This window comes from Acidovorax sp., from assembly GCF_016783915.1.
In the GTDB taxonomy this organism is placed as follows: Bacteria; Pseudomonadota; Gammaproteobacteria; order Burkholderiales; family Burkholderiaceae_C; genus Acidovorax.
On sequence record NZ_JADHVT010000001.1, the window covers coordinates 55572 to 113242 of the forward strand.

General features: G+C 60.8%; 53 protein-coding genes (2 of these 53 cut by a window edge). 19 read left to right on the forward strand and 34 right to left on the reverse strand.

Annotated features, from left to right (window positions below; translation table 11 throughout):
• Positions 1-534 carry the final stretch of a molecular chaperone DnaK gene (gene dnaK, locus ISS20_RS00300; protein ID WP_291432687.1) on the forward strand. 1419 nt of this gene lie to the left of the window's left edge, so 534 of the gene's 1953 nt are visible here — the last part of the coding sequence; the start codon falls outside the window, past its left edge; the stop codon is at positions 532-534.
• A gap of 84 nt (positions 535-618) precedes the next feature.
• Positions 619-1764 carry a molecular chaperone DnaJ gene (gene dnaJ / locus ISS20_RS00305; RefSeq protein ID WP_056061470.1) on the forward strand — a complete coding sequence of 382 codons (1146 nt, stop codon included), beginning with the start codon at positions 619-621 and terminating at the stop codon, positions 1762-1764.
• 39 nt (positions 1765-1803) lie between these two features.
• Here dnaJ and ISS20_RS00310 read toward each other — a convergent pair whose 3' ends face one another.
• The gene (locus tag ISS20_RS00310; protein WP_291432688.1) at positions 1804-2748 is read right to left on the reverse strand and encodes a lytic transglycosylase domain-containing protein; all 945 of its coding nucleotides are present in this window, start codon (positions 2746-2748) and stop codon (positions 1804-1806) included.
• Between the two features lie 235 nt (positions 2749-2983).
• Between ISS20_RS00310 and ISS20_RS00315 the strand changes: the two genes are divergently transcribed.
• The 13 genes from ISS20_RS00315 (at position 2984) to accD (ending at position 18081) form a co-directional block, all read left to right on the forward strand.
• Positions 2984-4348, forward strand: coding sequence for an MBL fold metallo-hydrolase (locus ISS20_RS00315; RefSeq protein WP_291432689.1), 1365 nt, complete (start codon positions 2984-2986; stop codon positions 4346-4348).
• A gap of 136 nt (positions 4349-4484) precedes the next feature.
• The gene (locus tag ISS20_RS00320) at positions 4485-5441 is read left to right on the forward strand and encodes a LysR family transcriptional regulator (protein WP_291432690.1); all 957 of its coding nucleotides are present in this window, start codon (positions 4485-4487) and stop codon (positions 5439-5441) included.
• Between the two features lie 21 nt (positions 5442-5462).
• A complete protein-coding gene (gene leuC, locus ISS20_RS00325) occupies positions 5463-6884 on the forward strand; it encodes a 3-isopropylmalate dehydratase large subunit (protein WP_291432691.1) in 1422 nt (473 codons plus the stop codon).
• Positions 6885-6953: 69 nt separating this feature from the next.
• On the forward strand, positions 6954-7079 hold the full coding sequence (locus ISS20_RS00330) for an entericidin A/B family lipoprotein (protein ID WP_005795904.1): 126 nt from the start codon (positions 6954-6956) through the stop codon (positions 7077-7079).
• Between the two features lie 11 nt (positions 7080-7090).
• Positions 7091-7741 carry a 3-isopropylmalate dehydratase small subunit gene (gene leuD / locus ISS20_RS00335; RefSeq protein WP_291432692.1) on the forward strand — a complete coding sequence of 217 codons (651 nt, stop codon included), beginning with the start codon at positions 7091-7093 and terminating at the stop codon, positions 7739-7741.
• An 89-nt stretch (positions 7742-7830) separates the two neighbouring features.
• Positions 7831-8904 carry a 3-isopropylmalate dehydrogenase gene (gene leuB, locus ISS20_RS00340; RefSeq protein WP_291432693.1) on the forward strand — a complete coding sequence of 358 codons (1074 nt, stop codon included), beginning with the start codon at positions 7831-7833 and terminating at the stop codon, positions 8902-8904.
• A 414-nt stretch (positions 8905-9318) separates the two neighbouring features.
• Positions 9319-10449 (forward strand): aspartate-semialdehyde dehydrogenase, encoded by a 1131-nt coding sequence (asd, locus tag ISS20_RS00345; RefSeq protein ID WP_291432694.1) that lies wholly within the window; start codon positions 9319-9321, stop codon positions 10447-10449.
• A 288-nt stretch (positions 10450-10737) separates the two neighbouring features.
• Positions 10738-13350, forward strand: coding sequence for a FimV/HubP family polar landmark protein (locus ISS20_RS00350; protein WP_291432695.1), 2613 nt, complete (start codon positions 10738-10740; stop codon positions 13348-13350).
• Positions 13350-14225, forward strand: a complete 876-nt coding sequence (gene truA / locus ISS20_RS00355; RefSeq protein ID WP_291432696.1) for a tRNA pseudouridine(38-40) synthase TruA — start codon at positions 13350-13352, stop codon at positions 14223-14225. The genes ISS20_RS00350 and truA overlap by 1 nt, the downstream gene beginning before the upstream one ends.
• Positions 14222-15022 (forward strand): phosphoribosylanthranilate isomerase, encoded by an 801-nt coding sequence (locus tag ISS20_RS00360; protein WP_291432697.1) that lies wholly within the window; start codon positions 14222-14224, stop codon positions 15020-15022. The genes truA and ISS20_RS00360 overlap by 4 nt, the downstream gene beginning before the upstream one ends.
• Positions 15000-16283 (forward strand): tryptophan synthase subunit beta, encoded by a 1284-nt coding sequence (gene trpB / locus ISS20_RS00365; RefSeq protein ID WP_291432698.1) that lies wholly within the window; start codon positions 15000-15002, stop codon positions 16281-16283. The genes ISS20_RS00360 and trpB overlap by 23 nt, the downstream gene beginning before the upstream one ends.
• On the forward strand, positions 16284-17093 hold the full coding sequence (gene trpA / locus ISS20_RS00370) for a tryptophan synthase subunit alpha (protein ID WP_291432699.1): 810 nt from the start codon (positions 16284-16286) through the stop codon (positions 17091-17093).
• Between the two features lie 115 nt (positions 17094-17208).
• Positions 17209-18081: an acetyl-CoA carboxylase, carboxyltransferase subunit beta gene (accD, locus tag ISS20_RS00375; protein WP_291432700.1), complete on the forward strand. Its 873-nt coding sequence runs from the start codon at positions 17209-17211 to the stop codon at positions 18079-18081.
• 107 nt (positions 18082-18188) lie between these two features.
• On the opposite strand, the gene ISS20_RS00380 is transcribed toward accD, so the two are convergent.
• Positions 18189-18740 (reverse strand): YggT family protein, encoded by a 552-nt coding sequence (locus ISS20_RS00380; RefSeq protein WP_291432701.1) that lies wholly within the window; start codon positions 18738-18740, stop codon positions 18189-18191.
• 79 nt (positions 18741-18819) lie between these two features.
• Here ISS20_RS00380 and ISS20_RS00385 point away from each other — a divergent pair, with 79 nt between their 5' ends.
• Positions 18820-19455, forward strand: coding sequence for an LON peptidase substrate-binding domain-containing protein (locus ISS20_RS00385; RefSeq protein ID WP_291432702.1), 636 nt, complete (start codon positions 18820-18822; stop codon positions 19453-19455).
• Positions 19456-19482: 27 nt separating this feature from the next.
• On the opposite strand, the gene ISS20_RS00390 is transcribed toward ISS20_RS00385, so the two are convergent.
• The 17 genes from ISS20_RS00390 to ISS20_RS00470 all read right to left on the reverse strand — a co-directional run bounded on the left by ISS20_RS00390 (position 19483) and on the right by ISS20_RS00470 (position 39629).
• Complete coding sequence (locus tag ISS20_RS00390) at positions 19483-21291, reverse strand: nucleoside-diphosphate sugar epimerase/dehydratase (protein WP_291432703.1); 1809 nt, start codon at positions 21289-21291, stop codon at positions 19483-19485.
• Positions 21278-22783 carry a DegT/DnrJ/EryC1/StrS family aminotransferase gene (locus tag ISS20_RS00395; RefSeq protein WP_291432704.1) on the reverse strand — a complete coding sequence of 502 codons (1506 nt, stop codon included), beginning with the start codon at positions 22781-22783 and terminating at the stop codon, positions 21278-21280. The genes ISS20_RS00390 and ISS20_RS00395 overlap by 14 nt, the downstream gene beginning before the upstream one ends.
• The gene (locus ISS20_RS00400; protein WP_291432705.1) at positions 22780-23412 is read right to left on the reverse strand and encodes an acetyltransferase; all 633 of its coding nucleotides are present in this window, start codon (positions 23410-23412) and stop codon (positions 22780-22782) included. The genes ISS20_RS00395 and ISS20_RS00400 overlap by 4 nt, the downstream gene beginning before the upstream one ends.
• Positions 23402-24556 carry a UDP-N-acetylglucosamine 2-epimerase gene (gene neuC, locus ISS20_RS00405; RefSeq protein WP_291432706.1) on the reverse strand — a complete coding sequence of 385 codons (1155 nt, stop codon included), beginning with the start codon at positions 24554-24556 and terminating at the stop codon, positions 23402-23404. The genes ISS20_RS00400 and neuC overlap by 11 nt, the downstream gene beginning before the upstream one ends.
• Positions 24553-25587, reverse strand: coding sequence for an N-acetylneuraminate synthase family protein (locus ISS20_RS00410; protein ID WP_291432741.1), 1035 nt, complete (start codon positions 25585-25587; stop codon positions 24553-24555). The genes neuC and ISS20_RS00410 overlap by 4 nt, the downstream gene beginning before the upstream one ends.
• Positions 25581-26381 (reverse strand): SDR family oxidoreductase, encoded by an 801-nt coding sequence (locus ISS20_RS00415; RefSeq protein ID WP_291432707.1) that lies wholly within the window; start codon positions 26379-26381, stop codon positions 25581-25583. Before ISS20_RS00415 ends, ISS20_RS00410 begins: the two co-directional genes overlap by 7 nt.
• Entirely contained in the window at positions 26381-27775 is a 1395-nt protein-coding gene (locus tag ISS20_RS00420) for a glutamate-1-semialdehyde 2,1-aminomutase (protein WP_291432708.1), read from the reverse strand. The genes ISS20_RS00415 and ISS20_RS00420 overlap by 1 nt, the downstream gene beginning before the upstream one ends.
• A 17-nt stretch (positions 27776-27792) precedes the next feature.
• Positions 27793-28521 carry an acylneuraminate cytidylyltransferase family protein gene (locus ISS20_RS00425; RefSeq protein WP_291432709.1) on the reverse strand — a complete coding sequence of 243 codons (729 nt, stop codon included), beginning with the start codon at positions 28519-28521 and terminating at the stop codon, positions 27793-27795.
• The gene (locus ISS20_RS00430) at positions 28518-29711 is read right to left on the reverse strand and encodes a hypothetical protein (protein WP_291432710.1); all 1194 of its coding nucleotides are present in this window, start codon (positions 29709-29711) and stop codon (positions 28518-28520) included. Before ISS20_RS00430 ends, ISS20_RS00425 begins: the two co-directional genes overlap by 4 nt.
• A gap of 94 nt (positions 29712-29805) precedes the next feature.
• Positions 29806-30573, reverse strand: a complete 768-nt coding sequence (locus ISS20_RS00435; protein ID WP_291432711.1) for a class I SAM-dependent methyltransferase — start codon at positions 30571-30573, stop codon at positions 29806-29808.
• 53 nt (positions 30574-30626) lie between these two features.
• Positions 30627-31934 carry a type III glutamate--ammonia ligase gene (gene glnT, locus ISS20_RS00440; protein WP_291432712.1) on the reverse strand — a complete coding sequence of 436 codons (1308 nt, stop codon included), beginning with the start codon at positions 31932-31934 and terminating at the stop codon, positions 30627-30629.
• A 27-nt stretch (positions 31935-31961) separates the two neighbouring features.
• On the reverse strand, positions 31962-33716 hold the full coding sequence (gene asnB, locus ISS20_RS00445) for an asparagine synthase (glutamine-hydrolyzing) (RefSeq protein WP_291432713.1): 1755 nt from the start codon (positions 33714-33716) through the stop codon (positions 31962-31964).
• A 9-nt stretch (positions 33717-33725) separates the two neighbouring features.
• Positions 33726-35147: an aminomethyl-transferring glycine dehydrogenase subunit GcvPB gene (gene gcvPB / locus ISS20_RS00450; RefSeq protein ID WP_291432714.1), complete on the reverse strand. Its 1422-nt coding sequence runs from the start codon at positions 35145-35147 to the stop codon at positions 33726-33728.
• Position 35148: 1 nt separating this feature from the next.
• Positions 35149-36525, reverse strand: a complete 1377-nt coding sequence (gene gcvPA, locus ISS20_RS00455) for an aminomethyl-transferring glycine dehydrogenase subunit GcvPA (protein WP_291432715.1) — start codon at positions 36523-36525, stop codon at positions 35149-35151.
• 179 nt (positions 36526-36704) lie between these two features.
• Entirely contained in the window at positions 36705-37247 is a 543-nt protein-coding gene (locus ISS20_RS00460; RefSeq protein WP_291432716.1) for a sugar transferase, read from the reverse strand.
• A gap of 8 nt (positions 37248-37255) precedes the next feature.
• On the reverse strand, positions 37256-38089 hold the full coding sequence (locus tag ISS20_RS00465; protein ID WP_291432717.1) for an aldolase/citrate lyase family protein: 834 nt from the start codon (positions 38087-38089) through the stop codon (positions 37256-37258).
• A gap of 13 nt (positions 38090-38102) precedes the next feature.
• Positions 38103-39629, reverse strand: coding sequence for a lipid II flippase MurJ (locus ISS20_RS00470; RefSeq protein ID WP_291432718.1), 1527 nt, complete (start codon positions 39627-39629; stop codon positions 38103-38105).
• Positions 39630-39748: 119 nt separating this feature from the next.
• Between ISS20_RS00470 and lysS the strand changes: the two genes are divergently transcribed.
• From lysS to ISS20_RS00485, 3 genes are all read left to right on the forward strand, one after another.
• Positions 39749-41293 (forward strand): lysine--tRNA ligase, encoded by a 1545-nt coding sequence (gene lysS / locus ISS20_RS00475; RefSeq protein WP_291432719.1) that lies wholly within the window; start codon positions 39749-39751, stop codon positions 41291-41293.
• Positions 41294-41365: 72 nt separating this feature from the next.
• Positions 41366-42403, forward strand: a complete 1038-nt coding sequence (locus ISS20_RS00480; protein WP_291432720.1) for a diguanylate cyclase — start codon at positions 41366-41368, stop codon at positions 42401-42403.
• 62 nt (positions 42404-42465) lie between these two features.
• Positions 42466-43125 (forward strand): mechanosensitive ion channel family protein, encoded by a 660-nt coding sequence (locus ISS20_RS00485; RefSeq protein WP_291432721.1) that lies wholly within the window; start codon positions 42466-42468, stop codon positions 43123-43125.
• A gap of 60 nt (positions 43126-43185) precedes the next feature.
• Here ISS20_RS00485 and nagZ read toward each other — a convergent pair whose 3' ends face one another.
• From nagZ to fabF, 15 genes are all read right to left on the reverse strand, one after another.
• The gene (gene nagZ / locus ISS20_RS00490; RefSeq protein WP_291432722.1) at positions 43186-44277 is read right to left on the reverse strand and encodes a beta-N-acetylhexosaminidase; all 1092 of its coding nucleotides are present in this window, start codon (positions 44275-44277) and stop codon (positions 43186-43188) included.
• A gap of 69 nt (positions 44278-44346) precedes the next feature.
• Complete coding sequence (gene acpS / locus ISS20_RS00495; RefSeq protein WP_291432723.1) at positions 44347-44748, reverse strand: holo-ACP synthase; 402 nt, start codon at positions 44746-44748, stop codon at positions 44347-44349.
• A gap of 58 nt (positions 44749-44806) precedes the next feature.
• Entirely contained in the window at positions 44807-45589 is a 783-nt protein-coding gene (locus tag ISS20_RS00500) for a pyridoxine 5'-phosphate synthase (protein WP_291432724.1), read from the reverse strand.
• Positions 45586-46350: a DNA repair protein RecO gene (gene recO, locus ISS20_RS00505; protein WP_291432725.1), complete on the reverse strand. Its 765-nt coding sequence runs from the start codon at positions 46348-46350 to the stop codon at positions 45586-45588. Before recO ends, ISS20_RS00500 begins: the two co-directional genes overlap by 4 nt.
• A 92-nt stretch (positions 46351-46442) precedes the next feature.
• Positions 46443-47447 (reverse strand): GTPase Era, encoded by a 1005-nt coding sequence (gene era / locus ISS20_RS00510; protein WP_291432726.1) that lies wholly within the window; start codon positions 47445-47447, stop codon positions 46443-46445.
• A complete protein-coding gene (rnc, locus tag ISS20_RS00515; protein WP_291432727.1) occupies positions 47444-48127 on the reverse strand; it encodes a ribonuclease III in 684 nt (227 codons plus the stop codon). The genes era and rnc overlap by 4 nt, the downstream gene beginning before the upstream one ends.
• Positions 48128-48490 (reverse strand): DUF4845 domain-containing protein, encoded by a 363-nt coding sequence (locus ISS20_RS00520; protein WP_291432728.1) that lies wholly within the window; start codon positions 48488-48490, stop codon positions 48128-48130.
• A gap of 37 nt (positions 48491-48527) precedes the next feature.
• Complete coding sequence (lepB, locus tag ISS20_RS00525) at positions 48528-49502, reverse strand: signal peptidase I (protein WP_291432729.1); 975 nt, start codon at positions 49500-49502, stop codon at positions 48528-48530.
• Positions 49502-51310: a translation elongation factor 4 gene (gene lepA / locus ISS20_RS00530; protein WP_121943428.1), complete on the reverse strand. Its 1809-nt coding sequence runs from the start codon at positions 51308-51310 to the stop codon at positions 49502-49504. Before lepA ends, lepB begins: the two co-directional genes overlap by 1 nt.
• Positions 51311-51821: 511 nt before the next feature.
• A complete protein-coding gene (locus ISS20_RS00535; RefSeq protein WP_291432730.1) occupies positions 51822-53291 on the reverse strand; it encodes a Do family serine endopeptidase in 1470 nt (489 codons plus the stop codon).
• 158 nt (positions 53292-53449) lie between these two features.
• The gene (locus ISS20_RS00540; RefSeq protein WP_291432731.1) at positions 53450-54511 is read right to left on the reverse strand and encodes a MucB/RseB C-terminal domain-containing protein; all 1062 of its coding nucleotides are present in this window, start codon (positions 54509-54511) and stop codon (positions 53450-53452) included.
• A 36-nt stretch (positions 54512-54547) separates the two neighbouring features.
• Positions 54548-55198: a sigma-E factor negative regulatory protein gene (locus ISS20_RS00545; RefSeq protein ID WP_291432732.1), complete on the reverse strand. Its 651-nt coding sequence runs from the start codon at positions 55196-55198 to the stop codon at positions 54548-54550.
• A 9-nt stretch (positions 55199-55207) separates the two neighbouring features.
• Positions 55208-55834 carry an RNA polymerase sigma factor RpoE gene (rpoE, locus tag ISS20_RS00550; protein WP_015013192.1) on the reverse strand — a complete coding sequence of 209 codons (627 nt, stop codon included), beginning with the start codon at positions 55832-55834 and terminating at the stop codon, positions 55208-55210.
• Between the two features lie 6 nt (positions 55835-55840).
• Positions 55841-56155 carry a hypothetical protein gene (locus ISS20_RS00555; RefSeq protein WP_291432733.1) on the reverse strand — a complete coding sequence of 105 codons (315 nt, stop codon included), beginning with the start codon at positions 56153-56155 and terminating at the stop codon, positions 55841-55843.
• Positions 56156-56484: 329 nt separating this feature from the next.
• A protein-coding gene (fabF, locus tag ISS20_RS00560) for a beta-ketoacyl-ACP synthase II (protein WP_291432734.1) crosses the window boundary here: on the reverse strand, positions 56485-57671 show its 3' portion. 58 nt of this gene lie beyond the right edge of the window; 1187 of the gene's 1245 nt are visible here — the last part of the coding sequence; the start codon falls outside the window, past its right edge — the gene reads right to left on this strand; the stop codon is at positions 56485-56487.

Genomic DNA, 57671 nt, shown 5'->3' on the forward strand with positions numbered 1-57671 from the left:
GAAGTGTCGTTCGACATCGACGCCAACGGCATCTTGCACGTGGGCGCCAAGGACAAGGGTACGGGCAAGGAAAACAAGATCACCATCAAGGCCAACTCGGGCCTGTCGGAAGAAGAAATCCAGCAGATGGTGAAGGACGCCGAACTGAATGCGGCCGACGACAAGAAGAAGCTGGAGCTGGTGCAGGCCCGCAACCAGGGTGAGGCCGCCGTGCACAGCGTGAACAAGAGCTTGGCCGAACATGGCGACAAGCTCGACGCTGGCGAAAAGGACGCGATCGCCGCAGCCGTGAAGGCCTTGGAAGAAGCCCTCAAGGGTGAAGACAAGGCCGCGATTGACGAAAAGACCACGGCGCTGATGGCTGCCAGCCAGAAGCTGGGCGAAAAGATGTACGCCGAATCCCAGGCAGCGCAAGCTGCTCAGGCTGCCGGTGGTGCAGAGGCCGCAAGCGCATCGGCTGGTGGTGCGTCAGCCAAGCCCGCAGACGACGACAACGTCGTCGATGCCGAGGTGAAGGAAGTCAAGAAGGGCTGAACGAGCCCCCGTTGACCCGAGCCGCCGCGCAATGCCCGTCAGGGGCTGCGCGGCGTTCCTGTTCCAACCGGGTTCTGAATCACTATGTCCAAACGAGACTTTTACGAAATCCTGGGCGTTCCCAAAAACGCCTCGGACGAAGAAATCAAGAAGGCCTATCGCAAGCTGGCGATGAAGCACCACCCTGACCGCAATCAGGGCGATGCGGCCAAGCCTGCCGAAGAGAAATTCAAGGAGGCCAAAGAGGCCTACGAGATGCTCTCCGACCCACAAAAGCGCGCTGCCTACGACCAGTATGGCCACGCCGGGGTAGACCCCAACATGCGTGGCCCTGGGGGCGCGGGCGCGGAAGGGTTTGGCGGTTTTGCAGAAGCTTTCGGCGACATCTTCGGCGACATGTTCGGCCAACAAGGCGGGCGCGGGCGCGGCGCCGGTGGACGCCAGGTCTACCGTGGCAGCGACCTCAGCTACGCCATGGAGATCACGCTCGAAGAAGCAGCCCGTGGCAAAGACGCGCAGATCCGCATCCCGTCCTGGGACACCTGCGACACCTGCCATGGCAGTGGCGCCAAGCCCGGCACCAGTGCCAAGACCTGCGGCACCTGCCAGGGTGCGGGCACCGTGCAGATGCGCCAGGGCTTCTTCAGCGTGCAGCAGACCTGCCCCCACTGCCGCGGCACGGGCAAGATCATTCCGGAGCCTTGCACGACCTGCCATGGCCAAGGCAAGCTCAAGAAGCAAAAGACGTTGGAAGTGAAGATTCCTGCGGGCATCGACGACGGCATGCGCATTCGTAGCACCGGCAACGGCGAACCCGGCACCAACGGCGGCCCACCGGGCGACCTGTACATCGAGATCCGGTTGAAGAAACACGACATCTTCGAGCGCGATGGCGACGACCTGCACTGCCAGGTACCCGTGAGCTTCATCACGGCAGCGCTGGGCGGCGAGATCGAGGTTCCCACGCTGCAAGGCAAGGCGGCCATCGACATCCCTGAAGGTACCCAGGCCGGCAAGCAGTTCCGCTTGCGCGGCAAGGGCATCAAGGGCGTGCGCGCCAGCTACCCCGGTGACCTGTACTGCCACATTGCGGTCGAGACGCCCGTCAAGCTCACCGAACACCAGCGCAAGCTGCTGCGTGAACTGGAAGATTCCCTCAAGAAGGGCGGAGCGCGCCATTCGCCCAGCGGCGAGAGCTGGACGGACCGGTTGAAGAACTTCTTCAGCTGATCCAGCCGCCACTGCCCTCAGCGAAAACCGCCCGCAGCTTCATGGCCCGGGCGGTTTTTTCATACGCACTGCAGGCTGCAGGACCAGCCCTGTGGACTTGCCCGGCCGCTCGTGCTGGGGCGCGCGATAAAAGCCGAGGATGCGGCGCACGTATTCCCTGGTCTCGCTGTAGGGCGGCACACCGCCATGACGTTCTACCGCTTTCTCGCCCGCGTTGTAGGCAGCCGAAGCCAGTGCCACATCGCCCCCAAAACGGTCCAACAACCAGCGCAGGTAGGTCAGCCCCCCGCGCACGTTCTGCTCGGGGTTCCATACGTCGCGCACGCCAAAACGCTCTGCCGTCTCGGGGATGAGCTGCATCAGCCCCTGCGCGTTCCTGGGCGACAGCGCCCGCGCCTGAAAGTTGGACTCAGACCGCACAATGGCCAGCGCCAGGCGCGGGTCCACCTCGAAACGAGGCGCGAGCCGCTGCACCAATTCAGCGTGACGGCGCTTGTCGTCGGGCAGGTTGCTGACATAGCGGTCCACCACCTCCTGGGGCACGACCTCCTGAGCAGAATCGCGCACCTCCAGCCGGGGCGCCTCGCCCGTGGTCAGGCAGTCCGGCAGGCGGTCGCCCAGCACCAGCCCCTCGGAGAGGCCGCGCGCCTTTTCGTGCCCTCGTTGGGCGGCCAGGGCCAGCAAGGTGGCGGCTGCTGCTGGGTCGGGCACCACATCGCGCCCCCTCATCAGCAGGCTGCCCAGGCGGTACTGCGCCTCCACACTGCCATAACGAGCGGCATCGCAGTACCGCTGTGCGGCCCGGTGCGGCTGGCGCCGCACTTCGGCGTCATAGCCCTCTTCGAGCCATCGCGACAGCACAGGAGGCTCGTCAGCCCATTCGGGCGGATCGTCCAGGGCCTGCGCGCGCACCTGCGGCCCGCCCGTCAGCAAAACTGCTGCCAGCAAGGCGCTGTGCGCGTGACGGGAATACCTGGGTTGCATACCTTGACCTTTGGGATAAAGGTCCCGCCAGAACGGGGCATCAGGAGATGGGTTGCCCACTGTAGTACGGCCGGGGGATTTGCAACAGAAAAACATTGCCAGCGGTAATTTCTTGATCTGAGGCAAGAATCCGCCCACCAGCCGCAGCCCTGGCCGATCTGCGCAGTAGCATCAAAGCCCACCAGTCGGCCTGAGGGCCGCAATCAGGGCAAGAATGGGGACAAGGAGCATCGGTATGAACGTCAACATCACCTTTCTGGGCGGCTCTGGCACCGTCACCGGCTCCAAGTACCTGGTGCGCTGCAACGGCGAAAGCCTGCTGGTCGATTGCGGCCTGTTCCAGGGCTACAAGCAACTGCGCCTGCGCAACTGGCAGCCCCTGCCCGTCACACCGCACCAGATCGACGCCTTGGTGTTGACCCACGCCCATCTGGACCACAGCGGCTACCTGCCCCTGCTGGCGCGCGACGGCTACACCCATGCCATCCACTGCACCCCGGGCACGCGTGACCTGTGCACCATCCTGCTGCCCGACAGCGGGCACCTGCAAGAGGAGGACGCCGCATTCCTCAACCGCCACCAGCTCAGCAGCCACAGCCCCGCACTGCCCCTGTACACCCGGCTCGACGCACTGCACTGCCTCAAGCAGTTCCAGAGCCACCCATTTCACAAGGCTTTCGAGCCCCTGCCCGGCTGGCGCGTGACGTTTTCGCCTGCAGGCCACATCCTGGGCGCCGCCAGCGTGCTGCTGGAGGTGGGAGGCCGACGCATTCTTTTCTCGGGCGACCTGGGCCGGCCCGATGACCTGCTCATGAACCCGCCCGACGCACCACCCCAGGCCGACACGGTGCTCATCGAGTCCACCTACGGCGACCGCGAGCACCCACCCGAAGGCTTGCTCGACGAACTGGGCCCGGCACTGCAGCGCCTGGCAGCGCGTGGCGGCATTGCCGTAGTGCCGGTGTTTGCCGTGGGGCGTGCACAGGTGGTGCTGCACGCGATTGGCCTGCTCAAGGCACAGGGTGTGGTGCCCGCATCGCTCAAGGTGTTTCTGGACAGCCCCATGGCCGTCAGTACCACGGGGCTGTTCCAGCACCACATGCAGGAACACCGCCTGAACGGCCGCGAGGTGCAGGCGCTGGAGCATGGTGCGACCATGATCCAGACGCCCGAGCAATCCAAGGGGCTGGCCAAGCTGCATGGCCCCATGGTCATCCTGTCGGCCAGCGGCATGGCCACCGGGGGGCGCGTGCTGCACCACCTGGCACTGCACGCGGGCGACCACCGCAACATGATCATCCTGACCGGTCACCAGGCCCCGGGCACCCGTGGTGCGCGGTTGGCAGAGGGCGAAAAGACCATCCGCATCCACGGACAGGACGTGGCCGTGCGCGCCGAGGTGGTGCGGCTGTCCTCTGCGTCAGCCCACGCTGATGGCAACCAGCTCATCGCCTGGCTGCGCAGCATGGGCCACGCGCCAGACCAGGTGTATGTGGTGCACGGCGAAATGGGCGCCTCGGACCTGCTGCGCCAGCGCATTGAGCATGAGCTTCGCTGGCGTGCCACTGTGCCAGAACACGGTAGCACCTGCACCGCCTGAGCCACGGTAGCGTTTTGGGCCTCAGCGGTTCTACCCTCGCGCAGAAGGGCAGCGCCGCCATCGCATATCGCGATGTCAAAGCGGCAGTAATGCGGGGAAAATAGGGAATCTTCTCATTTCGAGAAGCCCAAACCCCATGAAAAGCTCCGAGCGCAGTTTTGCGCGCCGTATCGACCTCACCTCGCTGCAACTGTTTGTGGCGGTGTGCGAGCTCGGCAGCATCGGCCGTGCGGCCGAGCGCGAATTCATTGCGGCATCGGCCGTCAGCAAGCGCCTGTCGGACCTGGAAACTGCGGTGGACACCGCACTTCTCTACCGCCACAGCCGGGGCGTCACCCTTACACCCGCAGGCGAGAGCCTGCTGCACCACGCGCGCACCGTGCTGTTCGGGCTGGAGCGCATGCAGGGCGAACTGAGCGAATACGCCGATGGCGTACGCGGCCATGTCCGCATGCACGCCAACATCTCCGCCATCTTCCAGTTTCTGCCCGAAGATCTGGGCGCCTTTGCGCGCGAGCACAGCCAGATCAAGATCGACCTGCAGGAGCACCTCTCCAGCGATGTGGTGCACGCCGTGCAAGAGGGAGCCGCCGACCTGGGCATCTGCAACATCGGCATGGCGAATGGGGGCGGAGCCCTGGAGCTGCAAAGCCGCCCCTACCGCGCCGACAATTTGGTGCTGGTTGTGCCTCGAGCGCATGATTTATCTGCGCTGGATGCTATTAATTTTGAAGACGTCCTGGACTGGGACATCGTGGGCCTGCATGCCAACAGCAGCATCAGCCTGGCCATGCGCGCCGCTGCCGCTGCTGCCGGGCGCCCGCTGCGCCAGCGCATCCAGGTCACGGGGCTCGATGCCATGTGCCGCATGATCGACAACGGCCTGGGCGTGGGCCTGCTGCCCGACCGGGCGTTTGAACTGATGCGCGGCGTGGGCAACCTGCAAGCCATTCCGCTGACCGATGCCTGGGCCCACCGCGAACTGCGGGTGGTCGCCCGCGACTTTGACGCCCTGCCTGTCACCGCACGACTGCTGGTCGAGCACCTGGCACCCCGGCCAGACCCCGACACTAAAATCCAATCACCCACCTGAAAGCAGAAAGAAAGCCACGCCATGGGACGCACCCTGTACGACAAGATCTGGGACGAGCATGTCGTCCACACCGAAGAGGACGGCACCTCCATCCTCTACATCGACCGCCATCTGGTGCACGAAGTCACCAGCCCCCAGGCGTTCGAAGGCCTCCGCGAGGCGGGCCGCAAGGTCTGGCGCATGAGCTCTATCGTGGCCACCGCCGACCACAACACGCCCACCACGGGTTGGGAAAACGGCTACGACGGCATCACCGATCCGATCAGCAAGGAACAGATCACCACGCTGAACGACAACATCGCGCAGATCACACCGGCAGCGTTCTTCCCCTTCATGCACAAGCGCCAAGGCATCGTTCACGTGATCGGCCCTGAAAACGGCGCCACCCTGCCCGGCATGACCGTGGTGTGCGGCGACAGCCACACCAGCACGCACGGCGCGTTTGGCGCACTGGCCCACGGCATCGGCACCTCCGAGGTCGAGCACGTGATGGCCACGCAAACCCTGCTGGCCAAGAAGGCCAAGAACATGCTGGTGCAAGTGGACGGCACGCTGGCCAAGGGCGTCACGCCCAAGGACGTGGTGCTGGCCATCATCGGCAAGATCGGCACTGCGGGTGGCACGGGCTACACCATCGAATTTGCAGGCTCCGTCTTCCGCGCAATGAGCATGGAAGGCCGCATGACCGTGTGCAACATGGCCATCGAAGGCGGCGCACGCGCAGGCCTGGTGGCGGTGGACGACAAGACTATTGAATACGTCAAGGGCCGCCCCCTGTCGCCCACGGGCGTGGAGTGGGACCAGGCTGTGGCTTACTGGAAGACGCTGCATTCGGATGCCGACGCCACGTTCGACACCGTCGTCAAGCTCGACGCGGCCGACATCCAGCCGCAAGTGACCTGGGGCACCTCGCCCGAAATGGTGCTGGGCATTGACGCCCGCGTGCCCGACCCGGACAAGGAAAAGGACGCCAACAAGCGCGGCGCTATCGAACGCGCCCTGACCTACATGGGCCTGCAGCCCGGCAAGCCGATCAACGACATCACCATCGACAAGGTGTTCATCGGCTCTTGCACCAACAGCCGCATCGAAGACATGCGCGAGGCCGCCGCCGTGGTCAAGAACCTGGGCCGCAAGGTGGCCAGCAATGTGAAGCTGGCCATTGTCGTGCCTGGCTCGGGCCTCGTCAAAGAGCAGGCCGAGCGCGAAGGCCTGGACCAGATCTTCAAGGCCGCAGGCTTTGAATGGCGCGAGCCCGGCTGCAGCATGTGCCTGGCCATGAACGCCGACCGCCTGGAGCCCGGTGAGCGCTGCGCCTCCACCAGCAACCGCAATTTTGAAGGCCGCCAGGGTGCTGGTGGTCGCACACACCTGGTGAGCCCCGCCATGGCTGCAGCTGCTGCCGTGCATGGCCACTTCGTGGACATCCGCCAGTTTTCCTGAGCCGAACGCTCATCCCATCATCCGCCCGTTGTCCTCTCTACTGCCCCAACCGCCTGAAGGAGCCTTGTCATGAAAAAGACCGCCACCCTCATCGCCCTGTCCCTGGCCTTTGTGCTGGCTGGCTGCAATACCGTCAAGGGTGTGGGCCAGGACATTGGCAAAGCAGGCAGCGCCATCGAGCGGGCCGCCAAGTAACTAATACCGCCATGCAAAAATTCACCTTGCTCAAGGGCCTTGTGGCCCCCATGGACCGCGAGAACGTCGATACCGACGCGATCATTCCCAAGCAGTTCCTCAAGTCGATCAAGAAGACCGGCTTTGGGGTGAACCTGTTTGACGAATGGCGCTACCTGGACCACGGCGAGCCGGGCCAGGACCCCACCAGCCGCAAGCCCAACCCCGACTTCGTGCTCAACCAGCCGCGTTACCAAGGCGCCAGCATCCTGATCGCACGCAAGAACTTCGGCTGCGGCTCCAGCCGCGAGCACGCGCCCTGGGCCTTGGATCAGTTCGGCTTTCGCGCCATCATCGCGCCCAGCTTTGCCGACATCTTCTTCAACAACTGCTTCAAGAACGGCCTGCTGCCCATCGTGCTGCCTGACGCCACAGTGGCCCAGTTGTTCGACGAAGTGCTGGCCTTCCCAGGCTACCAGCTCACCATCGACCTGGAGCGCCAAGTCATCGTGCGCCCCCAAGGCGAAGAGATCCCGTTCGACGTGCAGGCGTTTCGCAAGTACTGCCTGCTCAACGGGTTTGACGACATCGGCCTGACCCTGCGCCAGTCCGACAAGATCAAGGCCTTTGAAGCCCAGCGGCTGGCGACCAAGCCCTGGCTGGCGCACACCATGGTGTCGTGAGACGGGACGAGCATCCAAAATATCAGTCAGACTGGCCTCTAGCGCTTTACTCATAAGCGCTAGCAGCTATCAAAAACAAAGCAAATTCAATGAAAATCGCAGTTCTGCCGGGTGACGGCATTGGCACCGAAATCGTCTCTGAAGCCGTCAAGGTTCTGGAGGCCCTGGAACTCCCATTCGAGATGGAATCCGCCCTGGTGGGCGGCGTGGCGTATGACGCCCACGGCCACCCACTGCCCGAGTCCACACTCAAGCTCGCCAAGGAAGCCGACGCCATCCTGTTCGGCGCTGTGGGCGACTGGAAGTACGACAAGCTCGACCGCCCCCTGCGCCCCGAGCAAGCCATCCTGGGCCTGCGCAAGAACCTGGGCCTGTTCGCCAACTTCCGCCCCGCCATCTGCTACGAGCAACTGGTAGGCGCATCGAGCCTCAAGCCCGAGCTGATTGCGGGCCTCGATATCCTCATCATCCGCGAGCTGACGGGCGACATCTACTTCGGCCAGCCGCGCGGCCGCCGCGTGGCCACTGACGGCCACTTCCCAGGCGCCGAAGAAGCGTTTGACACCATGCGCTACAGCCGCCCCGAGATCGAGCGCATCGCCCACGTCGCCTTCCAGGCCGCGCGCAAGCGCAACAAGAAGGTCACCAGCGTGGACAAGGCCAACGTGCTGGAAACCTTCCAGTTCTGGAAGGACGTCATGACCGAGGTGGGCCAGCAGTACCCAGACGTGGAACTCCAGCACATGTACGTGGACAACGCGGCCATGCAACTGGTCAAGGCCCCCAAGGCGTTTGACGTGGTGGTCACGGGCAACATGTTCGGCGACATCCTGAGCGACGAAGCCTCCATGCTCACCGGCTCCATCGGCATGCTTCCCTCGGCCTCGCTCAACAGCAGCAACCAGGGCCTGTACGAGCCCAGCCACGGCAGCGCCCCCGACATCGCCGGCAAGGGCGTGGCCAACCCGCTGGCCACCATCCTCTCGGCAGCGATGATGCTGCGCTTCAGCCTGAACCAGGAAGCCGCCGCCCAGCGCATCGAAGCCGCCGTGCAAAAGGTGCTGGCCCAAGGCCTGCGCACGCCCGACATCTACAGCGAAGGCACGACCAAGGTGGGCACGGCGCAGATGGGCGACGCCGTGGTGAAGGCGCTGAAGGCGTAACCCCCCCCAGCCCTTCGAGCCTTCCACAGCGGCGGCGCGTGGCATCCACAAAAGGCGATCCTCTGTGATCGCCTTTTTTTATGGGCGTGGACCGACTCGCACACCCATCCAGCCCTCCAGTGGCACTGTTGCAAAGCGGACCATGGCGTTCCCGCAACGCTGCAAGCCCCGTGCAAGCCCCGTGCAAGCCACGATCCAGTACAATCGATCGCATGTTTGCCGCCCGCCCGTTCAACCTGAACACCGCTACTGCCGCCCTGGCAGGCGTGGCCGCGCGCGCAATCACCACCAAAACCACGACCATTATTAAGGGCTGATCCAGCTCCGGTACCGTCGTGCGCCCTCTCCCGGCCAGACGAGCCGGGGCAAACAGTCTGGTCTGGCACTGTTTCTAAATCTGAAAGGGGCGTTGAAATGAGCAAGTTGGTAGGTTTGGTCGGCTGGCGCGGCATGGTCGGCTCGGTGTTGATGGACCGCATGGTCGAGGAAAAAGACTTCGACCTGATTGAGCCGTTGTTCTTCTCGACATCCAACGCAGGCGGCAAAGCCCCCACGCAGGCCAAGAACGAAACCACACTGCAAGACGCCTTCAACATCGACGCCTTGAAGCGCTGCGACATCATCATCACCGCACAAGGCGGCGACTACACCACTGAAGTCTTCCCCAAGCTGCGCACTGCGGGCTGGAACGGCCACTGGATTGACGCCGCTTCCACCCTGCGCATGGAAAAAGACGCGGTCATCATCCTTGACCCCGTCAACATGCCCGTCATCAAGGACGCGCTGGCCAACGGCGGCAAGAACTGGGTGGGCGGCAACTGCACCGTGAGCTGCATGCTGATGGGCGTGGGCGCGCTGTACAAGGCCGGTCTGGTCGAGTGGATGAGCACCCAGACCTACCAGGCTGCATCGGGCGGCGGCGCGCAGCACATGCGCGAATTGCTAACCCAATACGGCACGCTCAACGCCGAAGTGAAGGCCCTGCTCGACGACCCCAAGAGCGCCATTCTGGAAATCGACCGCAAAGTCATCGCCAAGCAGCGCGCCCTGACCGGTGCCGAAACCGCCAACTTCGGCGTGCCTCTGGGCGGCTCATTGATCCCCTGGATCGACAAGGACCTGGGCAACGGCCAATCCAAGGAAGAATGGAAGGGCATGGCCGAAACCAACAAGATCCTTGGGCTGGGCGAGGGCTTCAGCTCTGCGGCCATTCCCGTGGACGGCTTCTGCGTGCGCGTGGGTGCCATGCGCTGCCACAGCCAGGCCCTGACCTTCAAGCTCAAGAAGGACGTGCCCGTGGCCGACCTCGAGGCCATGATCGCAGCCGACAACGAGTGGGTGAAAGTGGTACCCAACACCCGCGAAGCCACCATCAAGGACCTGACCCCCGTGGCCGTGACCGGCACCATGACCATCCCTGTGGGTCGTATCCGCAAGCTGGCCATGGGACCTGAGTACGTCGGCGCCTTCACCATCGGCGACCAGCTGCTGTGGGGGGCCGCAGAGCCACTGCGCCGCATGCTGCGCATCCTGCTCAACGCCTGAACGCCCCACCCCATAAGCGCGCGCAAGCCCTCTTGCGCGCGCTTTTTTGCGCCTGAGACATCGACACACTCGGTTACGTGGCGTTGGCAATTGGCAACATCTGCACACCCCAATTTGGGGCGCCAGGACCCCACTCAAAGCTTCGGAGCCACCTCAGCTTGTCAGTGCAAAACATTGATGCTATGGTGCTTTTTACATATTTTCACGCGCCGGGGCGGGGATCAGACCATGAGAACAAAAGCACCGCTCGTCCGAGCCGCAAAAAATCCTAATCAGTTGTTGGCAAACATGCATCGTTGGAAATTTTCTGTCCTGGCGGCTGCGGCCGTGGCTTGCGCTGGTTTCTACACCAGCGACGCGTCTGCGCTGGCACTGGGCCGCATCACCGTGCAGTCTGCCTTGGGCGAGCCGCTGCGCGCTGAAATCGATCTGCCACAGATCACCCCCGCCGAAGCGGACTCGCTGCGTGCCACTACGGCCACACCTGAGGTCTTCCGTGCCCAGGGCATGGAATACACGCAGACCATGAACAACCTGCAGATTCAGCTGCAGCGCCGAGCCGACGGCACCGCCGTGTTGCGCCTGTCAAGCGACCGGCCTGTGAACGAGCCCTTCCTGGACCTGGTGCTGGATGCCAACTGGGGCTCGGGCCGCCTCGTTCGCAGCTACACCATGCTGTTTGACCCACCAAGCATGCGCCGTACAGCGCCTGCCGTCACAGCAGCCCCCCAGATTTCTGCACCAGCGGCGCCCCAGGTGCCTGCGACGCGACCTGCTGCAACAGCCCGCGCCAGCGAGCCGGCCGCCGCTCCAGCCGCACCTCGCGCTGCGGCTCCACGCCCCGCACCCGCAGATGGCGTCACAGTGCAGGCAGGAGATACCGCCGGTCGACTTGCGAACGCTTACAAGCCGGCAGGCGTCTCACTCGATCAGATGCTGGTCGCCATGATGCGCGCCAACCCGGACGCGTTCATCCAGGGCAACGTCAACCGCCTGAAGGCTGGTGCTGTGCTGCAGATGCCCGACCAAGGCACGGCGCAAGCCACCCCAGCCCCCGAGGCACGTCAGATCCTGGCCGCGCAGGCCCGGGACTTCAACGACTTCCGCCGCAAGCTCGCGGGTGCAGCCCCTTCGACTGAAGTGGCAGCGGCGCAGCGCTCTGCCTCTGGCACCGTCCAGACGCGCGTCGAAGACAAAAAACCCGCGACTGCGGCACCCGACAAGCTGACCCTGTCCAAGGGGGCTGTCAAGGGTCAGAAGGCGGCCGAAGAACAGGTCGCCAAGGACAAACAGGCCAATGAAGCAGCCACACGGATGGCGGAGTTGTCCAAGAACATCACCGACCTGAACAAGCTGAGCGCAGCATCTGCAGCTGCCGGAAACAGCCCTGCGCCCGCCGCCGCGAGTGCGGCCAGCGCACCTGCAGGTGTGACCGTGCAGGCCCCTGCCGTTCCTGCAACACCGAGCGCGCCGCCTGCGCCCGAAGCCCCAGCATCCGCCCCCGTAGCGGCAGCCAGCACCCCGCCAGACACCGCAGTGGCAGCCGAAGTGGCCGCATCGGTACCCGCCACAGAGGCGTCTGCACCAGCACCTGCCCCCAAGCCAGCGCCCACACCCAATCCTGCTCCTACCCCCGTAGAGGAGCCCAGTTTCTTGTCCACCCTCATGGACGACCCGCTGCTGCCCATCGGCGGCGGCATCCTGATTGCTGGCCTGCTCGGATTTGGCGCTTACCGCCTGGTCCAGCGCCGTCGCCAGAACGGTGGGGTGGACAGCTCCTTCCTGGAAAGTCGCATTCAACCCGACTCGTTCTTCGGAGCCAGCGGCGGCCAGCGTGTAGACACCGCCAACAGTGACATGACCACCGGCTCGTCCATGGCGTATTCACCCAGCCAGTTGGATGCTGGCGGCGACGTGGACCCTGTGGCAGAAGCCGACGTGTATCTGGCCTACGGCCGCGATCTCCAGGCCGAAGAAATCCTGAAAGAAGCCGTGCGCCACAACCCAGGCCGTGTTTCGGTGCACGTCAAGCTGGGTGAAATCTACGCCAAGCGCCAGGACCGCAAAGCCCTGGAGGCCGTCGCGGGTGAAGTGTTCAAGCTGACCCAGGGCGAAGGGCCTGACTGGAACCGCATTGCCGAACTCGGGCGCGACCTGGAGCCCGAAAACCGCCTGTACCAACCTGGCGGCCGCCCCGGAATGGCCGAGGATGAATCGCCTTCCGTGCCACCGGGCGGGTTCCCCAGCACCTTCACTGGTGCAGGCAGCCCTGCCGCAGCCCTGCCACCAGACTTGGACCTCGACCTGGATCTGGACCTGCCCGATGACGCGCTGACGGACGCCCCCCCTGCTGCAGCCGGTGGTTTTGCTGCGGCCGCTGCGGCTGCTGCGGCCAACAACCGCAGTGAAGCCAGCGAACCACAGACGCTGCGCCCCGAGTTGGATCTGCCCAGCATCCCCGACGAGCCCACGGCCGCGTGGAGCAGTCAGGAAACCGCTCCGAGTCCCATGATGGCGCCGCCTCCAGTGGCCAATCTGGACTTCCCCAACAGCGACGACCTGACCATGGCGCCGTCCGGCCCCATGCCACTCCATGGCGAGCCCCAAGACTCCGGCCCTATGGAGTTTGATCTGGGCGACCTGTCGCTGGACCTGAACGCCCCCTCGAAGCCCATGGCAGCTCCCGCCGCCAAGGCCCCAGCGGCTCCCGCACCGGATTTCACTGATGATGGATCGGCCGCAGCGCAGGACGACCCGCTGGCCACCAAGCTCGCGCTAGCGGAAGAGTTCAACGCCATTGGCGATACCGACGGAGCTCGCACGCTGATTGAAGAGGTCGTGGCGGAGTCCAGCGGCGCCCTCAAGACCCGCGCCCAGCGCATGCTGGCCGAACTGGGCTGATGCCGCTCGGCCCCTCCGCTGATTCAGGCCCCAGCACCCCTCCAGGCCGCCCCGTGACCCGGGTGGCGTTGGGTGTCAGTTACAACGGCCAAGCCTACAGTGGCTGGCAAAGTCAGCTGTCTGGCAACACCGTTCAAGACAAACTCGAAGCGGCTCTGGGCCGCTTTGCTACACATCCGGTCAGCACCCTCTGTGCGGGCCGGACCGATGCGGGTGTACATGGCCTGATGCAGGTGGTGCACTTTGACACCCCGCTGGACCGCCCTGCTGCGTCCTGGGTCCGTGGTACCAACACCTTCCTGCCATCCGACATTGCGGTGCAATGGGCTCAGACCGTCCCAGACAACTTTCATGCACGTGCCAGCGCCGTGGCCCGGCGTTATGCCTATGTACTGCTGCAGTCGCCAGTACGGCCCAGCGTGGATGCCGGGCGGGTGGGCTGGGTGTTTCACCCGCTGGACCACGACGCCATGCGACAGGCGGCCGACTACCTGGTCGGCGAACATGACTTCACCTCGTTCCGTGCCTCTGCATGCCAGGCCAAGACCCCCGTCAAGACCTTGCAACGCATCGATATCGCGCGGCGGGGCGCGACCACACCGCACCCCGAGCTGGGCTGGAGCCCTTGCTATTGGCGGTTCGAATTCGAGGCTAACGCCTTCTTGCACCACATGATCCGCAACATCATGGGCTGCCTGATCACTATCGGCCAGGGCGCCCAGTCTCCTGAGTGGATGGCCCAGGTGCTTGCCGCCCGGTCCCGCAAGGTAGCGGCGCCCACGTTTTCGCCAGACGGGCTGTACTTTCAAGGGCCTGTCTACGACGCCGCCTGGGGGCTACCCCAGCGCACGGCTGCGTATGATTGGCTTCCATGAACCAGGCCCCCACACCGATCACAACTGCCCCCACCGTCAGCCAACGCCTCCAAGCCCCTTTCCAGGCGTCTGCCAACTTACGCACCCGCATCAAGATCTGCGGACTGACCCGAGAGGAGGACGTGGATGCAGCAGTGGCCGCAGGCGCCGACGCTGTGGGCTTTGTGCTCTACGCCCCCAGCCCACGTGCGGTCACCGCTGAGCGGGCCGCGCAGTTGGCACAGCGCCTGCCGCCGTTTGTCACGCCCGTGCTGCTGTTCGTGAATGAATCCACTCCTAACGTGATAGCAGCTAGCGCAATGATTGCCGGCGCTACCGTGCAATTTCATGGTGATGAGACACCACAGGATTGTCTGGCTGCCACCCACCAGGGCGCCCGCCCCTACCTGCGTGCCGCACGAATTCCCCTCGGCGACGGAGCGGCACAGTTTGACCTCGTAAAATACGCACACGATTACTCTCACGCCCAAGCCATCCTGCTCGACGCCCATGTCGAAGGTTTTGGCGGCAGCGGCAAGGCATTCAATTGGTCACTCCTTCCACCAAGCGTCAGCTCTCACCTCGTTTTGTCTGGTGGACTCACGCCTGCAAACGTGACCGATGGCATTTTGCAAGTCCGCCCGCGAGGCCTCTCGCTGGCGGTTGATGTCAGTTCCGGCGTCGAAGCCGACGGCCCCGATGGCAAGCCCATCAAAGGCATCAAGGACGCCGAAAAAATCCAACGCTTCGTTGCCGCCGTGCGTGCGGCCGATGCCCAACTTGCAAAGAATCCCCATGAGCTCCTATCAGCAACCTGATGCTTCCGGCCACTTTGGCCCCTATGGTGGCAGCTTCGTCAGCGAGACCCTGACCCACGCCATCCAGGAGCTGCGCGAGGCCTACGCGCGCTACCAGAACGACCCTGAATTTCTGGCGGAATTCCACTACGAACTCAAGCATTTCGTGGGCCGCCCCTCGCCCATCTACCATGCCGCGCGCACCAGCCGCGAAATGGGTGGCGCGCAGATTTATCTCAAGCGCGAAGACCTGAACCACACGGGCGCGCACAAGATCAACAACGTGATCGGCCAAGCCATGCTGGCAAAACGCATGGGTAAGCCCCGCGTGATCGCCGAAACCGGTGCTGGCCAGCACGGCGTGGCCACAGCCACCATTTGCGCCCGCTATGGGCTTGAATGCGTGGTGTACATGGGCGCCGAGGACGTGAAGCGCCAAAGCCCCAACGTGTACCGCATGAAGCTGCTAGGCGCCACCGTGGTGCCCGTGGAATCTGGCAGCAAGACCCTGAAAGATGCACTGAACGACGCCATGCGCGACTGGGTGGCGAATGTGGACAACACTTTCTACATCATCGGCACCGTGGCAGGCCCGCACCCCTACCCCATGATGGTGCGCGACTTCCAGAGCGTGATCGGCAAGGAGTGCATTGAGCAGATGCCCGCCATGCTGACCGAGCAAAAGGTGCTCGGCGGCCAGCCTGATGCCGTGATCGCCTGCGTGGGCGGTGGCAGCAACGCCATGGGCATCTTCCACCCTTACATTCCGTTTGAAAAGACGCGTCTCATTGGCGTGGAGGCAGCGGGCGAAGGCCTGGAGTCGGGCAAACACTCAGCATCGCTGCAAAAAGGCAGCGCGGGAGTACTGCACGGCAACCGCACCTTCATCCTGCAGGATGACAACGGCCAGATCACCGAAACCCACAGCATCAGCGCGGGTCTGGACTACCCCGGCGTGGGCCCGGAGCACGCCTGGTTGCAGGAAATCGGGCGTGCAGAATACGTCGGCATTACCGACAAGGAAGCGCTGGATGCCTTCCACTACCTGTGCCGCACCGAGGGCATCATCCCCGCGCTCGAATCCAGTCATGCCGTGGCTTACGCCATGAAGCTGGCCAAGACCATGCGCCCTGACCAATCGATCCTGGTCAACCTATCGGGCCGGGGTGACAAGGACATCGGCACCGTGGCCGACCTCAGTGGCGCCGATTTTTACTGCCGACCCAGCTGCCAGGGGCAGTCCGTCAAGGGCGGCGAGCAACCCATCAAGGTGGTGAAATAAATGAGCCGTATCGCATCCACCTTCTCTGCCCTGCAGACGCAGGGCCGCAAGGCGCTGATTCCTTATGTGACCGCCGGTTTCCCGTTCGCAGACATCACCCCCGCGCTCATGCACGGCATGGTCGAGGCTGGCGCCGACGTGATCGAGCTGGGCGTGCCCTTCTCCGATCCCATGGCCGATGGCCCCGTCATCCAGAAGGCGGGCGAGAAAGCCCTCAGCCTGGGCATTGGCATGGTGCAGGTGCTCGACCATGTGCGCGAGTTCCGCAAGCGCAACAGCACGACGCCCGTGGTGTTGATGGGCTATGCCAACCCCGTGGAACGCTACGACCAAAAGCACGGTGACGGCGCGTTTGTGCGCGACTCTGCCGCTGCGGGGGTGGACGGCGTGCTCATCGTGGACTACCCGCCCGAGGAATGTGAAGCATTTGCCGACAGTCTGCGTGCGCACGGCATGGACCTGATCTTCCTGCTGGCCCCTACCAGCACGGACGAGCGCATGGCCCAGGTGGCGCGCGTGGCCAGCGGCTATGTGTACTACGTATCGCTCAAGGGCGTGACCGGCTCAGGCGCGCTGGACACGGCGGCCGTAGAGCAGATGCTGCCCCGTATTCGCCAGCACGTGACCATCCCGGTGGGTGTGGGCTTCGGCATCCGCGACGCCGCCACCGCCCAGGCCATCGGCAAGGTGGCCGATGCCGTGGTCATCGGCAGCCGCATCATCCAGTTGATTGAAGACCAGGAGCACGCCAAGGTGGTGCCCCTGACCATCGACTTCCTGCGCGGCATCCGCAAGGCCCTGGACGCCTAGTCGCATAATGCAGCCCGGCGCATTCTTCGGGGTGCGCCGACAGATTCACACCCGGCCTGCCCCGCAAACGCCTACGGGCTTTGTAGCAGGTCGCGCCACTGAAGAGGAGAACACCATGTCCTGGCTCGAAAAACTTCTGCCCGCCAAAATCCAGCAAACCGACCCCACCGAGCGCCGTCAGGTGCCCGAAGGCCTGTGGATCAAGTGCCCGAGCTGCGAGACGGTGCTCTACAAGGCCGATCTGGAGCACAACCAGAATGTGTGCCCCCAATGCAGCCACCACCACCGCATCGGTGCGCGCGCCCGACTGGACGCATTTCTGGATGCTGAAGGCCGCTACGAAATCGGCCAGGAAGTCCTGCCCGTAGACGCGCTCAAGTTCAAGGACAGCCGCAAATACCCCGAGCGCCTGAAGGAGGCCCTGGAGAACACGGGTGAGACCGATGCACTGATCGTCATGGGCGGTGCCGTCAAGAGCATCAACGTGGTGGCCGCGTGCTTCGAGTTCGACTTCATGGGCGGCTCCATGGGCTCCGTGGTGGGCGAGCGCTTTGTGCGTGGCGTGGAAACCGCCATCGAGCAAAAAGTACCCTTCATCTGCTTTACCGCCACCGGCGGCGCGCGCATGCAAGAAGGCCTGCTGTCGCTCATGCAGATGGCAAAGACGAATGCCGCCCTCACCCGCTTGGCCAAGAAGGGCCTGCCCTACATCAGTGTGCTCACCGATCCCACCATGGGTGGCGTGAGCGCAGGTTTTGCCTTTGTGGGCGACATCGTGATTGCCGAGCCCAAGGCGCTGATCGGCTTTGCTGGCCCGCGCGTGATCGAATCCACCGTGCGTGTGACCCTGCCCGAGGGCTTCCAGCGTGCAGAGTTCCTGCAAACCAAAGGCGCGGTGGACTTCATCTGCGACCGCCGCGAACTGCGCAACACCGTGGCCAGCAGTTTGGCCATGCTGCAACGACTCCCTGCTGACGCGGTGATGTAAATACCCGGTCCCCGAAAAGGGGACTGAGTGAGGCCTCACCACGCCATTGCTATATTTTAAATAGCAAATAGAGCATATTTGGCTAGCGCATCGGGCCTTTGGGATGCTTAACGCATCACACTGGCCTGCAAATGGCCCAGAACAATCATCACAACCTGCAGCACCACCAGCGCCACCAATGGCGACAGGTCGAAGCCGCCCATCAGCGGAATGACGCGCCGAAAAGGACGCAACACAGGTTCACACAGGCGCGCGATCACATCCGCCAGCGGTGAACGGCCACCCTGTACCCAGGACAGGACGGCATAGACAATCAGCAGGCCGATCAGCCCCGAGACCGCCACGCGCAGCAGCCCAAACAAGGCCAGCCAGGGCAACCACGCCCATGCCGATCCCGCACCGAGCAGCAACGTCAACAACGCGTACTGCACCAGCTGCACCAGCATCGCAGCCACCAGACTGGACACATCCCAACGCCCAGCAGGGGGGATCACCCGTCGCAGCGGCATGACCAGCCAGTCGGTCAACGCAAACACCAACCCACCGACCGGGTTGGAGAACGGCACCCGCTGCCACTGCATGTACAGCCGCAAGAGGCAGGCCCCAGTCAGCAAGCCGCCAACAACATCAAGCAGGAAAGAGGCGATCTGATAGAGCATGGATGTGACAAAAACAGTGGTACACAGCAAAAGCCAACGGTGTCATGGGATGATAGCGGGCGAAGGCACCCACACGCCCATGACCCCACCCCTCACCTTGTCGTCCCTGCCGCTTTTCCCACTGGGATCCGTCCTGTTCCCGGACGGAGTATTGGCCCTGCGGGTGTTTGAGGTGCGCTATCTGGACATGGTGCGCAAGTGCCATCAAGCAGGTGCACCCTTCGGCGTGGTCGCCCTCACCCAAGGCCATGAAGTGCGCCAGGCCGGCGCGCCGAAAGAACGCTTCAACGACGTCGGCACCTTGGCCATCATCGAGCAATTGGAGACACCCCAGCCCGGACTGATCACCCTGTTATGCCGTGGTAGTCAGCGTTTTCGTATCACTCAACGCCATCACCTGCAGCACGGCCTCTGGATTGCTGACGTCGATCACGTCGAACAGGATCTGACAGTGCCGGTTCCGGACGATCTCAAAAAGGCGTCAACTGCACTGGCGCAGGTCTTACACACGCTGCAGGTACGCGACCCAGACATACCCCACTTGGTCACCCCCACTGCAGCACAACTGAACGATTGCGGCTGGGTGGCGAACCGATGGTGCGAACTGCTGCCAGTGCCACTGGAGCTGAAACAGCGGCTGATGGAGCTGGACAACCCCCTGGTCCGCCTGGAACTGGTGGGGGATGTGCTGGAGCGGACGGGGATCGCGCAGTAGCGCGAGAGACACAGGTCGCAGCCTGAATCAACGCACTGAGTATTCAGGAACCAGACTCTGGAGCCAGGCACGCAGCGACGAAGCTGCCGGGGCAACCCCTAAACTCTCGATATCGCTGCAGACCTTCTCCGGGTTCAGGCGGCCCGGTGAGCTGGTTTTGGCCACGTGCAGTTTGGGATGTGGTGTCGGAATAGTGGTTTCGCCATTGGCAAGAAGCTCTTCGTAGAGTTTCTCTCCGGGTCTGAGCCCTGTGAACACCACAGGAATTTCCTGCTCGTTTTTGCCAGACAACCGTATCAATATCTTCGCGAGATCAAGGATCTTGACGGGCTCTCCCATATCCAGCACAAAAATCTGCCCTGATTGGCCCATCAAACCAGCCTGCAGAACCAGTTGGGCAGCTTCCGGAATCGTCATGAAGTAACGAACAATGTCCGGATGCGTGACTGTTACCGGACCGCCACGTGCGATCTGCGCAGAAAACAACGGAACAACCGAGCCACTGGAACCCAACACGTTTCCAAAACGCACGGCCACAAAACGCGTGCTTTCGCATTCGCTAGCAACCGACTGCATGACCAGTTCAGCGAGCCGTTTACTCGCACCCATGACATTGGTCGGGTTGACCGCTTTATCGGTGGATATCAGCACAAAACGCGTAGCTCCGACAACGCCGGCGACGCGAGCAGCATTCAACGTTCCCAACACATTGGTGCGCAGGGCTTCTACCTCGTTCAAAGACTCCATCAAGGGAACATGCTTGTAGGCGGCAGCATGAAATACCACCGTCGGTCGGTGGAGCTGAGCGATGGCAAGCAATCGCTCATATTCTCGGACGTTGGCGGTGTAGTAAAGGCCTTGCATTTGGGGGTGAACCCTGCGTAGCTCTTGCTCCAGTTGGTAGATGGCGTATTCGGACACGTCAACACACACAAGCCGCGCAACACCAAAGCGCGCAATCTGGCGGCACAATTCAGATCCAATTGAACCTCCTGCACCGGTGACCAGCACCGTCTCTCCGGCAATGAGATCAGACAGGCCCTTTTCATCCAGCGCCACGGGCGCTCTACCCAGCAAATCCTCCAGCTCGATACGCCTAGGTTGACCATCTTCAGCGCGCAGCCACTCGTCTGGCCGCGGCATTGTCAAAAGGGGCAGACTCGCTTCGCTAGCACCCATGAGCACTTCTCGCCGGGCATCAGACCCTGCGGCCAAGACCACAAGGGCGGCTACCGCTTGGGTGCGCGCAGCAATATGGGAGAGGTCGCCCAAACCTCCCAGCACGCTCAGTCCCTGCAGGCTGCGGCCTTTTTCGGCCGCGATGGGACTGACGATACCCACCGGCGACCACAGCCGCGTCCCGCGCAACGCAGGCAGTGCCACTGCTGCGTCTTGAACCGAACCCACCAGCAGCAGGGGCTTGCCGGTAGGTGCACTTTGCCCACGGTTGACCAGCAACAGTCGGGCGCTGATGCGGGCACCGCCCAGAAGCAGCAACACCAACATGGGATGCAACAGCAGCACCGAGCGCGGGAAAGACCCGACTCGCAGCATCAGCACTGCAGACGCAGACAACAAACCGGCGAACACCACGCCATATACAAGGCGCGTGAGTTCGGCCACGCTGGTATAGCGCCAGATGTGGCGGTACACCCCCCATACCAGCAGACTCGTACCAAACCCGAGCAACGGCCATGGCAGGGTGTCAACCATCATGGCCTGGAATTCATCGGGTACATCCAAGTTGAAGCGCAGCCAGAAGGTAAGCCACCAGCCGAATGCGACCAGTGCCAAGTCCAATACAAATGCCAGCAGATTGTTCTTATGCCAGCGCACGAGTATCCAAAGACGACGTTAAGACACGGCGCAAATGAGCAATTACCCGATCCTGCTGCGCTTCAGACAAATTGGATCCCGATGGCAGGCATAAGCCAGTTTCAAACAACTGGCGAGAAACATCCACCCCATCAGCATGGGGAAAATAAGGAGCATTCCTGAACAACGGCTGCAGGTGCATGGGCTTCCACACGGGCCGCACTTCAATTGAATGTCGCTCCATCAACCGCATGAGAGCCCTGCATTGAGCAGTGGCACCTTCGCCCTCGAGCGTGAAGCACGTGAGCCAACGGGTTGAGAGACAACCCTTCGGCTCAGGCATCCAACGAAGGAAGGGGATATCGGCCAGTGCTTGCTGGTATCGCTCGAAGACGCGCCGACGCTGCTGAACACGCTCATCCAGGACACGGAGCTGTCCACGTCCAATGCCCGCGAGTACGTTGCTCATGCGGTAGTTAAAGCCCACCTCCTCATGCTCGTAATGGGGTGCCACCTCGCGCGCCTGGGTAGAAAGCTTCCTCGCTCGTGCTATGAGCGTAGCGTCGTTGGACACTAGCATGCCACCGCCCGATGTGGTGATGATCTTGTTACCATTGAACGAGTACACCGCTAACTGGCCGAAGCTGCCGCTGGCGCGCCCCTTGTGCCGGGCCCCCAAAGACTCCGCCGCATCTTCGAGCACGGGCACGTTGTAACGCTCGCAAATGGGCAGCAGCGCCTCCATGTCAGCGCTCTGACCATAAAGGTTGACAAGGACCACACAGCGAGGAAGGCGGTTCTCCCGGCGTGCCGCTTCAAAAGCTCTCTCCAGTGCCCGCGGAGACATGTTCCAGGTATCCGGCTCCGAGTCGATGAAGACCGGCAGTGCGTTGCAATAGAGGATGGGATTACAGCTGGCTACGAAGGTCAATGAAGAACAGAAAACAGTGTCTCCTGGCTGTACGCCCAGCAACAAGAGGCCAAGGTGGATGGCCGCCGTACCAGAGCTCAGGGCTGCGGCGTGGCCCACGCCCACATGCATAGCGAGTTCACGCTCAAACGCATCCACGTGCGGGCCGAGTGGAGCGATCCAGTTGGTGCGGAAGGCCTCTTCGACAAAGGCAGTTTCCTCTTCACCCAAATGGGGCGAGGAAAGCCAGATGCGCTGAGACAACTCCCGCCGGAATACCACATCCACCGGTTGGTCCAGCTCGTTCAGCACTGGAATGTGATCAATCTGGTGGCAATCCATCAATTCGAGCACAAACGCGGCAGTAGCGTCCTCACGTACCACTGTTGGGGGTAGCATCGGCAACTCACCAACCAAGACACAATCGCCGTGACCGTCCAAGCGAGCGCGTCGCAGATCACCATCAGTCAAAGTGCGCACCAACTGACCGTCTTCTCTGAGCACCATCAAAAAGCCTTTGGCCGTGGTGTCCAGCCGCAGCAGCGCTTCCCGCAGGGTGCAACTGGGTGCAACGCACAGGGCGTTGAACTCTGCCTGATTCATGAAATGCTCCTGGCCGGAACACCAACATAGGTGCCGGCCTGTTGAATGTCGTGGTGCACCACTGCGCCAGATCCGATCACTGCATCGTCGCAGATCAGTCGCCCGGGTAGCACCACAGCACCGGATCCGATCAAGACCCGCGAACCGACATGCGCACCTCCCCCAAGCACAGCGCCGGGTGCAATATGGGTGAACGCACCCACTTTGCAGTCGTGATCCACCACTGCACAGTGGTTAACGATGACGCTGCGCGCTAGCACCACGCCAGGCGCAATCACCGCCTGGGCCGCCACAAAGCAGCCCTCCCCAACTCTCGCGTGCGGCGAGACACTGGCCCTTGGGTGGATCACCGAGACTAGCTGACGAAGACCGAGTAACAAGCTCTCATTTTCACGCGCGCGGTTGTCCCCGATAGCTACGTGTAAAGCACCACCCTGGGACTCCAAGGAGGACAACGCCGCCAGCGGAATGCCTGGCAGCAACTCCCCCCTGCACAGTTGATCATTTCGATCAGACGCGACCAATGCCCAGTCAGCATGCGCTTGTTGCAGGGCATCTGCGACAACACGCCCGTGTCCACCTGCACCAAAAATCAGCAACGATGGGGACTGGGAAGCTTCAATAGGCATTAGTTTTTTCCAGCACCGAAAGTGTCAGAGGAAGCCGCGCCAGCAGTTCTGCGATCCGAGCACTCGACTGCCCATCTCCATAGCGGTTTTCGCACGGGTAGCGCTCGCGGGCCAAGGCCTGTTGCAAGGCCATGCTCAGGGCTACAGCATCGGCGGGCACATCCACAGTATTGACGTTACGTTCGCGCAGCCTCTGCCGGTCACCAATATTGATGACCGGGGTACCAAAACTTGCCGCTTCGATGATGCCCGACGAAGAGTTGCCCATCATTACTGCCGCATGGCGCATCGCTTTGGCGAATAGACCACGATTCAGGTGCGGGATGCGTCGCGAGCCAGTGGGGAGAGATCCTTCGTCGAGTGCCTGCAGCACACCCAGTGCACCGGCATCGGCATTAGGCTCCACCCACAGTACAGGACAGCCTTGCAAATTTAGCGCGTCCAACAAAGCCCGCGCCTGTTCATACGCAAAGTTTGCCTGCTGAACCACTGGATGAAACACCACCAGGATAAACGGCTGAGCGCTAGGCATATCCAGCGCTGCCAGGGCCTCCTCGCGCGTGCCTGAAGCCAGGTCCACCAGACCGTCGAGTCCCGGTGCACCCACCACATGGATACGCTCCGGCATTTCGCCCATACACACCAAGCGGTCTCGCGACGCTTCGGTAGCAACCAGATGGTAGCTGCTGAGTTTGCTGATGGCGTGACGCATTGGCTCATCGACCGTACCAGAACGCTCACCGCCGTGGATGTGAACAGTAGCAACCCCCTGATTCAGAGCTGCAATAGCACCGGCCAACATCTCTCCCCGATCACCCAACAACAACAGAACGTCAGGTCGATGCTTTTCCAATAGCGCCGCCATACCTTGCAAGCAATGCGCCACGGCCGCGGACATACTCGCAGGGGTGCGCGTGAGCACATCCACTGGTAGCTCTGCCACCACCGGCAGGCCAGCCGCATGTATTTCGTCCACCGTGTGTCCGTGCGTAGCGCTCAGATGGACGCCAGTCACGGCCACGCCCAGTACCAACGCAGGGTCGGCAGCGACAAGTTGTAGCGTACTGCGCATCAGACCGAAGTCGGCCCGCGTGCCGCTGAGGTACAGCACGCGCCGGACTGCTGCAATGTGCTCAAGACTCACGCGCTAGGCTCCGGACTCAGATCGGACCAGTTCAGCACGGTGCCGCTCGCGACCGGGTGGCGCAGTTGCCTCCCCGCTAACACACTCAAATCACGCGGGGCGATACCGGTGGCCGGGCGCCGACAACCTAGCATCTCGAGGCGCAGCGGTACACCGGCCGCAATGTCCTCTAGGGCCACAACGCTGCGGCGGGCCACACGAGCAGTGTTCTGCTCTTCCGGACAAGGCGCCTTCACACCGTTCCCGCGCATAGCGGCCACTCGCCGTATGCCCCGAACCATCTCGGAAAAACCATCTGGCTCCAGCGAAGCGCTATGGTCTGGGCCGGGCAAGCTGCGGTCCAACGTCAGGTGTTTTTCGATCACGCATGCGCCTAGGGCCACGGCCGCCAATGGGGCTTCTATGCCAAGGCTATGGTCCGAATAGCCTATCAGCACACCAAGTTCGCGTCGCATCTGCTCCATCGCCGTCAAGTTCAGAGCGTCGTCTGAGGCAGGATAGGCCGAGGTGCAGTGCATCAAAACTATGCCATCAAGGTGGCCGCGGGCGGTGCGGGTCCAGACCAGGGCTTCAGTGATCTCCTCCATGGTGGCCATGCCTGTAGACATCAGCAGCGGCAACTGGGTTGCCGCTGCGTGTTCGACTAACTGGCGGTGCGTGAGCTCACCAGACGACAGTTTGAGTCGCCGAACGCCCAGGCGGACAAGCATATCAACCGCGAGTACAGAGAAGGGGGTTGAAAAAAATTCGATTCCAATGGTTCTACAGTGCTCCAGGATCTGTACATGCTCTGCTTCTGTCAGCTCCAGCCGCTCCAGCATGGCGTATTGGTCCAGCTCGCCCGTCTGGCGGCTTTGGTATTCGGCTGCAGGGGCGCCGCGCACCACGAGGTCAGCAGCGCGAAACGTCTGAAATTTGACAGCGTCAGCGCCAGCAGCCTTGGCCGCATCGCATAGGCACAGAGCACGCACCACATCGCCATCATGGTTGACACCAGCTTCGGCAATGACGAACACCCCCGAACTCACCATGCTGTCCACCCACCATCCACTACGAGGTTGTGACCACTGATGTATTGCGACGCATCGCTAGCGAGGAAGGTCATCGCATTGACAATGTCGCGCTCAGACGCCATACGCCCCAAGGGAACGCGCCGAGAGTAGTTGTTTACGAAAGCCTCATTCTGTCCACTGAACACTCCGCCCGGAGTGATCGCATTGACGCGCACACCCCTGTCACCCCAATAGCTCGCCAAATATTTAGTGAGCCCCCAGAGCCCCGCCTTGCTGGCTGAATAAATGGCAGGCGTGTTGATGGGACGGCCTAAGTACTCAGAACCTTCGTAAATACGCTGGTCAGGCGCCACAATGCCGTAGATCGACAGTGTGTTGACAATGACCCCGCCTTGCCTCTCGGCCATTGGGGTACCAAACACCTGAGAAGCCAACATGGCTCCTGTCAAGTTGACCGCCATCACAGCATTCCAGTCCTCAAGCGGAAAATCCTCAAATGGTGCGAAGAAATTCTCGCTCTTAGTCGCAGCGTTGTTGAACAGCACGTCGGCCTCACCCCATAACTCAACAAGGCGCTTACGTACTGCCACCAGGGAGTTACGCTGGGCCACGTCGGCAGCCACCTTCATCAGTTGGTCGTGAATCGGCCCCAGCTTTTCTAGGGCCTCTTCGGAAACGTCCAGAGCGCAGACTCGGGCGCCAGCTTCTATGAATCGAGCGACGGCCTGCTTACCCAGAATCCCGGCAGCCCCCGTCATCACGATAACCTTCCCGTCGAGCCGGAAGTCGCTACTGTTTGCTGCAGTGTTCATCAGTTAAATTGCCGGAATACCGGCTTGATCACGGGCCCCTGAAGAAATTTGTCCACGCCCTGCTCCAAGGCCAAGGCATATACGGCTAGCGCCCTGCGCGCGGCCTCGAAGGTGCGATCCAACTCCCCCTCACCATGGGCAAAGCTTGGTGCGATCCAAGGCATTAGAACGCCATGACGGATCATCTCCTGCGAAAACAGTGTGCGCAGAGGAAGGCTAGGCGCGCCATCAGCGCCAAGCGTGACGTAATTCATAGAGATCCCGTTGCCCTGTATCTGGAAGGCCTGTTCTACCCCCGCCTCCCGGGCGAGTTCTTCCAGCCCTGTTAGGAGCCGGGCACCGTAACGCCAGAGGTGGTCGGTCACACCAAACTGCTCGTAGATGTTGACGGTTTCCAAGAACGCGGCCAAGCTTGCCATCTCCCCACCATGCGTGGTGGAAATCAAGAACGTTCGCTCTTGACCAGCCCTGTTGATCCCCCCCACCTCCATGATCTCTCGCCGGCCTGTTAGCGCCGCCACGGCAAAGCCGTTGGCCATGCCCTTACCAAATGTGGTCAGGTCCGGCCTGACACCGTACAAGTGTTGGGCACCTTTAAGGTGCCAGCGAAAGCCAGTGATCATTTCGTCAAGGATGAAGAGAGCACCGTCTTTGACGCACAACTCCTGCACCTGGACGAGGAAATTGTCGGAACGATTCGGACACTCGCTGCACGTCGGTGGCATCAGGCGGTTCACACGCGCGCAGTGACCGCAAGGCCCCACAGTAGTTGCAGGCTCAAGCATCACGCCAGCAATCTGACCTGGATAAGCATCAAAAAGCACACGCAGACTTTCGATGTCGCCATAGTCGAACAATAGTGTCGCTGCATGGTGAGTTTCAGGAATACCACGCTTGAGTACGGTGGCCCCGATAAACCAGTCGTCGAACGAGAAGAATGGATGTTGACGTGGGACGCAGATAAACGTGCGCCCGGTAAATGCTCGTGCAAGCTTCGCTGCGGCTGTAGTGACGTTGGAACCATTCTTGGCGAACTTCACCATGTCGGCGCCATCAATCAACCCGACCAGGCGTTCTGCGGCCTCCAACTCAATCACCGAGGCTCGCGTGAGATTGACACCAAGCTCCATGCCTCGCTGCGCAGCACGGTTCACTCGCTCGTCGGCGTAACCCAGAGTTACAGCGCGCAACCCCATGCCGTAGTCGAGAAGCGTGCGACCAACCGAATCTGTAACGTAGGCGCCCTTGCCACTTACCAGTATCTCTGGTGCATTTGACGGGTACTGATCATCACCACGGGAATAGGTGTGCGCACCGCCAGGAATGACCTTGTGCAGGCGTTCACTGTACGAGCGTGTATCCACCTGGGTTGAGCCTTCAGGTTCAGCGGTCATGGTATGTTTTGCGCCCCTCATAGTTGCTCCGGCAGACGTCCTTTGAAATGGCGAATGATCGACTCTATGCAAAGGAAATCTATTTCGTCGTCTACCTCGTAATTCTGCCAACGCTGAACTCGTTTCCCACCCAAACGCTCCGGATAGAAGGTTCGCTGGCTACGCAAGATAGCCGTCTTAATCAAATAAATACCGCCATACGGGTACCAAGCAGGCGTGCAGTCTGGCTGACCTTTGTCCACAGGCATCCAAGATGAAAGGCCGTCGCGAATGTCCTTGCGCTTGATGTCTAACGGATGCTCACGGTGCATTTGCCCAACGGTCACGACAGCATCAAGGTCGTCCCAGCGCTCTAACAGCATATCGATGGTGCTGGCAATGTCACCGTCGGCACGCAGGGGCGAGGTCGGTTCCAGCAACATAATGGCGTCGAATTCCTCACCTTGTGCGGCGAGAAATTCCACGGCATGAATTGCCGAATCGGCTGAAGTAGAGTGGTCTTGAGCGAGCATTTCGGGACGCAGGAATGGAACACGTGCGCCGTGCTGCATTGCAACGTCCGCAATCGCCTGCGAGTCGGTAGAAACCACTGTAGTGGTAATAGCCGGACATGAGCAAGCCGCCTCAATAGTCCAAGCTATAAGGGGCCTACCATGCAACGGCCGCAAATTCTTTCCAGGCAGTCTTTTACTACCTCCGCGTGCGAGTATCAAACCCAGAATCTGGCGAGACTGCTTGGCACTCATCGGGTGTTTCTTTTTCTTGCAAGAGCATAAACATGGGATGCAATGGCCTGCGCGGCACGATCATGTTTCGCAAAATTGGCGCGGCTCACTGGCGTACCGCCAGCTAAACCACGGTCGAGCAGTGTCGTCAGCATTGCTGGATTGTCAGCCCTCTCGCTCATGCCAAACAGGGAATAGTCGATTCCAGTGCTGCGAACGTAAGGCGAATAGCCGATATTAATGATGCGTTTTCCTGCGAAATGCGCCTGCACGCCAACTGTGGTGATCTGTACCACAACCTGGTCGGCTGCCATCAGCAACGGCAGCAGCGGTTCGCATTCAGGCTGACTCCAGTGAATCCGCGGGTGCAGCGGAGGCGGCGTGAACGCACGCCACTCGTTCGGGTGATAGCGCACTACGAGACATGCGCTGGGTCGCGCCTCAACCCATTCGACGAGTTGCCGCTGTAGCTCATCGCCTAAACCACTGCCAGCAAGTTCCGCTGGCAGCGACTGAGCAGCCTCTAGATGGCCAGCCCAGAGCACTATGTTCTGTCCACGCCAGCCGCGCTGAGCGCGCCAAGCCGCTCCAAGCGATGCGGCTTCATCTGTCACGAGACTGTCGAATGCTGGGTTACCGGTAACAAAAATCTTTTTCGCGTCTATGCCTGCAGCGATGAGATTCCCGCGAGTTGCTTCGCACAACACAGTCAAGCAGTCGGCCTGGACAGCTCTGCGTAAAAACGGGTCGCCCTGTAGAGAGAACAAATCAACCATGGTCAGACACGGAATGCCCAACTCGACCGCAGCCTCGATTGCTGCTTGCTCGCTCCGCGGCGAGTTGGTAGTGATCACCACATCGACCAGCAAATGACGCAGTACCGCGCGGAAAAAACTGACTGGTAGGAACGCATTGCGCCCCTCCTGCTCCCAGAGCGCCCAAGCTGCCTCCTCCCCGTCACGCTCGACCCACTCAAGAAAATTGAAACCGAGATATGCGAGCGACTCCTCGCGCGTAACAGACGGGTGGCCGCTACTAGTCACAGCAAGCAGCCGCTCGCCATAGGCAAGCGCACGCTTACCGCCCGGTAGCATCGTGAAATCACGAAAGCCAAGAGGCTTCTCGCCTGCCGCTCGCGCGGCGTTGAAGGCAGTAGTGAGCGCCATCACACGAATTTCGCTGTCAGGCAACCGTTCGCGGATCGCGCGCATGACTGGGAGGCACATTTCAATATGCCCGCCCCCATAGCTAACCAACAGTATCCGCGCGTGCCGCGTCACGTCGATGGCCTTAAGGGCTGTTCGTTCATATTCTTTCAATTACCAAAAGGTGCCAATTCATGAGTAAGGGTCCGCTAATCTGGAGCCGGGTCTCAGGCGCCCCTGCACTCTCTCTAGACAAAACGGTATAAGTGCCCATTGCATCGCGGTTGGCGGGTCGCGGGATATCAATATCAATTGCAAACGGCTGTTGGCGAGTGATTCGATAACCATATTTCGCTACATGGCGCGCGACCGACGGTATCGAATAAATGTTGTAAAAAGAACTCCGGTTGCGTACATGTTCGTTAACCTCAATCTTGCACGAGATATCGCCATCGTAAAACAGGCTGGTCAGCGCAATCCAGCGTGGATTGAGTCGGCTGAAAATCGCATCCAAAGGTTGTTCGAAACCCGGCAGCCAAGACAGTGTCTGCAGGCTCACTACTCCATCAACATCGGCCCGAGGCGCAAGGTTAAACCAGTCGCCTTCAACAAACGAAAGGTTGGTAGCCTGCCGCTCGAGAGCGAAATGGCCCGCGAGTGCGACCAGCGCATCCGAATAGTCAATTCCGAGAAACCGAGTTGCGGCGTGACGCTGAGAGAGGTAGTAGGTTGCAGCACCCGCGCCGCAGCCAAGGTCGACTACCAAATCAGACTCGGCGCAAAGGCCACTGACAAACTCCGAAAAATGTTTGGTCGACTGCTTCTGCTCAAGCCATTGCGCTAGGTGGTAAGCGTAAGCAACCTTGTCGATGTCTCGCCACTCGTCAACGCGCTGCGTAGAGACATGTGCGAGCGAGTCTGGAGTCATGGACATCAACTTACTTTCTGCTTCAGACGGTCAGAACAGAATTTCGTTGAACATCAGAAAAAATCCACATAGCGCCGGAATTCCGCAGGCGGCACCACGAACAGCATTTCATCCCACTCAGCACGCTTGATCTCAGCGAACTCTGCGACAAAGTCAGCGCCCAAGCCCTTACAAAGCGTTTGGTCGGCCTCCAGCGCATTAAGTGCATCGGGCAAACTTGCTGGCAGGCGTTTGATGCCACGTGCAGCAAGTTCGGCCAAGCTGAATTGGTAGAGGTTTTCATTGCAAGGCTGGCCAGGATCGAGCTTTCGCTGAATGCCGTCCAGACCGGCATGAATAACGGCCGCAGTCAGCAAGTAAGGGTTGGCTGATGCGTCTGGCACCCGCAGCTCAAGTCGCCCTCCTGGGATGCGTACAAAGGCCGTGCGATTGTTGTCGCCCCAAGCGATGTTGATGGGCGCCCAAGTTGCACCCGAACGCGAGCCGCGTGATACCAAACGACGGTAGGAATTGACACAGGGAGCGGCAATTGCGGTGAGGCCTGGCGCGTGCGCAATCAATCCACCCAGGAAATGGTACGCCAGTTGCGACAAACCCATGCCGCGAGAGTCGGAGGCATCCTCGAAAGCATTATCTCCAAACTGCCTACCAGCGGACATGTGCATATGCAAGCCGCTGCCCGACCGCTCGGCAAACGGCTTGGGCATGAAAGAACACAGCAGGCCATACTTTCTGGCAATCGCCTGAGCCGCCATCTTAAAGTAGGTGAGGTTATCCGCCGTTCGCAATCCATCAGCGTAGGTAAAGTTCATCTCGAACTGGCCGTTGGCATCTTCATGGTCAATTTGATAAACGTCGATACCAGCACTGCCTAATGCTGCCCGCAACTCCACTAGAAAGTCAGACACCGAGGACAGGTGACGGAAGTCGTAGCATGGTTTGTCAAGTGACTCTGATTCCGTTGCAACGACCCAGCTACCAGCAGTTGCCCCTGGCCGGAGCAGAAAGAACTCCGGCTCCAGGCCCGTGAAAAACTCCAAACCGGTCGTTTCACGGAAATCGGCCAACGCCTTCTTAGCAATCACGCGTGAGTCGAATGCATGAGGCTTGCCGTCAACATGCCCATCGCAAGCAACGCTGGCTGTTGACGTCATCCAAGGCACCGGGCGAATCGAGTCACGGTCGCCGATAGCCATGAACTCCCGGCCATGGGGCTCCATACCCATGCCGGCTATTGCAAAACCTGCAAAACCTGCGCCTGCGCCAAAGATCATCTCCTTGTGCTTGCCTGGCACCAGCTTCGCCTTAGGGCGACCGTGGATATCCACAAACTGAGCAAGATAGTATTCAAAGTCAGCCATGGTCCTGCTGTCTCCACCTGGTGATTCTTAATTGTTTTCGGGAAAGAACTCTTGTAGCCAAAGCTTGGCCATGAGCACGGTGCGCAGTTGCTTGGTGTGATTGTGCAGACCGCTGCGGTGCTCATCCAGCATGACCTGCAGTTCACTACGATCAAAACGCCCACCGTCGGGCAGCGCAAGAACCTCCCGCGCCCATTGATATAGCGGACCTTTGATCCAGTCGCCTATGGGCAGCGTGGGCATAGTCTTAGGTCGGAACACAAAATCGCGGTCGAAATAACTCTCCGCCGCTTTCTTGAGGAAGTACTTACCAACACCCTGATAGAACTTGGATGTTATGGGCAAACGTGCAAACAACTCACTCACCCGATGGTCCAGGAAAGGTGCCCGCCCTTCAATGGACCAGCAAGCGCCCATGCGATCACCCTTAACAGTGTTGTTACCGGGCATGAGCGACGTCAGCTCATATGCAGCAACTTGCTCCATCGGCTCTAAGTCACGAAATGGCTCGATGATGCTCATGAACTTGTCGAGCGCGCCTTCAGCATGAGGCTGAAAAGTCGGATTCATCATGCGCTTTCGGTCTTTTTCGGTGCTATAGCTGATAAGGTCGAAATAGCTGCGCATCGAAAAATTGGCACGCGTCATCTCTGAGAAGAACTGCTCGTTGTGACGGAACCCCAGCATGACTTCGTCCGGTCCGTCGCCGGTAAACATGACAATCTTGCCCATCTCGTGCGCCTTGCGAGACAGCAGGTAAAACAGGAAAAAGGAGAAATCTCCATGCGGTTGCTCTGCATGCTTCACCACCGAATGAGCGATTTCTGGAATATCGGAAGGCCGGATATCCAGTGCACACAGGTTGATATTCAGGTCCGCCGCCACGCGCTCAGCGTAGGCATACTCTGAGAAACCTTTGTCTTCGATACGCAGTCCAATCGCATCCAGCCGAGGACGATTCCACTGAGGCACTAGTCGGTTCGCAACAACCGACGAGTCCACTCCGCCCGAGAGAAAAAGGCCACCATCCACATCGAAACGCATCTGCAGATTGACTGCTTCATCTAGGGCGCACTCTAGGTCGGCCTGTGACACATCGACTCGCTCCCCATCTAACGGCCAACTCCAGTAGCGCACGGGCTCGGAAAAGTGGCCACCACCGTAGCGGATGAAAGTACCGGGCGATAAGTGGCGGATCCCCTCAAAGCAGGTTTCCGGCGGTGGGCAATAATTAAAGGTGAATACATTGCCCAGCGCACCTTCATTCACTTTGCGCTCGAATTTGGGCAGCGCAAGGATAGCTTTCATTTCACTGGCAAATGCCATACCGCCTTGGTACGGAGCATAAAAGCAGGGCTTGATACCTTGGCGATCGCGGGCCAGCATACCGGTCTGTGAGCGCTGGTCCCAGATAAAGAAGGCGAACATGCCGACAAGATCGTCAAGCATCTTTTCCCCCTTTTCACACCATAGGTGCACCAGCACTTCGGTGTCGCAGCGCGACTTGAACTTGTAACCCTTGGCCTTTAGTTGTTCGCGCAACTCGATGAAGTTAAAAATCTCGCCATTGAAGACGACCCAGACCTTGCCATCCGTGCTCGACATTGGCTGCATGCCATTCTCGGGATCAACTACGGCGAGGCGGGCATGCCCTAGAACGGCCCCCCCCAAGTCTTCGACTCCTTGCTCATCAACTCCGCGGTACTTGATACTGTCGATCATCTTCCACACGTCGCCTTTGGTCACGCCTTCAGCGTTAACCACACCCGCTATTCCACACATGGCTAGTCCTTAAGTCTTGATATCGAGTCGCGCAATCTTGCGGCTCAGGGGAGCTCTGTCGACCAATGCCTCATCTGTCGCGTCTTCATTGAAGACGCGCTGGAAAATCTCAACCTGACGGTCAAGACTGGCTTTCGTTTCAGTCTCGGTGGGCTCGATAAGCATGGCCGACTTGAGATCACCCGGGAAATACACGCAACCCGCGCCCACTAATGTGGGTGGATGAATGCCGTAGTCAATGAGTCGTTTGGCAAACTGACGAGCAGAAGTATTGAGCCTTTCGCCGGACAGCAAGGTTTCATGCTTGCAGACTTGGCGATATACCGGCGGCAACATGGGTGCCAACCGGTGCTGCAGATAGTTGGCATTGAGTACCGCATTCTCCGAAGCCTCGCGCAATCCCTGCGCCCCCATTGTGCGCAGATAGCCATAGGCGCGCAGCAACACCCCCACATGGCCATGAAAGCTCTTCATTCGGCCAACGGACAGCAAACGATCGCTGTCCGGCTGGGCAATGCCATTCTTGCGGGTCACGACTGGGCCGGGCAAGTAGTCTGCAAGAGCGGCTTTCACCGCCACAGGGCCAGCCCCCGGGCCGCCTCCGCCATGTGGCGTAGAGAACGTCTTGTGCACATTCACATGCACCACATCAAACCCCATGTCACCAGGACGGACGATTCCCATCAACGCATTCAGATTTGCGCCGTCGTAGTACAGCAGTGACCCGTTGGCGTGCACGGCATCCGCGATATCCACGATCTGATCTTCAAACAAACCCAAGGTAGAAGGATTGGTCAGCATGAAGGCTGCCACATCAGGCGTCAACATCTCGCGCAGGGACACCATATCCACGCGACCCTTGATATCCGAAGGAACGATCCGGCACTCGAACCCAGCCATGGCCGCTGACGCGGGGTTGGTGCCATGGGCCGAATCAGGGACTAACACCACCGAACGTCGGGAGCCAATATGGGAAAAATGTTTGCGGATTACCAGCAGACCCGCTAACTCACCATGGGCTCCAGCGGCAGGCGCCAAGCAGCAGGCGTCCATGCCGGTGATTTCACTCACCATTTCCTGAAGACGTTCATACAACTCCCACAGACCGCGCAAAGTGTCCGAATCCTGCATGGGATGGGCGTTCTCGAAGCCAGGCAAATGAGCAAGCGCATCATTGCGCTTCGGGTTGTACTTCATCGTGCACGAACCCAGTGGATAAGGTCCGTTGTCCACCCCATGGGATTCCTGGCTCAGGCGAGTGAAGTGACGCACGACATCCACTTCACCCACTTCGGGCAAGCCAATTGCAGTGCGCTGACGAGCAAAGGATGGCAGCACTGGTGCCATGAGAGCCCCGCCTGCAAAAACGTCGCTGGCCGAGCCAGGGCGATGTAAATCAATAATGGACTGAGAGGGAGACGTGGCTGACATATCAGGACTCCTGCAGGCACGCACTCGCGTGTTTCACATACGCCTGTAAATCGGCATGACTCTTGGTCTCTGTCGCGGCAATCAGCAAGCCTCTTTCATGACCCACGAGCAACTTATCGATCGGCACGCCTGCAAAAACACCGCGATTGCACATGCGAGCACAGAACATGGCTGCATCCATTGGCAGTTCGACGGCAAACTCGTTGAAATGGTCGCCGCTGCGCAGTAACTTGACTCCCTCCAACCCCGTGACCAGCTCACGCAGCTGTAACGCTTTGGCTGCATTCGTTTGAGCGATACGCATGAAGTTGCGTTCGCCCAGACAGGCCAGATAAATTGCCACACGAATAGCATTGAGGGCTTGGTTGGAGCAGATGTGGCTCGTCGCCTTGTCACGGGCTACATGCTGCTCTCGATCCTCCTTTACCAATGCATAACCAAGCTTTCCATTGAGGTCATGCACTCTGCCGACCAGACGACCAGGCAGATAACGTTCAAGGGGTTTGGCGCACGCGATGATGCCAACATAGGGCCCACCAGCACTCAGGGGCAAGCCCAGAGGCTGCCCTTCGCATACCACGATGTCTGCACCAAGCGTGCCAGGCGCTTCCAGCCAGCCGCAAAGGAAGGGATTAACACATACTGCAAGCAGCACATTGTTCGATTGACAAACCTGTGCAATCGCCTGGACATCCTCAATCACCCCCAAGGCATTCGGGCTTTGCAAGACAACACCAGCCACGTCACCAGCCAAGACCATATCCGCAATCGCTGCGATGTCTGCCATGCCAGTGTGTAAATCCTGTCCTACATACACCAGCTGAACGCCGCGGGGCATCAAGTAGGTGTCGAGTACCTCGCGATATTGCTGCCAGACAGCTTGAGCAACCACCACACGGCGTTTGCCGCTGGCAGAGCACATCATCCAGCAAGATTCGGCCAATGCGGTGGCGCCGTCGTAGACGGAGCAGTTCACACAGTCCTGCCCCAAAAGACGCCCTACCAGCACCTGGAACTCATACAGCGCTTGGAGCAGACCCTGACTCATTTCAGGCTGATAGGGGGTATACGCGGTCAAAAACTCCCCGCGCGAGACCATGGCATCCACTACTGCCGGAATGTAGTGCTCGTAAGCACCACAGCCGAGGAAACTAGAGTGGGACTGCACTGTGGCGTTCATATCCGCCATGGCGCGGACGTCACGCATGAGCTCCCATTCACTGAGAGCGGGGGGCAACCTGAGCGCACGACGCAGCCGCACCTGCGCGGGTACATCAGCAAACAGCTGCTCTATCGAATGAAGCCCCATCACTTCCAGCATGGCTTCGACATCCGAGCCCGTGTGCACGTTAAAGCCGACGGGCGTTCTCTGCGTCACAGAGTCATTCTGTCTTTGGTTCACGGGATCAAAGCACCTGCTGAAAGGCGCGAAGTTGGACGAAAAAATGGGTAAAAAGATTATAGGGAGGCACCTCTTTCGAGACCACGAGGTAACGAACCCTCAACCCATGGTTTCAAGAGTAGCATGCACAGCTTCCTCGTTGCCGCATGGCGAAACTAATTCGAAGCCGCCCCCCCAAGTCGCCTGATGGTCCAGACCAGTATTTGGAGGTCAAGCCAAATGCTCGCTTCACGGGCGTAGCGCAGATCCGCATTGAGCCGCTGCTCATAGGTCGCTTCAGACCGATACAACGCTTGTGCAAGCCCTGTGATGCCGGGACGCACGCTGCAACGCTCCGCCCAGTCGGCTTCCGTGTAGAGGCTGCGCTGCACCGGCACATCTGGACGCGGACCGACCAGGCTCATATCACCCTTCAACACATTAATAAGCTGGGGCAGCTCGTCGATGCTAGTGCGGCGGATGAAGCGACCCACGCGAGTGATACGCGGATCCTTATCGGTGGTGAAATAGGGGCCCATTCGCGCGGCGTTTTTCACCATGCTGCGAAATTTGTACATACCAAATTCACGCCCATTCAGCCCTAGCCGGGTCTGTCGGAAAACCACCGGGAATCCTGTTTCTAAAGCAATCGCCAGCACAGCACCTAGCAGCAGCGGGCTCAGGACCAGCAGCGCCACCAAGGAAAGCACGATATCCACGCCCCGCTTCAATCCACTGCCTCCACAGTCCGCGCGGACATGGACGTTGCGATAGAACGTATCACACTGCTGATGCGCAGCCTGTCTGCAGCGACCTGCTCGGGCGTACGCGTTGACAAGGTCTGCTCAGACTGCCGCAGGGCTGCAACCTCGGCCTCAAAGGTGTGCAGGGCTGCGCCCGGCTCATATGGCCGGTGAAAAGTGCGCGACAAAATCACGCCTTGTGAGCCCAAGCGAACATGCTCAGCCAACACATCACGGCCCGGAAGAAGCCCCTCGTACAGCCGTGCGATGCCGCCAAAGCCAAAGCGCAGGCCATACGCACGGGCCTTGTGTGCCACGCTGTCCAGCATGCCCTGCTCCAGGGGCTCGAACATGAATCTGCAGCCCAGCGACAGATGCAAGTCGTTCAACCCCACAAACACTTCACGCAGCCCAGGGGTATCAACCCAAGACTCCAGCGAATGCAGCGCACCCGCCGTCTCCAGAAGCGCAACGATGGGAACGCGCCCTGCCACAATGTGGCTGAAGGCGCGCAACTCGTCGGGGGTATCAAACATAGGTAGCATCACCGAGTCTGCACCTTGCGCCAGCACAGTGTCCAACTCCACGGCTGTGCCTTCGTGCAACGGGTTCACCCGCACCATGAGCTGCGACCGCTGCAGCTGGGCCTTGATACGGCCTACATCTTCGGGTTGGTGCGTGCTGATGAAAGTGTTCCGCCCAGCCTGGCGTGCGGCCTTGCCATTCCTTTCCAGATCGACAAACAAGCGCATACCGGGCAGCGCATCGCAACGGCGCGCCAGATCTGGGTCATTGGTGATCTGCAGAAAATCCATCATGGTTGGAGTCGGATTATGACCGCAGGGCCTGGCGCAATCCGGGGCCGACGAACCATCCGGACGCTATAACAACAATAGCAGAAACTACAGATGCAAAAAGCGCTTGAACCTGTTTTGATGCAGAAACCGCAGAAGATCCGACGCCCGCAAGGCCAAGCCATTGCGCCAAGGCCACCAAGGCTATCAGCACGACAAAGGGCGCAAGCAACGCTCTCACCGGCACCCAGCGCCGTATGGCAGGTATGCCCAGCGCGGCCCAGGCAACCACCGCAGCAGCAAGGAACCCAGCATTGAGTGCCCACATCAGCTGATGCCCCGCCGTGTAACCCACGGCCCCAACAACGAGCACGACCGCCAGGGCCAGCGCATAGGCCAGCACTGCAAAGCGCATGCGCCCCACGGTGGCCAAAATGGTCAAAGCCACAGCCAAAAGCGCTTGCGGCAACAAGCCCCAGGCGCCCACACTACCCCAGGCTGCAATCGGCACCAACGCTGAGGCGTGCATGCGCCCCCAGCCGAAGAGCACACTGGCAATAGCGGGCGCCCCCACCAACAACGCCGCTGCCGCTGCACAGGCCAATGTCCAGGCCAATATCAGGGCACTGCGTACGGCGGATGTCATTGCTTCCCCGTTTGAGTTGTCAGAGTCGGCTTGCCTCCCGTACGCGCGGGCAATGGCGGGGAAAGCCAGCGAAGCGACCAATTGGATGGCCAGAACCAACGGCAACTCCACCAGTTTCCACGCATAGTTGAAGGTGGCCAGAGCCCCCTCACCCGTACCGGAGGCGAAAGTACGCGCCACGAAGGGCAAGGTCAGCGGCAGACCTGCACCCAAGGCCGCCCACATCCAGATGCGCCAGCCGGGCAATGGTCCAGGCGCGGCGGAAGAAGAGATTTGGGAGTTGCCGTGGTGGTACAGCGGCCGCATGCGCCAGCCCTGCCACAACAGCCTGATGAACACCGCTACCAAAAGAAAGACACCCAACGTTGGCACCGCCCCCTCGCCCGTCGCAGATCCACGCGTACTCCAGAAGACCAGCGCCGCGATCAACACACCGTTGACCACCAGGTTCGCGCTATACAGCCCCAGAAAATCCCTCTCATGCTGCAGCCGCGTTGCCCACAGACCCGCCAGCATGGCAGCTGGCAACGCAACGGCACTCCAGACCAGCGCTTGACTGACCGAGCCCTCAAGGGACGCAGGCACCCCAGGCACCAGCAAAGCCCCCAATGAAGCGTGAGCAGCCACCATCGCACCGGCCAACAGGATGCTCCCCCCCAGCAAGTATCTGGCCACCCGATTTTGTGTGGCATTTTGCTGGGCAACCGACTCTCTCGCCCAATGCGGCAGCAGAACATAGGCCAACGCACCACTGACGAGCACGCCCGCAAGCCAATCAGGCAGAGTCAACATCACGATGGCCACATCTGCCATGCCTGAGCTGCCAAAGGCCGCAGCCAGTGCTGTTTCGCGCAACACCCCCAATACGCGACTGGCCAGCAACAACAGCAGCGAGAGGAGGCCAGCTTTAAGGAACATGCGGCAAATTATCCGGGCTCAGACGGGCACAAGCTCCCCACGGCACGTGCAAAAAACTAAAATCACGGGTTTTGGTTCGAACAACGCCTCTGAACGCCTCCATTTGCGGGCGGCTCTCCATGTCTGACAACACCACAACCCTCCCCCCTCAGGACGACAACCAACTCATCGCCGAGCGCCGCGAAAAGCTCAGCGCTCTGCGCGAGGCACAGGCCAACGGCGGTGGCGTTGCTTTCCCCAACAACTTCAAGCCCGGCCACAAGGCAGCACAGTTGCACCTGGAATACAGCGCTGCCACCAACGAGTCCCTGGAAGCCACGCCAGTGAACGTCTCCGTGGCAGGCCGCATGATGCTCAAGCGCGTGATGGGCAAGGCCAGCTTCGCGACGATCCAGGACGGCTCGCTGGGCGAAGTGGGCGGGCGCATCCAGCTCTATGTGACCCGTGACGCGGTGGGCGAAGAGTTGTACGCCGCCTTCAAGCACTGGGACCTGGGCGACATCGTGGGCGCCGAAGGTACGCTGATGAAAACCAAGACTGGCGAGCTGTCGGTCAAGGTGACCAGCCTGCGGCTGCTGACCAAGAGCCTGCGCCCCCTGCCCGACAAATTCCACGGCATGGCCGACCAGGAACAGAAGTACCGCCAGCGGTACGTGGACCTGATCACCGACGAGCAGGCCCGCAAGCGCTTCGTGGCGCGCAGCAAGGCCGTGAGCGGCCTGCGCGAGTTCATGGTGAGCCACGGCTTCCTCGAAGTCGAAACGCCCATGCTGCACCCCATCCCGGGCGGCGCCAATGCCAAGCCATTCGTGACGCACCACAATGCTTTGGAGCAGGAGATGTACCTGCGCATCGCGCCCGAGCTGTACCTGAAGCGCCTGATCGTGGGCGGCTTCGAGCGCGTGTTCGAAATCAACCGCAGCTACCGCAACGAGGGTATCTCGGTGCGCCACAACCCCGAGTTCACCATGATGGAGTTCTACGCGGCGTACTGGAACTACCTGGACCTGATGGACTTCACCGAGACGCTGATCCGTGAAGTGGCCCTCAAAGCCACGGGCTCGCTGCAGATGACCTACCAGGGCCGTGCGGTGGACCTGACCCAGCCTTTTGCACGACTGACCATCCGCGAAGCCATCTTCCAGTACACCGAGGCTGGTGCCCATGTGGACGACACCGCCTGGCTCATCAGCGCGCTCAAGAAACTGGGCATGACCGAAGAGAAGGACAAGCTGTCGGCCCGCACGCTGGCCAGCCTGCAGGTGCTGTACTTTGAAGAAACGGTGGAGGACAAGCTGTGGCAGCCCACCTTCATCATGGAGCACCCGACTGAGATCTCGCCCCTGGCCCGTGCCAACGACACGCGCCCCGAGGTCACGGAGCGTTTTGAGCTGTACATCACCGGCCGTGAGTTCGGCAATGGCTTCAGCGAGCTGAACGACGCCGAAGACCAGGCCGCGCGCTTCCACGCCCAGGTGGCCGCCAAAGACAGCGGTGACGACGAGGCCATGTTCTACGACCATGATTTCGTGCGCGCGCTGGAATACGGCATGCCACCCACGGGGGGTTGCGGCATTGGTATTGACCGCCTCATGATGCTGCTGACTGACAGCCCCAGCATTCGCGACGTGATTCTGTTCCCTGCGCTGCGCCGGGAGTCCTGAGGCCTGATTTGCGTCGGAGGGCGGTCTGCGACCGCCCCCTCTACAAGTCAACAGGCACCAAGGAGACACACTGTGCCCTTCAGCTCCAGCAACGCCCCCTACCCTTCCAACGAGCCCCCCCTGCCCTCAGGCAACGCTTTTTCGGTGCTGGTGGTCGAAGACCAGGGCTCCGTGCGCGCGGCGCTGGTGGCCGAACTGCGGAGGGCAGGGGTGTCAGACATCTTCGAGGCGCCCGAGGGTCAGGCCGCGCTACACCTGTTCAAGACGCATCGACCCGATCTGGTGCTGCTGGACATCAAGCTGCCGGGCCAGGATGGCTACTGGGTGGCGCAGCAGATGCGCGAGAGCGAGGCGGGCGACTGGACGCCCATCATCTTCCTGTCGGGCCTGGACAACGAGCTGGATGTCTGGCGCGGCATTGAGGTGGGCGGCGACGACTACCTCGTCAAACCCGTCAAGCCTATCGTACTGATGGCCAAGCTGCGCGCCATGCGGCGCCTGCTGGACATGCGCCGCCGACTGGTGTCGATGTCGGCCGAGTTGCATGCCGCCAACCAGCGGCTCAACGAGATGGTGGAAATCGATGCCCTCACAGGCCTCGTCAACCGCCGCGGGTTCGACCGCATCCTGCACAACGAGATCTTGGCCGCGCGGCGGGACGGCACGCCGCTCACCCTGATGCTGTGCGACCTGGACCACTTCAAGCTCTTCAACGATGCCAGCGGCCATGTGCAAGGCGACGCCTGCCTGAAAGAGGTAGGCCGCCTGTTGCGCGAGGTCTGCGTGCGTCCCCGGGATGTGGCCTCACGCTACGGAGGGGAAGAGTTCGCCCTCATCCTGCCCAACACGCCCCGCTCGGGCGCCATGACCTTTGCACGCGCGTTGGGGCAGCTGCTCAAGGTGCGCGCGATTGCGCACGCTGACTCCCCGCTGGGTGACAGACTGACTCTGTCGGGCGGCATTACCACCTGCGTGCCCGACGACAGCACCAACGCCGAAAGCATGATCATGCGTGCCGACCAGGCGCTCTATGCTGCCAAGGCCCAGGGCCGCAACCGCTTCTTCAGTTTTGAAATGCAAATGGACACCGTGGAGCAATTGCGCAATTGAGTTTCTTCCACTTCTTTTCGTTTGACGCGACCGAACGCAACACCCGTACCGCCGTCTCCCGCATGCAAGTTCTGAAAACCCGACTACCCGAATGGATGCAGGACTGGCTCGAAGTCATCATCCCGGGATCGCAGATTCTGCTCATCCTGTTCGCTGCGTGGCTGCTGCAACGCACCCTGCGCCGTCTGGTACGCCGTGCGAGTGCCCACTACCAACTGCCCAACGAGTTGGTGGTGCCCATCAACGGCCTGATCCGCTGGCTCATCATTGCAAGCGCCGTGCTGCTGGTGCTGGAGCGCATGGGGGTGTCGGCCACCGTGCTCTGGACCGCCTTCACCGGGTTTGCCACCGTGGGAGCCGTGGCGTTTTTCGCAGCATGGAGCGTGTTGTCCAACCTGTTCTGTGCGCTGCTGATCTTCACCGTGCGGCCCTTCAAGATTGGCGACTACATCGAGGTGCTGGACACTGCCGAAAAGCCCGGCGCCAAGGGGCGCGTGGTGGACATCAACCTGCTCTACACCACGCTGGAAGACCACGGCGCAGCAGCCGGTCACGTGGCTTGGCTGCAGATTCCGAATGCGCTGGTGTTCCAGCGCGTGGTGCGCAGGTTTCAGGGGGTGCCGCCGCCCCCTGCCCCGCCTGCGGCCACTGCGGATGCGGTAGCCAATGCCTCACCGGCCGCACCGACGCCTGTGACGCCAGGGCCCTTCAACACGCCCTAGCGGGTAGCCGCGCGGCACCGTAAGGGGTGGCGCCGTACCGGACACACCAAAACACGCAGGTCAGGGCAACAAGTCCAGCGCCTGCAGGTAGGCAGGCTGGTACATCAGTTCATCCCAGGCTTGCGGCAGGGTTTCGGGCAGCAACGCCAGGCGGCGGGATTCGCTGTCCACACTGGGTTGCCAGCGCCCCTGGTTACGGGCGTTGTCAAGGCCCGTGATGAGTTCGTCCACCGCCTTGCCATCACCCACGCTCTGGTTGCACAGCAGCACCAGGTCGCAACCCGCTTCCAACGCCGCCACGGCGGCATCGGTGTAGCTGACCACCTGGCCGTCCAGGCGGCGGGCCCCTTCCATGCTCAGGTCGTCGCTGAAGATGGCGCCGTCAAAACGCATCTGGCGGCGCAGGATGTCCTGCAGCCAGCGCTGCGAAAAACCGGCGGGGCGGCTGTCCACCTTGGGGTAGATCACATGGGCAGGCATCACGCTGGTGAGCGTGCTGCTGAGCCAGGGGTACGGCGCGGCGTCGTCGGCCAGGATCGCCTTGAGGCTGCGCTTGTCCACAGGCACCTCGGTGTGCGAGTCGGCCTTGACAAAGCCGTGGCCAGGGAAGTGCTTGCCACAGTTGGCCATGCCCGCCTGCAGCAGGCCGTGCATGAGGCTCTTGGCCAGCAGCGCCACCACACGGGGGTCGCGGTGGAAGGACCGGTCTCCGATCACTCCGCTTTCGCCCCAATCCAGGTCGAGCACGGGCGTGAAGCTGAAGTCCACACCGCAGGCGCGCAATTCGGTACCCAGCACATAACCCGCCGCCGTGGCCGCATTGGTGGCGCGCAGGGCGCCGCTGCCGGGCACAGCCTTGGCGCCCTTGCCGTCATCCATCCACATCTCTCCCAGCGCGCGCATGGGCGGCAGATGGGTGAAACCATCGGTGCGAAAGCGCTGCACGCGGCCGCCTTCGTGGTCCACACAGATCAGCAGGTCGTCGCGCACCGCCTTGATGCTGCTGGTGAGCTGCAGCAGCTGTGCGCGGTTTTCCCAGTTGCGGGCAAACAGGATGACACCACCCGTGAGTGGGTGCGCCAGGCGGCGGCGGTCATCAGCGCTGAGGGTGGTGCCAGCGACGTCGAGGATGAGGGGGGCGTGTTCAGTCATGGGACGTTCCAAGGTCAATTTGCTACATTATCAATAGCTACCAGCACATATAAATCTAGCGCTTCAGTGCTATTTGGCTTGAATTTTCTCTACCACGCAGAAGCTGGCGGCATAGTCGGTCTCATCGGTCACGCTCAAGTGCGCCTGCAGGCCTTGGGCCTCAAACCAGTCCTTCAGCGCGCCGTGCAGCACGATCACGGGCTGGCCACTGCGCAGTTTGGCCACCTCGCAGTGACGCCATGTCATGGGCATGCGCATGCCCAGGCCGATCGCCTTGCTGAAAGCCTCCTTGGCAGAGAACCGCGTGGCCAGATAACGCAAACCCCGGTCGGGCCAGCGCGCGCTGCGTTCGCGCCAGGTGGCCAGTTCGCCCTCGGCCAGCACCTTTTCGGCAAACCGGTCGCCGTGGCGCGCCAGGCTGGCCGCAATGCGACGCACGTCGCAGATGTCAGTGCCGATGCCGTAGATCATGAAATATCAGTAAAAACAACCGTTAGCGCTCGAAGAATATGCACCGACAGCTATCAAATCAGGAGTTATCAGCACTTGCAAACCCTTGGGCAATGCACTCCAGGTACGCCTGCACCGTCGCTGCGTAGCCCAGCTCCAATGCATCGGCAATCAGCGCGTGACCAATCGAGACCTCCTGCACGCCCGGCACTTCGCGCACAAAGGCCGCAAGGTTGTCCCGGTTGAGGTCGTGGCCAGCGTTGACACCCAATCCGACGTCCAGCGCAGCCTTTGCGGCTGCGGCATAGCGTTTGAGCTCGACCGCCTGCTGCGCCGTACCCCAGGCAGCGGCATAGGGCTCGGTGTACAGCTCCACCCGGTCAGCCCCCACGGCTTTGGCGGCGACCATCTGCCCGGGCACCGGGTCCATGAAGAGGCTCACGCGCACGCCCAGCGCCTTGCATTCGGCCACCAGGGGCGCCAGCCGCTCGGCATCTTGCGGAAAGCTCCAGCCATGGTCGCTGGTGAACTGGTCTTCGCTGTCGGGCACAAAGGTCGCCTGGTGCGGGCGAACCTGGCGGATGAAGTCCATCAGATTCTGCGACGGGTTGCCCTCGATGTTGAATTCGCGGTCGGGCCAGGCCTTCATCAGCGTCGCCAGCTCATACACGTCCTGGCTGCGGATATGGCGTTCGTCGGGCCGGGGGTGCACTGTGATGCCCTGCGCACCCGCTTGCAGGCACAACTCGGCGGCGCGGGTGACGCTGGGAATGCCCAGGTGTCGCGTGTTGCGCACCAAGGCCACCTTGTTGACGTTCACGGACAAAGCGGTGCGCTGGAGAGAGTGGGAGGATGGATTCATAGGGCCTGCAAATCGATCATGAGCTGGCGGGTACGCAGCGTCGGGCTGCCGCAATGGTATTGCAGCAGGGCGCGCAGCTGCGGCTTGAGTTCGGTCGCCACGGGGGCACATGCGCGCAAGGTGGCGGTGTAGCTGGCCACATCATCCAGGCCACGCTGCAAAGCCAGCCACTGGTTTCCCAGCAGGCCCGCGCGGTCCGCTGCAGATGCCGCGCGCAAGCCCCCTTCTGGCACCAGCGTGTAGCGGGTATCGGGTTTCAGAGGGGCGAAGGTCATGGTCTGCACATCCAGGCCTGGCAACAAGCCGATCTCGCGCAGGAGGAGGAGCTCAAAACTGCGCAGTACCGCCTCCAGCGCATCGCCGTGTTCGCTGGCCAGCACGCGCACCACCCCGGCGTAGGCATCAAACAATGCCGGGTGCGGGTCTGCCCTTGCCATCAGGCGCAGCAGCAGCTCGTTGAGGTACATGCCCGACAGCAGAGCATCGCCCGTGGGCATCACATGCCCCCCCACCCATTCTGCGCCCTTGAGCGTGTGGATGTCCGCATGGCCATCGCCCGTGAGCGTATAGGTCACCAGCAAGGGCTGCAGCGGCAGCAGCACCGGGCGAAAGTTGGAGCTGGGCTTCTTGGCCCCTTTGGCCACCAGCGCGGTTCGCCCTTGCCGGCGGCAGAAGACCTCCAGGATCAGGCTGGATTCACTCCAGTCGTAGCTGTGCAGCACGAACGCGGGTTCATCGGAGATGCGCTTGGCAACGGCCACGGTGCTGCTGGAAGGGGTGGTGTGATAGGACCGCCACTGACACCTGCCGTCGTGTGGGCTGGCAGCTAGGCAGAAAGATCAGGGTTCAGAACTCACTCGTAGCCAAAGGAGCGTACACGGGCTTCGTCGTCAGCCCAGCCAGAGCGGACCTTGACCCACAGCTCCAGGAACACCTTGGCATCCATGAGCTTTTCCAGCTCCTGACGGGCCTCGGTGCCAATGCGCTTCAAGCGCTCGCCCTTGTCACCGATGACCATCATCTTGTGGTTGTCACGCTCAACCACGATGGTGGCGGCGATCTTGACCAGGCGCTTGTGCTGCTTGCTCTTTTCCTCCTCGAACTTGTCGATGACCACGGTCGAGGTATATGGCAGTTCGTCGCCCGTGAAGCGAAACAGCTTCTCGCGCACGGTTTCGGAGGCCAGAAACTTCTCGCTGCGGTCGGTCAGTTCGTCCTCGCCGTACCACCAGGCCTGCTCGGGCAGGTATTTGGCGCAGATGCCAAACAAGCGCTCGATGTCGCCCTTGTTCTTGGCCGACATGGGCACGAACTCGGCAAACGGGTGGCGCTCCTGCATGCTCTTGAGCCAGGGGGCAAGCTCTGCACGGCGGTGCACCATGTCCAGCTTGTTGGCCAGCAATAGCGTGGGAATACCTGGTTTGAACAGCGACAGCACTTTGGCGTCAGCCAGGGTGAAGTTGCCGGCTTCCACCACAAAGAGGATCAGGTCAACGTCGCCAATCGCACCCATCACGGTCTTGTTCAGCGACTTGTTGAGCGCGGTGGCATGCCGGGTCTGGAAGCCCGGGGTGTCCACAAAAATGAACTGCGTCTGCTCCAGAGTGCGAATGCCCGTGATGCGGTGGCGCGTGGTCTGCGCCTTGCGCGAGGTGATGCTGATCTTCTGCCCCACCAGGGCATTGAGCAGGGTGGACTTGCCCACATTGGGCTTGCCAACAATAGCGATCACGCCACAGCGTTGGCCAGGCACGGCAGCCGGAGCCCCCGCAGCAGCCAGCATGGCTTCCAGATCGTTTTGCACCGGGGCGCCTTCAGCACCCGCGTCAGTAGCTACATCTTTGGTAGCGTCATTCATAAATTCTTTGCTTTCAATGTGGCCAGCATGGCTGCAGCGGCAGCTTGCTCACCCGCCCTGCGTGAACCGCCAATGCCACGCTCGGTCAGGCCCAGTTCGGGAATATCGCACTCGACGTCGAAGGTCTGGCGGTGGGCCGCACCCACCGTCGCCACCACTTTGTACTGCGGCAGCTTCATTTTGCGACCCTGGAGCCACTCCTGCAACGCGGTTTTGGCGTCCTTGGACGCAGCCTGCATCTGCGGGTTGATCTCCACACCCTGAAAAAGGCGGTGCACCAGCGCTTCTGCGCTGGCGTAGCCAGCATCCAGATACACCGCCCCAATCAGGGCCTCCAACGCGTCCGCCAGTATGGAAGGACGCTGCTGCCCCCCCGACTTGGCTTCACCCTCGCCCAGACGCAACACTTCGGACACTTTGAGCCGCAGGGCCAGCTGGTGAAGGGTGTCCTGCTTGACCAGGTTGGCACGCACCCGCGAAAGATCGCCTTCTGGCAATTCTGACAATCGCTGGTACAGCAGGCTGGCCACCGCCAGGTTCAAAACGGAGTCGCCCAGGAATTCAAGCCGCTCGTTGTGGTCCGCTGAGAAACTGCGGTGCGTGGTGGCACGCTGGAGCAGCGAAGGATCGGCAAACACATGCTGCAGGCGGCCCTGCAGCGCTAAAAGACCGGGCTGCACCTAGTTGGTCTGCGCTTCAAAGCGGTAGACCAGATAAGCTGGACCCGCCAGAGCAATCTCGCGCGAGTATTTGAACGACACCACCACCTTGTCGCCACGCTTTGTCACCTCAAGGTCAGACCCCTTGATGGACTTGATGTCATCAATGGCCGCAGCACGATCAAACGCTGCGCGCACCCCGGGCACCGTACTCTCCACCTTGGCCTTCTCAATGGCCTTCTTCGCAGATACGTACTCCAGAAAGATCGGCACCGACTGTCCGCCAATGGCAAACGCGGCTACAGCCATCACCCCCACAAAAATCAACCCGAAAAACGACAGCCCGCGTTGGCTTGAGCGGCTTGCAGTGCGATATGTCTTCATCAATCACCCCCTCAATGTAATTTGCAATCGCCCGCACTCAATGGAACGGGCCGATACGCTTGAGATTACCGAAATTCATCCAGACAAAAAAGGCCTTGCCCACGATGTTGCCCTCCGGCACAAACCCCCAGTAACGGGAATCCAGCGAGTTGTCGCGGTTGTCGCCCATCATGAAGTAGTGCCCGTCCGGCACCTTGCAAGTGACACCTTCCACACTGTAGCGGCAGTTTTCGCGATAGGCAAAATTGCTGGCCCCTTGCACGAAGGCAGGCACATCAGGGTTGTTCAACAGCCGGTGCGGCTGGTCTCCCAGCTGCTCTTCAAATTGCTTGAAATACCGCATCGAGTCTTCTTCAAAGAAGTCTGGCAATGCCTTGGTGTCAACAGCTTTACCGTTGATGGTGAGGCGCTTGTTGATATAGGCCACCTCATCGCCCGGCACCCCCACCACACGCTTGATGTAGTCCATGCTGGGCTGCGGTGGATAGCGGAATACCAGAACATCGCCGCGCACTGGCCTGGTGCCCTCGGTCAAGCGCGTGTTGATGACAGGCAACCGAATGCCATAAGTGAATTTGTTCACCAAAATCAGGTCGCCCACGAGCAGGGTTGGGATCATGGAGCCCGATGGAATCTTGAAGGGCTCGAAAAGAAACGAGCGCAAGAAGAACACAGCCGCGATCACCGGGAACAGCCCAGCCGTCCAGTCCAACCACCAAGGTTGCATGAGAATGCGGCCCTTGGCTTCCTGTACATCTACATCCACCTTCTGGATGCCCATGCGGTCCAGCTCTGCACGCCGCTCGGTGGCAGCATCCTCGATGGCCTGCGCTGCTTGGCGCCGCCGGGGCAGAAAATATATGCGCTCTGCCAGCCAGTAGACACCGGTGACAACCGTCGCCAGAAACAGGAGCAGCGCAAAGTTGCCCTCGATAGCGCCGGTATACCAGGCACCGATGTAGCCGACGAAGGCCGCCAGTACCAGCGACGTCAAAATTTGCATGAATTGCATCAGTCTTCCACCTGCAAAATGGCCAGGAACGCCTCTTGAGGCACCTCGACCGATCCGATCTGCTTCATGCGCTTTTTGCCTGCTTTCTGCTTCTCAAGAAGCTTGCGTTTGCGGGTGATGTCGCCCCCATAACATTTGGCCAACACGTTCTTGCGCAATGCCTTGATGGTCTCGCGCGCAATGATGTTGGCCCCGATGGCCGCCTGTATGGCCACGTCGTACATCTGACGGCTGATGATCTCGCGCATCTTGGCGACCACCGCGCGGCCGCGGTACTGCGACTGCGAGCGGTGCACGATGATGGACAAGGCATCCACCTTTTCGCCGTTGAGCAGGATATCGACCTTCACCACATCGGAGGCACGGTACTCCTTGAACTCATAGTCCATGGAGGCATAGCCACGCGAGACCGATTTGAGCTTGTCGAAGAAGTCGAGCACGATTTCGCCGAGTGGCATTTCGTAAGTGAGCATCACTTGGCGACCGTGATATGCCATATTCATTTGCACACCACGCTTCTGGTTGGCAAGCGTCATCACCGGGCCCACATAGTCCTGCGGCATGTACAGATGGACCGTCACGATGGGCTCGCGGATTTCCTCCAGGCGCCCCTGGTCAGGCATCTTGGAAGGGTTCTCGACCATGATCACTTCTCCGTCGGCCTTGACCACCTCATAAACCACACTGGGGGCGGTCGTGATGAGGTCCTGGTCGAATTCGCGCTCCAGTCGCTCTTGCACGATCTCCATGTGCAACAGTCCGAGGAAACCACAGCGGAAACCAAATCCCAGCGCCTGACTCACCTCGGGCTCGTAGTGCAGTGAGGCGTCGTTGAGCTTGAGTTTCTCTAGCGCGTCGCGCAACGAGTCGTACTCGCTGGCTTCGGTGGGGTAAAGACCTGCAAACACCTGGGGCTGGATTTCCTTGAAACCCGGCAGCGCTTCAGTTGCGGGCCCTGCATTGTTGGGGAGCTTCTTTTCAAGCGTGATGGTGTCGCCTACCTTGGCGGCCTGCAACTCCTTGATACCAGCAATGATGTAGCCCACCTGCCCCGCATCGAGGGAATTTCGCGGTTCGTTGGCGGGCGTGAACACCCCCAGGTTGTCGGCGTTGTACACCGCGCCCGTGGCCATCATCTTGATGCGCTCGCCCTTGAGCAAGCGGCCATCGACCACACGCACCAGCATGACCACGCCCACATAGCTATCGAACCAACTGTCGATGATCATCGCGCGCAGTGGCCCATCGGCATTGCCACGTGGTGCGGGCACCTTGGCAACAATCGCTTCCAGAATCTCATCGATACCCATACCGGTCTTGGCAGAGCAAGGGATCGCGTCGGTGGCATCAATGCCGATCACATCTTCGATTTCGGCCTTGGCGTTGTCTGGATCGGCGTTGGGCAGATCCATCTTGTTGAGCACCGGCACCACTTCTACACCCAGGTCCAGAGCGGTGTAGCAGTTGGCCACAGTCTGCGCTTCTACCCCTTGCGATGCGTCCACCACCAACAGCGCACCCTCACATGCAGACAACGAACGACTCACCTCATACGAGAAGTCCACATGCCCTGGCGTGTCGATCAAGTTGAGGTTGTAGACCTGCCCATCCTGGGCCTTGTACTGCAGCGCAGCGGTCTGCGCCTTGATGGTTATCCCACGCTCTTTTTCGATATCCATCGAGTCCAGAACCTGGGCCTCCATCTCACGATCAGCAAGACCTCCGCACCGCTGAATCAAGCGGTCGGCAAGCGTCGACTTGCCATGGTCGATGTGCGCAATGATGGAAAAATTTCTGATGTGATTCATCAACGGAAAGCGTCAAGTGATTGAATTAAAACAGCGCGCACAAGAAAAAAGGGCGCGTCGAGTGGCGACGCGCCCTGAACCAACAATCATTGGCAACTGCGATAGTTGGAGCTTCATTGTAGGCAAAAAGGCCGCCTGAAAAAGCCCGCCCCTCGGTATCCGAGGGAAGTTGCCAGGGTGCAACAGGAATTTTATACACAGTTTATGCACAGTCTGCACAGGAACAACGCTGGACAACTTGTGGGTGAGCTGTGGATCAACTGTGCATTGCACAAAAACATCCCACATCGTGAACAGAGCGCCAGTCGATATGCAGATAAGCGTTGAACGCAAGTCTCTATTCTATCGAAACTGGTTGATGGATCTCTAAAAAGTTAGCAAAAGCTAACATCTAGACAGATCCGGACGCTGCAAACTGCCCATCGAAAAAATCGTCACCTGCCGCAATGGCCCCCTCACGAAGTAGGGAATCGCCCCGTGCGGGGCCATCCCCTCTGGGTCTCATGGCGCATCACCTGCCGGGGCGAATCAGCGCGTACTGCGCCCATTCACCGCGGCGATACAGCACGTTGATGGACTTGCTCTTGTCAGCCTTGGACAACACGGACTCAAACTCCTTCACGCCCGCCACTTCGGTGTTGGCGACCGACAGGATGATGTCCCCCTCGCGGAGGCCAGCGCGTGCTGCCGCGTCCGTGGCGGTAGCTACTACCACACCGCCCTTGAGCTTGAGTTCTTTCTTCTGTGCATCCGTCAGGTCCGTCACTGACAACCCGATCTGCTGCGCAGCGGCAGAGGCCTTGGGCTTCTCCTCGCGCTCGGTCACTTTGGTGGCAGGCTTGTCAGGCTCAATCTCCGCGATGGTGATGGCCAGATCACGGGACGCACCGCGACGGAACACCGTCACCGAACTACGGTTGCCTGGTTTGGTGTTGCCGACCAAGCGTGGCAAGTCTGCCACCTTCTCGATGGGCTTGCCATCGAAGCGCGTGATGATGTCACCCGCCTCCACTCCAGCTTTGTCGGCAGGTGATCCTGCTTCCACACCAGTCACCAGAGCACCTTGCGCCTTGCCCAGCCCAATCGACTCAGCAACATCCTTGGTGACTTGCCCGATCTGCACACCGATGCGGCCACGCGTCACACGGCCCGAAGCGCGCAGCTGCTCACTCACGCGGATGGCTTCGTCCATGGGAATGGCGAACGAGATACCCATAAACCCGCCCGAACGGGAATAGATCTGGCTGTTGATACCCACCACCTCACCACGCATGTTGATGAGTGGCCCGCCAGAATTTCCGGGGTTGATGGCAACATCTGTCTGGATGAAGGGAAGGTAATCACCCGTATCGCGCTGCTTGGCACTGACGATGCCCGCAGTGACCGTGTTTTCCAGCCCAAAGGGCGAGCCAATCGCCATCACCCACTCACCCACTCGAAGGCGACTCACATCCCCCACTTTCACAGCAGGCAGTCCAGATGCCTCAATTTTCACAACGGCAACATCGGTGCGCTTGTCTGCGCCCACGATGCGCGCCTTGAACTCGCGCTTGTCGGTCAAGGTCACGATGACCTCATCAGCGCCGTCAACCACATGCGCGTTGGTCATCACAAACCCGTCAGAGGTCAAGATGAACCCCGAGCCCACGCCGCGCGGCTGAGCCTCTTCTTCCTGCTGAGGCCGCTGGGGCCTCTGCTGACGAGGAACATTGGGGATAGGCACCCCAAACCGGCGAAAGAATTCCAGCATCTCTTCGTCCATGCCATTGGCATTGGCCCGACTGGACGCTTTCTCCACGGTGCGGATATTGACCACTGAAGGCCCCACCTGATCCACCAGATCGGTGAAATCAGGCAAGCCGCGAACCAGCGGGGCGGGTTGTGCCAACGCCGCATGGGGCGCTACCGAGACTGTGGCCAGACCACCCATCAGGCATGCCACTGCCAACGAACGCAACATACTTCCATCAAACTTCGGCATCTTCGACCTTTCTTGATTCTTGGCGAATGCTGTTCACGAATTGTGTGAGACTGTGAAGAGTGTGAGGCCAAATGGTTCCGTGCATGTGTGGCGCCCTCCATGCCCACACAGCCAGGCACGCCCCCATGCGATATGCCTGGCAGACCGCCCTGCGTCTGTCAACGCAGGCGTTCCAGCTGACCTACAAAAAGGCGAAGTGTCTGCAGGGGTACCTCTCCCACTGCGGTCAACCACATGTCTGACGGCCCACGCTGGGCCACCAACTGTGTGGCGCCCATGCTGGACACCTGGGGCTGAGTGGGGTGGCGCTGGGGATCGAAGGGCTCCAAAAACAACGATACCGAGGCCAGCCCATCGGAGTAAAGACACTGCAAGACACTGGAGGCATCTGGCGCGTCAGACACCGCCCTTCGGTGACAACTGACAGGCACAAACCCCGCTACGGGCTGGCGCAAGGCCCAACCTTCGGCCTTGGCTGTGGTCTTGACCACCGAGGGTGCTACCACCTTGTAACCCGAAGTAGCGTCCATCAGACGCGACAGCTGATCGACCTTCACTGGCGCATTGAGATCCAGCTCGGAGAAAGCCGCTTGCTCCAAGACCCGACCATCAGCCGCCAGCGTCTGCAGCTTCACCACCAGCCCGGTTTCGCGCTCGCTCCAGAGCCGGTAACCGAAGCGCAGGGTGTCTGAAGGCTGGAACCAGACCACATCCGACACGAAGCCAGCCACCCGCTCCTGCCCCAGCAGGCGGGGCGTGTAAAACTGGGCGATCGATGTGCCACTGACCACAGGTACACGTGGAAACAGCCCGGATGCATCGCGACGGTCTGACCGCACAACACGCGCCTGGTGCAGGAAGGTACGAACCTCGTCATTGCGGCGATAGACCGTGCGCGGTGTGCCACTGAGCGACTCGACCCGCTCCAGTTGTTGCTGGCCTTCGCATGCATGCCAGATGCGCGAACTGGACATGGCCCCGTTGGCCGACAACACCACAAAGGTCCCGGCATAGGTTCGGCTGCAGGGTGCGCTGTGCATGCGCTCGATCCACTGCGCCATACCGCGCTCGGCCACTGCGCTGTTAGTTGAATCGGAGGACGAGGCAGGAGCCCCCGCCGCAGACGCCGCGCACAATCCGCACAGTGCGGCAGCTATCAGCGAGCCAAACCATCGAACCCAGTGAATTCCAAAAACCTTCGCTGCTCCAGAGAGGTTCATCACACGATCTCAGCGCTAGAAATTGCCGTCCACACTTCAGCGGCCAGGGGTCTCAAAAGTAGCGTTGCGCAAAAAGCCAGCAGGCATCTGCAAGGCCGATGTGCTGCCAAACTGCTTATGGGCTGCCAGCAACTCATCCAATCGAGGGTCCCGGATCATCACCTGCTGGCCGTCCGCATCGGTAACGGCCACGACAGGCGCGCCTTGCGCTACCGAACGCTCAGGGGAAGCAACAGCCAGCTGAGCACCCGCCACGCCTGCACCCTGCAGTTGGGAGAACGAGGTCCAGCCAATGGCTGCCACTGCAGCCAGCGACGCAAAACCCGCAACCATCTTCCAACGGAATACCGAAGCGTTGGCTGCTACAGGCAGGTGGACCGCTACGTTGCCCAACTGCGCGGGAACATGGGGACGCTGCGGCAGCGCCTCCTTGGCAAGCTCTTCGCGCAAGCGGGACAGAAACACCGGATTTGCTGGGCGCGCCAAGTCAGAAGAGCGCAACACATCACCGACGAGGTGATAAACCTCCCATGTGCAGCGGCCTTCGTCTTCCGACGCCCAAGCCAGTGCTTCGGCAAACTCATCGCCATTCAGTTGACCATCCGCCAGCGCCGATAGCTGCTCATCCCGCCCCCCGGGCAAGCTGACACCCGCCGAAGCGGTGATACCTGTTTGTGCCTTGTTCATTCGATCACCTCACCACCGTTTGCCCGACTGGTTTTCGAGCAAGGGACGCACTTTGGCCGAAATGGCTTCACGCGCCCGAAAAATTCGAGACCTCACCGTACCGATGGGGCACCCCATCGCGGTGGCAATTTCTTCGTAACTGAGCCCTTCGATCTCTCGCAGCGTGACAGCTTGGCGCAGATCATCGGGCAAAGCCTCCATGGCTGCATTCACGACCTGGGCGATTTCCTGGGCCGCAAGAACAGTTTCGGGGGTTTCGTCGCTGGTTAGTTCGTGTCCAAGGCGGGAAGTTTCATCTTCATCCTCGGAGCCCCGGAAGGCATTTTCGGAAATGACCGGGTTGCGCTTCATGTCCATCAGCGCCTTCTTGGCTGTGTTGACAGCAATCCGGTACAGCCAGGTGTAGAACTGGGCGTCGCCGCGAAACTGATGCAGCGCCCGGTAGGCGCGAATGAAGGTTTCCTGGGCAATGTCCTGAACCAGGTCCGTGTCGCGCACCATGCGCCCGATCAGTCGTTCGATGCGGCGTTGGTACTTGATGACCAGCAATTCATAGGCGCGCTGGTCGCCCGCTACCGTGCGCTCCACCAATTGGAGGTCGCTGTCTTCGGAGGGGGAAGGCGGAATTACAGTCATGGATACTCAGGATTCACGCCCTACGGCAGCTTGCCGGGCGGTTTCGTCAGCGTTGTCAGCGCCCGATCTGGCGCGCGAATATACCGCACGGCGCAAGTCCATCCAGCGCTCTGGCTGGCTGGAACGCTCCATCCACAACCACAGCGGCGGATGTCCGACGAGCAAGATGCGCACCCACAGATGCGCCTGCAGATCCAGAAGCACCTCCGGGGGCGCCGAAAGCGTCAGCGGCACACTGGTGGGCGGCGCCACTCGGTTCAGCGTCCAGGCTTGGCCGTCGAACTGCAAAACTCCACGGGCTTGGCTCCACCAAAAGTGCATGGCAGCCGCCATCGCTGGCAGCCAGAAGCACAGGGCCACTGCGATAGACAGATGCGCAGCACGGCTCCCCCAAGCGATCCAGGCAACCAAAACGGAACCACCAGCAAGCACCCAGGCAGCCAACAGCACACCCAGCGCCCGACTGCGACACAACGGATATTGGACAGATGGAGGTCGTCTCGAACGCCGCGTCACAAGACAGCTCCCTTCGACGGGCCGATCAAACGCCAACTCGGTGACAGACCGACACTACAGTCAATGACACATCGCCCGCAGGCCCACGTGCGATACGTATTGCCACCGGATCCGAGATTGGTATATGCGCGCAATCAGACGCGTTTGAACACCAGCGTTCCGTTGGTGCCGCCAAAGCCGAAATTGTTCTTGACGGCCACATCGATCTTCATGTCCCGTGCCGTATTGGCGCAGTAGTCGAGATCACACTCCGTATCCTGGTTGAACAGGTTGATGGTGGGTGGCACTTTTTGTTCGTGCAATGCCAGCACGGTGAACACACTCTCAATCCCACCCGCACCGCCGAGCAAGTGGCCCGTCATGGATTTGGTGGAACTCACAACGGTCTTGTAGGCATGGTCGCCCAGGGCCGCCTTGATAGCGTTGGTTTCGTTGATGTCACCCAGGGGGGTGGACGTGCCGTGGGCGTTGAGGTAGTCCACCTGATCGGCATTGATCCCCGCATTGCGCAGCGCACTAAGCATGGCGCGCCGGGGTCCATCCATGTTGGGGGCGGTCATGTGACCTGCATCGGCACTCATGCCAAAACCGCTGAGTTCAGCGTAAATTTTCGCACCCCGGGCTTTGGCATGTTCGTACTCTTCCAGGACCATCACACCGGCGCCTTCGCCCAGCACAAATCCGTCGCGATCCTTGTCCCAGGGACGGGATGCTGTCTTGGGGTCGTCGTTGCGGGTGGACAGGGCCCGCATGGCGGCAAACCCGCCAATGCCCAGCGGGGATACCGTGGATTCGGTACCGCCTGCCACGACCACGTCTGCATCGCCGTATTCGATCATGCGCCCCGCCTCGCCGATGCAGTGCAAGCCCGTTGTGCAGGCCGTCACCACAGCAAGGTTGGGGCCCTTGAAGCCAAAGCGCATGGACACATGCCCTGCCACCATGTTGATGATGGATGCAGGTACAAAAAATGGCGTGATGCGCCGTGGTCCGCGGCTCACCAGTTCGGCGTGGGTGTTTTCGATCAGCGGGAGGCCGCCAATGCCGGAGCCGATCACACAGGCAATGCGTGTGGCGAACTCCTCACTGAGCGTTTCACCCGTGGGAAGCCCTGCGTCCTGCACGGCCTGAGCCGCAGCAGCGATGCCGTAGTGGATGAAGGTGTCCATCGCGCGCGCATCCTTGGCGCTGATGTACGACTCCAGGTCAAGACCTTTGACCTCTCCCGCAATCTTGCAGGCGAAGTTCGACGCATCGAACTTGGTGATGAGATCAATGCCGGACTGGCCGGCAAGGAGATTGGCCCAGGACTCGGCCACCG

Excerpts from the sequence above, each read along its gene's own strand:
- dnaJ (WP_056061470.1), top strand. The coding sequence starts at position 619 with ATGTCCAAACGAGACTTTTACGAAATCCTGGGCGTTCCCAAAAACGCC.
- ISS20_RS00310 (WP_291432688.1), bottom strand. The coding sequence starts at position 2,748 with ATGCAACCCAGGTATTCCCGTCACGCGCACAGCGCCTTGCTGGCAGCA.
- ISS20_RS00315 (WP_291432689.1), top strand. The coding sequence starts at position 2,984 with ATGAACGTCAACATCACCTTTCTGGGCGGCTCTGGCACCGTCACCGGC.
- ISS20_RS00320 (WP_291432690.1), top strand. The coding sequence starts at position 4,485 with ATGAAAAGCTCCGAGCGCAGTTTTGCGCGCCGTATCGACCTCACCTCG.
- leuC (WP_291432691.1), top strand. The coding sequence starts at position 5,463 with ATGGGACGCACCCTGTACGACAAGATCTGGGACGAGCATGTCGTCCAC.
- ISS20_RS00330 (WP_005795904.1), top strand. The coding sequence starts at position 6,954 with ATGAAAAAGACCGCCACCCTCATCGCCCTGTCCCTGGCCTTTGTGCTG.
- leuD (WP_291432692.1), top strand. The coding sequence starts at position 7,091 with ATGCAAAAATTCACCTTGCTCAAGGGCCTTGTGGCCCCCATGGACCGC.
- leuB (WP_291432693.1), top strand. The coding sequence starts at position 7,831 with ATGAAAATCGCAGTTCTGCCGGGTGACGGCATTGGCACCGAAATCGTC.
- asd (WP_291432694.1), top strand. The coding sequence starts at position 9,319 with ATGAGCAAGTTGGTAGGTTTGGTCGGCTGGCGCGGCATGGTCGGCTCG.
- ISS20_RS00350 (WP_291432695.1), top strand. The coding sequence starts at position 10,738 with ATGCATCGTTGGAAATTTTCTGTCCTGGCGGCTGCGGCCGTGGCTTGC.
- truA (WP_291432696.1), top strand. The coding sequence starts at position 13,350 with ATGCCGCTCGGCCCCTCCGCTGATTCAGGCCCCAGCACCCCTCCAGGC.
- ISS20_RS00360 (WP_291432697.1), top strand. The coding sequence starts at position 14,222 with ATGAACCAGGCCCCCACACCGATCACAACTGCCCCCACCGTCAGCCAA.
- trpB (WP_291432698.1), top strand. The coding sequence starts at position 15,000 with ATGAGCTCCTATCAGCAACCTGATGCTTCCGGCCACTTTGGCCCCTAT.
- trpA (WP_291432699.1), top strand. The coding sequence starts at position 16,284 with ATGAGCCGTATCGCATCCACCTTCTCTGCCCTGCAGACGCAGGGCCGC.
- accD (WP_291432700.1), top strand. The coding sequence starts at position 17,209 with ATGTCCTGGCTCGAAAAACTTCTGCCCGCCAAAATCCAGCAAACCGAC.
- ISS20_RS00380 (WP_291432701.1), bottom strand. The coding sequence starts at position 18,740 with ATGCTCTATCAGATCGCCTCTTTCCTGCTTGATGTTGTTGGCGGCTTG.
- ISS20_RS00385 (WP_291432702.1), top strand. The coding sequence starts at position 18,820 with ATGACCCCACCCCTCACCTTGTCGTCCCTGCCGCTTTTCCCACTGGGA.
- ISS20_RS00395 (WP_291432704.1), bottom strand. The coding sequence starts at position 22,783 with ATGAATCAGGCAGAGTTCAACGCCCTGTGCGTTGCACCCAGTTGCACC.
- ISS20_RS00400 (WP_291432705.1), bottom strand. The coding sequence starts at position 23,412 with ATGCCTATTGAAGCTTCCCAGTCCCCATCGTTGCTGATTTTTGGTGCA.
- ISS20_RS00410 (WP_291432741.1), bottom strand. The coding sequence starts at position 25,587 with ATGGTGAGTTCGGGGGTGTTCGTCATTGCCGAAGCTGGTGTCAACCAT.
- ISS20_RS00415 (WP_291432707.1), bottom strand. The coding sequence starts at position 26,381 with ATGAACACTGCAGCAAACAGTAGCGACTTCCGGCTCGACGGGAAGGTT.
- ISS20_RS00420 (WP_291432708.1), bottom strand. The coding sequence starts at position 27,775 with ATGACCGCTGAACCTGAAGGCTCAACCCAGGTGGATACACGCTCGTAC.
- ISS20_RS00425 (WP_291432709.1), bottom strand. The coding sequence starts at position 28,521 with ATGAGTGCCAAGCAGTCTCGCCAGATTCTGGGTTTGATACTCGCACGC.
- ISS20_RS00430 (WP_291432710.1), bottom strand. The coding sequence starts at position 29,711 with ATGCGCGCGATCCGCGAACGGTTGCCTGACAGCGAAATTCGTGTGATG.
- ISS20_RS00435 (WP_291432711.1), bottom strand. The coding sequence starts at position 30,573 with ATGACTCCAGACTCGCTCGCACATGTCTCTACGCAGCGCGTTGACGAG.
- glnT (WP_291432712.1), bottom strand. The coding sequence starts at position 31,934 with ATGGCTGACTTTGAATACTATCTTGCTCAGTTTGTGGATATCCACGGT.
- asnB (WP_291432713.1), bottom strand. The coding sequence starts at position 33,716 with ATGTGTGGAATAGCGGGTGTGGTTAACGCTGAAGGCGTGACCAAAGGC.
- gcvPB (WP_291432714.1), bottom strand. The coding sequence starts at position 35,147 with ATGTCAGCCACGTCTCCCTCTCAGTCCATTATTGATTTACATCGCCCT.
- ISS20_RS00465 (WP_291432717.1), bottom strand. The coding sequence starts at position 38,089 with ATGATGGATTTTCTGCAGATCACCAATGACCCAGATCTGGCGCGCCGT.
- ISS20_RS00470 (WP_291432718.1), bottom strand. The coding sequence starts at position 39,629 with ATGTTCCTTAAAGCTGGCCTCCTCTCGCTGCTGTTGTTGCTGGCCAGT.
- lysS (WP_291432719.1), top strand. The coding sequence starts at position 39,749 with ATGTCTGACAACACCACAACCCTCCCCCCTCAGGACGACAACCAACTC.
- ISS20_RS00485 (WP_291432721.1), top strand. The coding sequence starts at position 42,466 with ATGCAAGTTCTGAAAACCCGACTACCCGAATGGATGCAGGACTGGCTC.
- nagZ (WP_291432722.1), bottom strand. The coding sequence starts at position 44,277 with ATGACTGAACACGCCCCCCTCATCCTCGACGTCGCTGGCACCACCCTC.
- acpS (WP_291432723.1), bottom strand. The coding sequence starts at position 44,748 with ATGATCTACGGCATCGGCACTGACATCTGCGACGTGCGTCGCATTGCG.
- ISS20_RS00500 (WP_291432724.1), bottom strand. The coding sequence starts at position 45,589 with ATGAATCCATCCTCCCACTCTCTCCAGCGCACCGCTTTGTCCGTGAAC.
- era (WP_291432726.1), bottom strand. The coding sequence starts at position 47,447 with ATGAATGACGCTACCAAAGATGTAGCTACTGACGCGGGTGCTGAAGGC.
- ISS20_RS00520 (WP_291432728.1), bottom strand. The coding sequence starts at position 48,490 with ATGAAGACATATCGCACTGCAAGCCGCTCAAGCCAACGCGGGCTGTCG.
- lepB (WP_291432729.1), bottom strand. The coding sequence starts at position 49,502 with ATGCAATTCATGCAAATTTTGACGTCGCTGGTACTGGCGGCCTTCGTC.
- lepA (WP_121943428.1), bottom strand. The coding sequence starts at position 51,310 with ATGAATCACATCAGAAATTTTTCCATCATTGCGCACATCGACCATGGC.
- ISS20_RS00535 (WP_291432730.1), bottom strand. The coding sequence starts at position 53,291 with ATGCCGAAGTTTGATGGAAGTATGTTGCGTTCGTTGGCAGTGGCATGC.
- ISS20_RS00540 (WP_291432731.1), bottom strand. The coding sequence starts at position 54,511 with ATGAACCTCTCTGGAGCAGCGAAGGTTTTTGGAATTCACTGGGTTCGA.
- ISS20_RS00545 (WP_291432732.1), bottom strand. The coding sequence starts at position 55,198 with ATGAACAAGGCACAAACAGGTATCACCGCTTCGGCGGGTGTCAGCTTG.
- rpoE (WP_015013192.1), bottom strand. The coding sequence starts at position 55,834 with ATGACTGTAATTCCGCCTTCCCCCTCCGAAGACAGCGACCTCCAATTG.
- ISS20_RS00555 (WP_291432733.1), bottom strand. The coding sequence starts at position 56,155 with ATGCACTTTTGGTGGAGCCAAGCCCGTGGAGTTTTGCAGTTCGACGGC.